At 72.0% G+C, this 55656-nt stretch carries 54 protein-coding genes and 2 pseudogenes (1 of these 56 only partly in view); 32 read left to right on the top strand and 24 right to left on the bottom strand.

The annotated features are described in order from the left end of the window. Positions 1–21: 21 nt before the first annotated feature. Positions 22–1800: an ABC transporter substrate-binding protein gene (locus tag DCW30_RS18410; RefSeq protein ID WP_076684727.1), complete on the bottom strand. Its 1779-nt coding sequence runs from the start codon at positions 1798–1800 to the stop codon at positions 22–24. 77 nt (positions 1801–1877) lie between these two features. Then, positions 1878–2900: an ABC transporter permease gene (locus DCW30_RS18415; RefSeq protein WP_062779796.1), complete on the bottom strand. Its 1023-nt coding sequence runs from the start codon at positions 2898–2900 to the stop codon at positions 1878–1880. 378 nt (positions 2901–3278) lie between these two features. On the opposite strand from DCW30_RS18415, the gene DCW30_RS18420 reads away from it, so the two are divergent. From DCW30_RS18420 to DCW30_RS18440, 5 genes and pseudogenes are all read left to right on the top strand, one after another. Beyond that, complete coding sequence (locus tag DCW30_RS18420) at positions 3279–4904, top strand: peptide ABC transporter substrate-binding protein (protein ID WP_076684726.1); 1626 nt, start codon at positions 3279–3281, stop codon at positions 4902–4904. Between the two features lie 81 nt (positions 4905–4985). Next, on the top strand, positions 4986–5909 hold the full coding sequence (locus DCW30_RS18425) for an ABC transporter permease (protein ID WP_076684725.1): 924 nt from the start codon (positions 4986–4988) through the stop codon (positions 5907–5909). After that, positions 5902–6879, top strand: coding sequence for an ABC transporter permease (locus tag DCW30_RS18430; protein WP_076684724.1), 978 nt, complete (start codon positions 5902–5904; stop codon positions 6877–6879). Before DCW30_RS18425 ends, DCW30_RS18430 begins: the two co-directional genes overlap by 8 nt. Positions 6880–6885: 6 nt before the next feature. Further along, a complete protein-coding gene (locus DCW30_RS18435; RefSeq protein ID WP_076684723.1) occupies positions 6886–7944 on the top strand; it encodes an ABC transporter ATP-binding protein in 1059 nt (352 codons plus the stop codon). Continuing rightward, positions 7919–8958 (top strand): annotated as a pseudogene (locus DCW30_RS18440) (ABC transporter ATP-binding protein). The gene DCW30_RS18435 and the pseudogene DCW30_RS18440 overlap by 26 nt, the downstream one beginning before the upstream one ends. Positions 8959–8977: 19 nt before the next feature. On the opposite strand, the gene DCW30_RS18445 reads toward DCW30_RS18440, so the two are convergent. Next, positions 8978–11143: a S9 family peptidase gene (locus DCW30_RS18445; protein ID WP_076684722.1), complete on the bottom strand. Its 2166-nt coding sequence runs from the start codon at positions 11141–11143 to the stop codon at positions 8978–8980. A 147-nt stretch (positions 11144–11290) separates the two neighbouring features. On the opposite strand from DCW30_RS18445, the gene DCW30_RS18450 reads away from it, so the two are divergent. The 8 genes from DCW30_RS18450 (at position 11291) to DCW30_RS18490 (ending at position 18875) form a co-directional block, all read left to right on the top strand. Further along, entirely contained in the window at positions 11291–11485 is a 195-nt protein-coding gene (locus tag DCW30_RS18450) for a hypothetical protein (protein ID WP_062779883.1), read from the top strand. Positions 11486–11537: 52 nt separating this feature from the next. Then, positions 11538–12461, top strand: coding sequence for an N-acetyl-1-D-myo-inositol-2-amino-2-deoxy-alpha-D-glucopyranoside deacetylase (mshB, locus tag DCW30_RS18455; protein ID WP_076684721.1), 924 nt, complete (start codon positions 11538–11540; stop codon positions 12459–12461). A 98-nt stretch (positions 12462–12559) separates the two neighbouring features. Next, complete coding sequence (locus DCW30_RS18460; RefSeq protein WP_062779886.1) at positions 12560–12928, top strand: DUF6113 family protein; 369 nt, start codon at positions 12560–12562, stop codon at positions 12926–12928. A 164-nt stretch (positions 12929–13092) separates the two neighbouring features. After that, positions 13093–15210: a hypothetical protein gene (locus DCW30_RS18470; RefSeq protein ID WP_076684720.1), complete on the top strand. Its 2118-nt coding sequence runs from the start codon at positions 13093–13095 to the stop codon at positions 15208–15210. A 122-nt stretch (positions 15211–15332) separates the two neighbouring features. Then, positions 15333–16274 (top strand): ABC transporter ATP-binding protein, encoded by a 942-nt coding sequence (locus DCW30_RS18475; RefSeq protein ID WP_076684719.1) that lies wholly within the window; start codon positions 15333–15335, stop codon positions 16272–16274. Continuing rightward, positions 16271–17026 carry an ABC transporter permease gene (locus DCW30_RS18480; protein ID WP_076684718.1) on the top strand — a complete coding sequence of 252 codons (756 nt, stop codon included), beginning with the start codon at positions 16271–16273 and terminating at the stop codon, positions 17024–17026. Before DCW30_RS18475 ends, DCW30_RS18480 begins: the two co-directional genes overlap by 4 nt. Then, positions 17023–18240: a sensor histidine kinase gene (locus DCW30_RS18485; RefSeq protein WP_079250015.1), complete on the top strand. Its 1218-nt coding sequence runs from the start codon at positions 17023–17025 to the stop codon at positions 18238–18240. Before DCW30_RS18480 ends, DCW30_RS18485 begins: the two co-directional genes overlap by 4 nt. Then, positions 18237–18875 (top strand): response regulator transcription factor, encoded by a 639-nt coding sequence (locus DCW30_RS18490; RefSeq protein WP_062779821.1) that lies wholly within the window; start codon positions 18237–18239, stop codon positions 18873–18875. Before DCW30_RS18485 ends, DCW30_RS18490 begins: the two co-directional genes overlap by 4 nt. A gap of 7 nt (positions 18876–18882) precedes the next feature. On the opposite strand, the pseudogene DCW30_RS18495 reads toward DCW30_RS18490, so the two are convergent. The 3 genes and pseudogenes from DCW30_RS18495 to DCW30_RS18505 all read right to left on the bottom strand — a co-directional run. Further along, positions 18883–19730 (bottom strand): annotated as a pseudogene (locus DCW30_RS18495) (transglutaminase-like domain-containing protein); the annotation flags it as partial. 47 nt (positions 19731–19777) lie between these two features. Further along, entirely contained in the window at positions 19778–20608 is an 831-nt protein-coding gene (locus DCW30_RS18500; RefSeq protein WP_103557423.1) for a transglutaminase family protein, read from the bottom strand. A gap of 79 nt (positions 20609–20687) precedes the next feature. Continuing rightward, entirely contained in the window at positions 20688–21689 is a 1002-nt protein-coding gene (locus DCW30_RS18505; protein ID WP_062779824.1) for a GNAT family N-acetyltransferase, read from the bottom strand. 143 nt (positions 21690–21832) lie between these two features. Between DCW30_RS18505 and fdxA the strand changes: the two genes are divergently transcribed. Beyond that, on the top strand, positions 21833–22153 hold the full coding sequence (fdxA, locus tag DCW30_RS18510; protein ID WP_030573070.1) for a ferredoxin: 321 nt from the start codon (positions 21833–21835) through the stop codon (positions 22151–22153). Positions 22154–22245: 92 nt separating this feature from the next. Next, positions 22246–23364, top strand: coding sequence for a bifunctional succinyldiaminopimelate transaminase/glutamate-prephenate aminotransferase (locus DCW30_RS18515; protein WP_076684716.1), 1119 nt, complete (start codon positions 22246–22248; stop codon positions 23362–23364). Between the two features lie 68 nt (positions 23365–23432). On the opposite strand, the gene DCW30_RS18520 is transcribed toward DCW30_RS18515, so the two are convergent. Together DCW30_RS18520 and DCW30_RS18525 are read right to left on the bottom strand one after the other, a co-directional pair. Further along, on the bottom strand, positions 23433–23855 hold the full coding sequence (locus DCW30_RS18520; RefSeq protein ID WP_062779828.1) for a hypothetical protein: 423 nt from the start codon (positions 23853–23855) through the stop codon (positions 23433–23435). Positions 23856–24180: 325 nt separating this feature from the next. Then, positions 24181–25083 (bottom strand): heavy metal transporter, encoded by a 903-nt coding sequence (locus tag DCW30_RS18525; RefSeq protein WP_076684715.1) that lies wholly within the window; start codon positions 25081–25083, stop codon positions 24181–24183. Between the two features lie 62 nt (positions 25084–25145). On the opposite strand from DCW30_RS18525, the gene dapE reads away from it, so the two are divergent. Next, positions 25146–26225, top strand: a complete 1080-nt coding sequence (gene dapE, locus DCW30_RS18530; protein WP_076684714.1) for a succinyl-diaminopimelate desuccinylase — start codon at positions 25146–25148, stop codon at positions 26223–26225. 97 nt (positions 26226–26322) lie between these two features. After that, positions 26323–27084 carry an LOG family protein gene (locus tag DCW30_RS18535; protein WP_062779836.1) on the top strand — a complete coding sequence of 254 codons (762 nt, stop codon included), beginning with the start codon at positions 26323–26325 and terminating at the stop codon, positions 27082–27084. A 71-nt stretch (positions 27085–27155) separates the two neighbouring features. Here DCW30_RS18535 and folP read toward each other — a convergent pair whose 3' ends face one another. Then, the gene (folP, locus tag DCW30_RS18540) at positions 27156–28016 is read right to left on the bottom strand and encodes a dihydropteroate synthase (RefSeq protein ID WP_076684713.1); all 861 of its coding nucleotides are present in this window, start codon (positions 28014–28016) and stop codon (positions 27156–27158) included. Positions 28017–28140: 124 nt separating this feature from the next. Here folP and DCW30_RS18545 point away from each other — a divergent pair, with 124 nt between their 5' ends. Both DCW30_RS18545 and DCW30_RS18550 read left to right on the top strand, forming a co-directional pair. Further along, complete coding sequence (locus DCW30_RS18545; RefSeq protein ID WP_076684712.1) at positions 28141–28527, top strand: DivIVA domain-containing protein; 387 nt, start codon at positions 28141–28143, stop codon at positions 28525–28527. Then, positions 28524–29120: a DNA-3-methyladenine glycosylase I gene (locus tag DCW30_RS18550; protein WP_076684711.1), complete on the top strand. Its 597-nt coding sequence runs from the start codon at positions 28524–28526 to the stop codon at positions 29118–29120. Before DCW30_RS18545 ends, DCW30_RS18550 begins: the two co-directional genes overlap by 4 nt. A 9-nt stretch (positions 29121–29129) precedes the next feature. Here the strand turns inward: DCW30_RS18550 and chcB are convergent, their stop codons facing one another. After that, on the bottom strand, positions 29130–29930 hold the full coding sequence (gene chcB, locus DCW30_RS18555; RefSeq protein WP_076684710.1) for a 2-cyclohexenylcarbonyl CoA isomerase: 801 nt from the start codon (positions 29928–29930) through the stop codon (positions 29130–29132). A 308-nt stretch (positions 29931–30238) separates the two neighbouring features. On the opposite strand from chcB, the gene DCW30_RS18560 reads away from it, so the two are divergent. Then, on the top strand, positions 30239–30406 hold the full coding sequence (locus DCW30_RS18560) for a DUF3117 domain-containing protein (RefSeq protein ID WP_003966491.1): 168 nt from the start codon (positions 30239–30241) through the stop codon (positions 30404–30406). Positions 30407–30767: 361 nt separating this feature from the next. Here DCW30_RS18560 and DCW30_RS18565 read toward each other — a convergent pair whose 3' ends face one another. Then, a complete protein-coding gene (locus DCW30_RS18565; protein ID WP_076684709.1) occupies positions 30768–31466 on the bottom strand; it encodes an O-methyltransferase in 699 nt (232 codons plus the stop codon). Between the two features lie 153 nt (positions 31467–31619). On the opposite strand from DCW30_RS18565, the gene sigE reads away from it, so the two are divergent. The 5 genes from sigE (at position 31620) to DCW30_RS18590 (ending at position 36776) form a co-directional block, all read left to right on the top strand. After that, positions 31620–32423 carry an RNA polymerase sigma factor SigE gene (gene sigE / locus DCW30_RS18570; protein WP_232626827.1) on the top strand — a complete coding sequence of 268 codons (804 nt, stop codon included), beginning with the start codon at positions 31620–31622 and terminating at the stop codon, positions 32421–32423. Then, entirely contained in the window at positions 32420–33436 is a 1017-nt protein-coding gene (locus tag DCW30_RS18575) for an anti-sigma factor family protein (protein WP_076684708.1), read from the top strand. Before sigE ends, DCW30_RS18575 begins: the two co-directional genes overlap by 4 nt. A gap of 131 nt (positions 33437–33567) precedes the next feature. Next, positions 33568–35433, top strand: a complete 1866-nt coding sequence (locus DCW30_RS18580) for a trypsin-like peptidase domain-containing protein (protein WP_076684707.1) — start codon at positions 33568–33570, stop codon at positions 35431–35433. A gap of 93 nt (positions 35434–35526) precedes the next feature. Then, positions 35527–35985: a sec-independent translocase gene (locus tag DCW30_RS18585; RefSeq protein ID WP_076684706.1), complete on the top strand. Its 459-nt coding sequence runs from the start codon at positions 35527–35529 to the stop codon at positions 35983–35985. A gap of 122 nt (positions 35986–36107) precedes the next feature. Next, positions 36108–36776, top strand: a complete 669-nt coding sequence (locus DCW30_RS18590; RefSeq protein ID WP_062779855.1) for a hypothetical protein — start codon at positions 36108–36110, stop codon at positions 36774–36776. Positions 36777–36842: 66 nt separating this feature from the next. On the opposite strand, the gene DCW30_RS18595 is transcribed toward DCW30_RS18590, so the two are convergent. Genes DCW30_RS18595 through DCW30_RS18605 form a run of 3 tightly spaced genes read right to left on the bottom strand, consistent with a single transcriptional unit; the run spans position 36843 to position 39883 of the window. After that, a complete protein-coding gene (locus DCW30_RS18595; RefSeq protein ID WP_062779857.1) occupies positions 36843–37976 on the bottom strand; it encodes an Mrp/NBP35 family ATP-binding protein in 1134 nt (377 codons plus the stop codon). 43 nt (positions 37977–38019) lie between these two features. Further along, positions 38020–38616, bottom strand: coding sequence for a DUF1003 domain-containing protein (locus tag DCW30_RS18600; RefSeq protein WP_062779859.1), 597 nt, complete (start codon positions 38614–38616; stop codon positions 38020–38022). Next, complete coding sequence (locus DCW30_RS18605; protein WP_062779861.1) at positions 38603–39883, bottom strand: magnesium transporter MgtE N-terminal domain-containing protein; 1281 nt, start codon at positions 39881–39883, stop codon at positions 38603–38605. Before DCW30_RS18605 ends, DCW30_RS18600 begins: the two co-directional genes overlap by 14 nt. Positions 39884–40072: 189 nt before the next feature. Here DCW30_RS18605 and DCW30_RS18610 point away from each other — a divergent pair, with 189 nt between their 5' ends. Next, positions 40073–40843 carry a hypothetical protein gene (locus tag DCW30_RS18610; protein WP_076684704.1) on the top strand — a complete coding sequence of 257 codons (771 nt, stop codon included), beginning with the start codon at positions 40073–40075 and terminating at the stop codon, positions 40841–40843. 35 nt (positions 40844–40878) lie between these two features. On the opposite strand, the gene DCW30_RS18615 is transcribed toward DCW30_RS18610, so the two are convergent. Continuing rightward, positions 40879–41391 (bottom strand): hypothetical protein, encoded by a 513-nt coding sequence (locus DCW30_RS18615; RefSeq protein ID WP_076684703.1) that lies wholly within the window; start codon positions 41389–41391, stop codon positions 40879–40881. A gap of 71 nt (positions 41392–41462) precedes the next feature. Then, complete coding sequence (locus DCW30_RS18620) at positions 41463–42590, bottom strand: magnesium and cobalt transport protein CorA (RefSeq protein WP_076684702.1); 1128 nt, start codon at positions 42588–42590, stop codon at positions 41463–41465. Between the two features lie 500 nt (positions 42591–43090). Here DCW30_RS18620 and DCW30_RS18625 point away from each other — a divergent pair, with 500 nt between their 5' ends. Next, positions 43091–43675, top strand: coding sequence for a suppressor of fused domain protein (locus DCW30_RS18625; protein WP_076684701.1), 585 nt, complete (start codon positions 43091–43093; stop codon positions 43673–43675). An 18-nt stretch (positions 43676–43693) separates the two neighbouring features. Here DCW30_RS18625 and DCW30_RS18630 read toward each other — a convergent pair whose 3' ends face one another. Then, positions 43694–44947 (bottom strand): MFS transporter, encoded by a 1254-nt coding sequence (locus tag DCW30_RS18630; protein WP_076684700.1) that lies wholly within the window; start codon positions 44945–44947, stop codon positions 43694–43696. Between the two features lie 173 nt (positions 44948–45120). Here DCW30_RS18630 and DCW30_RS18635 point away from each other — a divergent pair, with 173 nt between their 5' ends. The 3 genes from DCW30_RS18635 to DCW30_RS18645 all read left to right on the top strand — a co-directional run bounded on the left by DCW30_RS18635 (position 45121) and on the right by DCW30_RS18645 (position 47667). Further along, a complete protein-coding gene (locus DCW30_RS18635; RefSeq protein ID WP_062779874.1) occupies positions 45121–45762 on the top strand; it encodes a DUF6758 family protein in 642 nt (213 codons plus the stop codon). A 296-nt stretch (positions 45763–46058) separates the two neighbouring features. Further along, a complete protein-coding gene (locus DCW30_RS18640; RefSeq protein ID WP_076684698.1) occupies positions 46059–46940 on the top strand; it encodes a PHP domain-containing protein in 882 nt (293 codons plus the stop codon). 121 nt (positions 46941–47061) lie between these two features. Then, entirely contained in the window at positions 47062–47667 is a 606-nt protein-coding gene (locus tag DCW30_RS18645; protein ID WP_062779879.1) for a MarC family protein, read from the top strand. An 83-nt stretch (positions 47668–47750) separates the two neighbouring features. On the opposite strand, the gene DCW30_RS36730 is transcribed toward DCW30_RS18645, so the two are convergent. After that, positions 47751–47903, bottom strand: a complete 153-nt coding sequence (locus DCW30_RS36730) for a hypothetical protein (protein ID WP_162933566.1) — start codon at positions 47901–47903, stop codon at positions 47751–47753. A gap of 238 nt (positions 47904–48141) precedes the next feature. Between DCW30_RS36730 and DCW30_RS18650 the strand changes: the two genes are divergently transcribed. After that, positions 48142–49155 carry an NYN domain-containing protein gene (locus DCW30_RS18650; protein ID WP_232626828.1) on the top strand — a complete coding sequence of 338 codons (1014 nt, stop codon included), beginning with the start codon at positions 48142–48144 and terminating at the stop codon, positions 49153–49155. 108 nt (positions 49156–49263) lie between these two features. Here the strand turns inward: DCW30_RS18650 and DCW30_RS18655 are convergent, their stop codons facing one another. After that, positions 49264–50148 carry an alpha/beta fold hydrolase gene (locus DCW30_RS18655; protein WP_076684696.1) on the bottom strand — a complete coding sequence of 295 codons (885 nt, stop codon included), beginning with the start codon at positions 50146–50148 and terminating at the stop codon, positions 49264–49266. 335 nt (positions 50149–50483) lie between these two features. Beyond that, a complete protein-coding gene (locus DCW30_RS18660; protein WP_237283387.1) occupies positions 50484–52565 on the bottom strand; it encodes a DEAD/DEAH box helicase in 2082 nt (693 codons plus the stop codon). Between the two features lie 464 nt (positions 52566–53029). On the opposite strand from DCW30_RS18660, the gene DCW30_RS18665 reads away from it, so the two are divergent. Next, positions 53030–53767 carry a ferritin-like fold-containing protein gene (locus DCW30_RS18665; RefSeq protein WP_103557422.1) on the top strand — a complete coding sequence of 246 codons (738 nt, stop codon included), beginning with the start codon at positions 53030–53032 and terminating at the stop codon, positions 53765–53767. A gap of 69 nt (positions 53768–53836) precedes the next feature. Here the strand turns inward: DCW30_RS18665 and DCW30_RS18670 are convergent, their stop codons facing one another. From DCW30_RS18670 to DCW30_RS18685, 4 genes are all read right to left on the bottom strand, one after another. Then, positions 53837–54106: a hypothetical protein gene (locus tag DCW30_RS18670; RefSeq protein WP_062782502.1), complete on the bottom strand. Its 270-nt coding sequence runs from the start codon at positions 54104–54106 to the stop codon at positions 53837–53839. A gap of 277 nt (positions 54107–54383) precedes the next feature. After that, complete coding sequence (locus DCW30_RS18675) at positions 54384–54611, bottom strand: DUF3107 domain-containing protein (protein WP_055565193.1); 228 nt, start codon at positions 54609–54611, stop codon at positions 54384–54386. Between the two features lie 139 nt (positions 54612–54750). Next, the gene (locus tag DCW30_RS18680) at positions 54751–55392 is read right to left on the bottom strand and encodes a TetR/AcrR family transcriptional regulator (protein ID WP_062782452.1); all 642 of its coding nucleotides are present in this window, start codon (positions 55390–55392) and stop codon (positions 54751–54753) included. A gap of 145 nt (positions 55393–55537) precedes the next feature. After that, on the bottom strand, positions 55538–55656 hold the 3' portion of the coding sequence (locus tag DCW30_RS18685) for a hypothetical protein (protein ID WP_076684689.1). It continues 103 nt past the right edge of the window; 119 of the gene's 222 nt are visible here — the last part of the coding sequence; its start codon lies off the right edge, out of view; the stop codon is at positions 55538–55540.

Raw genomic sequence — 55656 nt, forward strand, 5'->3', positions numbered from 1 at the left:
CCCCGCCACGGAGGCCGGGCGTCAGGCCTTGACGTACACCTTGTTGATCAGGGTCGCGGAGAACTGCGGGTCGAACTGCGCGCCGCCGACCTTGGAGCCGTGCAGGTAGAAGCGGCGCTGGTACATCTCGGGGATGATCGGCGCCTCCTCTTCCATGATCTTCTTGTCCAGCTCCGCCCAGGCCTTGTTGGCCGCGTCGGGGTCGGAGAGCTTCACGTTCTTCTTGATGGCCTCGGTCACCCAGTCGACGTCCAGCTGAGAGACGTTGTTCGAGCCGTTGCCGATGGTGGTGCCGTCGAAGAGCGGCTGGAGCAGCGTGTAGCCGGTCGGCCAGTCGGGGGACCAGCCGAACCACATCACGTCGAAGTTGTTGTCGACCTGCTGGGCCTGGTCGTAGTACGTCGTGGAGTCGATCGGCTTGATGACCGGGTCGAAGCCCGCCTTCTTGAGCGCGGCCTCGATGACGACCTTGGTCTTGTCGTACGTCGGGCTCTTCGGGAAGGCGTAGACGACCTTCATGCCGAGCTTGCCGGCCTTCTTCAGCAGCTTCTTGGCGGCCTCGGGGTCGCCCTGCGGCTTCTCGAGCTTGCCGTACAGGTCGTACTTCTTGCGGCCCTGGATGTCGGGGCTGAGGATCGTGGTCGCGTAGTCGCCGGAGTTCTGGCCACCGTAGATCTTGCGGATCTGCTCCAGCGGCCAGGCGTGGATGAGCGCCTTGCGCACGTCGAGGTCGGTGACGCGCTTGCAGTTGATGGCGTAGTAGTAGATGCCGGTGAGCAGGCCGTTGAAGCTGCGCTTCTTCAGGTCCGGGTCCGTGAGGACCTTCTGCATGCGCTCGGCGGGCACGTTGTTGTAGATGGTGATCGTGTACTGGTCCTTGCCCTGGTCCGCGATGAGGCGGTCGGCGAGGTCCAGGCCCTCGGTGCCGAACTCGAATTCGTGGGTGTCCGGGTACGCGTTGCGGATCGGGTCGGTCTTCGCGTCCCAGTGCTTGTTGCGCACCCAGGTCATCGACTTGTCGATGGAGCGGTTCTTGAGCCGGTAGGGGCCGCAGGAGACCGGCTTCTTGTCGTACTTCTCCTTGGTGTCCATCTTCACCGGGGTGGCGGCGTAGGAGTGCATCGCCAGGGTGAAGTTGAAGTCGGAGCGCGGCTGGGCCAGGTGGAACGTGATGGTCTTCTTGGCCTTGTCGATCTTGATGGCGTCGAGGTGCTTGCCGCCGTAGGGACCCTCGTACTCCTTGCGCCAGTCGTCCTTGCCGGTGAGGGCGATCTGCGCGTAGGTGGCGCCTTCGGTGACGAACTTGGCCCAGCAGCGCTCGAATCCGTGGCGCACGTCCTCGACGGTCAGCGCGCTGCCGTCCTCCCACTTCAGACCGTCCTTCAGCGTGAAGGTCCAGGTCTTGCCGCCGTCGGACATCTTGCCGGTGTCCGTGGCGAGGTCGCCGACCAGCTTCTGCGAGCCGTCCTCGGCGGTCTTGTAACCCGTGAGGCACCGGGCGAAGAGCATGGCGCCGGTGGAGTTGAGCGCGTAGTAGATGCGCTGCGGGTCGAGGTGCGAGAGGTCGTCGGGGGAGACGCCGTAGATGGTGCCGCCCTTGCGCGCTCCCTTGACCTCGGGGGCGGGGCCCTGGGAGTCCTCGGCGGTGCCGACCGTGACCGAGGCGCCCGTGTACTCCTTGGAGCCCGCCGGGCCCTTGCTGTCGCCCCCTCCGCCGCCACTGCTGCACGCGGACAAGACCATGGAACCGCCGGCCGCGACAGACGTGGCGATGATGAAGTTTCTGCGAGAGAGGGGCATGGCTTCCTGCCTGGGTTCGATGGAGACAGCGGATGATTCCGGCGGTGGGCCCCGTCGCCCGGCCGGATCGGGGAGCGTCAGCGCTTGGTCTTGGGGTCCAGCGCGTCGCGCACGGAGTCGCCGAGGAGGTTGAAGGCGACGACGAAGATCACCATGGACAGACCCGGGAAGAGCATGAAGGTGATGTCGTCCTGGTAGTACTTCGAGCCGTTCTGGATCATCACGCCCCAGTCCGGCGTCGGGTCGCTCAGACCCACGCCGAGGAAGGCGAGTCCGGCCTCGGCGGTGACGAAGGCGGGGAGCGCGAGCGTCGACTGGATGAGGATCGGCGTCCAGAGGTTGGGGAGCAGTTCCTTGAAGATGATCCGGGCCGGTGAGGCGCCGGTGACCTTGGCCGCTTCCACGAACTCCCGCTCCCGCAGGGCGAGTACCTCACCGCGCAGAAGCCGGGCGATGGAGGCCCAGCCGAAGGCGGTCATCACCGTGATGAGGCTGACGACGGTCAGCCAGACCGGCGTGTTCTCCTCGGGCGATACGAGGATCGAGATCATCACCGGCCAGAAGGCGATGAAGAAGAGGGTGGAGGGGAACGCGAGCAGGATGTCGATGACCCTGCCGATGAAGTAGTCGGTCTTGCCACCCAGGTACCCGGCGGTGATGCCGATGACGATTCCGAAGAAGGTGACGAGAAGTGTCGTCGCACCGGCGATCAGCAGCGAGTTGCGCATGCCGTAGAGGAGAAAGGTGAAGACGTCCCGTCCCAGGCTCGGTTCGATGCCGAACCAGAACTCCCCGTCGATGCCGCCGTTCGGCTTGACCGGGAAGCTGAATTCGTTCAGCAGGGTCGGGTCGTCGACCCCGTACGTCGTGTACGGGTCCTTCCCGTAGAGCTTCGCGATCAGTGGCGCACACAGGGCGATCACGAAGAAGAAGATGACCACGCAGGCCGCGATCACGCCGGTCTTGTCCCGCTTGAACCGAGTCCAAGCAAGCCGCCCCGGCGAACGCCCCTTGCTCCCCTGGTCGTTGGGCGTGGGCGGGGTGCCGGTTTTGTCCGTCACTTCAAGAGTGGCGGATGCGGCGGGAGTTGGCGAGGTCATGGCGCTCCAGGCCCGGAGGGGGTCATCAGGATTCCGCAGGAAGAGCAGGCGCCTACGGGCTAGGCGCGACTGTCGCAAGGCCTTTCCCGCCCGGTCAATGAATCCTCAGCCGCCTTGGCGGGCTCTTGAGATCCTTGACCATAGCTTTACCTGATAAATCCCATGACTTTACCTTGACGTAATCAAGCGTGATGGACAACCCATGCCGAATCCCAGCAATCCGGGCAATGAGTCCGATATACGGGCGCTGATGTCTCGGAATACGTACATCCGGAGGAGCCCCGACTCGTACGGCCGGGGTAAATGTGCGGTTCATCCCGCCTGCGGAGATATTTGGCGATACGTAGAGCCGAGGCAGGGTCAGGACAGGAGGACTCCATGGGTGGAGCCACACACGCCAGGTGGGCCGCATGCGCGGTGACCGTCGCCCTCGCCGCGACGGCCTGCGGCGGCGGGGGGAGCGGTGGCGGTGCCGGCTCCGGGATCGTCAGCTCCTCCTGGGGCGATCCGCAGAACCCGCTGGAGCCCGCGAACACCAACGAGGTGCAGGGCGGCAAGATCCTCGACATGATCTTCCGGGGTCTCAAGCGGTACGACCCGAGGACCGGCAAGGCCGAGGACATGGTCGCCGAGTCGATCGAGACCGAGGACGCGCGGAACTTCACGGTCACGATCAAGGACGGCTGGACGTTCAGCAACGGCGAGAAGATCACCGCCAAGTCCTTCGTCGACGCCTGGAACTACGGGGCGCACCTGGACAACAACCAGAAGAACGCCTACTTCTTCGGCTACATCGAGGGGTACGACAAGGTCCACCCGGAGAAGGGCGAGCCGAGCGCCGAGACGCTGTCGGGGCTGAAGGTCGTCGACGACAGGACGTTCACCGTCAGGCTCAGCCAGAAGTTCTCCACCTGGCCCGACACCCTCGGCTACCCGGCCTTCGCACCGCTGCCCAAGGCCTTCTACGACGACCGCGAGGCCTGGCTCTCCAAGCCCGTGGGCAACGGCCCGTACACCGTGGACTCGTACACCAAGGGCTCGCAGATGTCCCTGCGCAAGTGGGAGGAGTACCCCGGCGACGACAAGGCGCAAAACGGCGGTGTGGACATGAGGGTCTACACCGACAACAACACCGCCTACACGGATCTGATGGCGGGCAACCTCGACCTGGTCGACGACGTTCCCGCCGCACAACTCAAGAACGCCAAGAGGGACCTCGGCGACCGCTACATCAACACCCCCGCCGGCATCATCCAGACCCTCGCCTTCCCCTTCTACGACAGCGAGTGGACGAAGCCGGGACGGGAGAAGGTCCGCCGGGGGATCTCCATGGCGATCAACCGGGAGCAGATCACCGAGACCATCTTCCAGAAGACGCGGACGCCCGCGTCCGACTGGACCTCGCCGGTCCTCGGCGCGGACGGCGGCTTCCAGAAGGGGCTGTGCGGCAAGGCGTGCGAGTACGACGCGGCCGAGGCCAGGAAGCTGGTCGAGGAGGGCGGCGGCATCCCCGGCGGTCGGCTCAAGGTCACGTACAACGCGGACACCGGCTCGCACAAGGAGTGGGTCGACGCCCTGTGCAACTCCGTCAACAAGGCGCTCGGCAAGGACAAGGCCTGCATCGGCGATCCCGTCGGCACCTTCGCCGACTTCCGTGGCAAGGCCTCCAAGCAGCAGCTCGACGGCGCCTGGCGCGCGGGCTGGCAGATGGACTACCCGCTGATCCAGAACTTCCTGGAACCGAACTACTTCACCGACGCCCCGTCGAACGACGGCAAGTACAGCGACGAGGAGTTCGACCGGCTCGTCAACGAGGCCAACGGCGAGACGGACACCGCCAAGGCCGTCGGCACGTTCCAGGACGCCGAGAAGATCCTCGCCGAGGACATGCCGGCCATCCCGCTCTGGTACCAGAACGGCAGCGCGGGCTACTCCGAGCGGGTCTCCGACGTGTCGCTGAACCAGTTCAGCGTGCCGGTGTACGACCAGATCAAGGTCGAGTGAGAGAGCGGCCGAGGCGCCCTCACCGCAGCCACCCTCCCGCGCGCCTCCGCCCCCGGAGCCCCCACTATCCCCGGAGCCCCCATGGGTCGTTATGTGATCCGGCGTCTGCTCCAGATGATCCCCGTCTTCATCGGCGCCACGCTGTTGATCTTCCTGATGGTGAACGTGATGGGCGACCCCGTCGCCGGGCTGTGCGGGGACCGCAAGTGCGACCCGGCGACGGCCCTGCGCCTGAAGAAGGAGTTCGGCCTCGATAAGCCGGTGTGGCAGCAGTACCTGACGTACATGGGCAACGTCTTCACCGGTGACTTCGGCACCGCCTTCAACGGCCAGAAGGTCACCGAACTGATGTCGGCCGCCTTCCCGGTGACGATCCGGCTGACCCTCGTCGCCATCGTCTTCGAGATCGTCATCGGGATCTCGCTCGGCGTGCTCACCGGGCTGCGGCGCGGACGCCCCATCGACACCGCCGTGCTGCTGCTCACGCTCGTCGTCATCTCCGTGCCCACCTTCGTCACCGGACTCGTCCTGCAACTGCTGCTCGGCGTCCAGTGGGGCGTCATCAAGCCCTCCGTGTCGAGCGAGGCGCCCTACGACGAGCTGCTGGTCCCCGGCCTCGTGCTCGCCTCGGTCTCCCTCGCGTACGTGACCCGGCTGACCCGCACCTCCATCGCGGAGAACCGCCGCGCCGACTACGTCCGCACCGCCATCGCCAAGGGCCTGCCCCGGCGCCGCGTCATCACCCGGCACCTGCTGCGGAACTCCCTGATCCCGGTGGTCACCTTCATCGGCACCGACGTGGGCGCGCTGATGGGCGGCGCGATCGTGACCGAGCGGATCTTCAACATCCACGGCGTCGGCTTCCAGCTCTACCAGGGCATCCTGCGCCAGAGCACCCAGACCGTCGTCGGCTTCGTGACCGTACTCGTCCTGGTCTTCCTGGTGGCCAACCTGATCGTCGATCTCCTGTACGCCGTACTCGACCCGAGGATCCGCTATGCCTGACCCGCAGGAACCCGAGGGAGCCATCGCCGCCACCGGCATGGGCGGGGCGATGGACCTCGCCGCGAGCGAGGCGACGACCCTGGAGCGGACACCGGGCGGGCCCGACGGCGCCGGGCCCTCGGCCCCGGCCCGCAGCCTGTGGTCCGACGCCTGGCGCGACCTGCGGCACAACCCGGTCTTCATCGTCTCCGGGCTGATCATCGTCTTCCTCGTGGTGATCTCGCTGTGGCCCTCGCTCATCGCCACCGGCAACCCGCTCGACTGCGACCTCGGCAACGCGCAGAAGGGGGCGTCGCCGGGGCACCCCTTCGGCTTCAACGAGCAGGGCTGCGACGTCTACACCCGCGTCGTGTACGGGACGCGGGTCTCGGTCACGGTGGGCGTCTGCGCCACGCTCGGCGTCGCCGTGCTCGGCAGCGTCCTCGGCGGCCTCGCCGGGTTCTTCGGCGGCGGCTGGGACGCCGTCCTCTCCCGCGTCACCGACATCTTCTTCGCCATCCCCGTCGTGCTCGGCGGACTCGTGCTCCTGTCCGTGGTCACCAGCTCCACGGTCTGGCCCGTGGTCGGCTTCATGGTGCTGCTCGGCTGGCCGCAGATCTCCCGCATCGCGCGCGGCTCCGTGATCACCGCCAAGCACAACGACTACGTCCAGGCGGCCCGCGCGCTCGGCGCGTCCAACTCCCGGATGCTGCTCCGGCACATCACGCCGAACGCCGTGGCACCGGTCATCGTCGTGGCCACCATCGCGCTCGGCACGTACATCGCCCTGGAGGCCACGCTCTCCTACCTCGGCGTCGGCCTGAAGCCGCCGACCGTGAGCTGGGGCATCGACATCTCCGCCGCGTCCCCGTACATCCGCAACGCCCCGCACATGCTGCTCTGGCCGGCCGGCGCGCTGGCGGTCACGGTCCTGGCGTTCATCATGCTCGGCGACGCGGTGCGCGACGCCCTCGACCCGAAGCTGAGGTAGGCGCCCATGGCAACCGTGGCATCCGAGGCGGCCGCGTCCGGTGCGCCCGCCGCGCCCAAGCTGCTCGACGTGCGCGACCTGCGGGTGGAGTTCCGCACCAGGGACGGGGTCGCCCACGCCGTCAACGGCGTCGACTACAGCGTGGCGGCGGGCGAGACCCTGGCCGTGCTCGGCGAGTCGGGCTCGGGCAAGTCCGTGACCGCGCAGGCCGTCATGGGCATCCTCGACACCCCGCCGGGCAGGATCACCTCGGGCGAGATCCTCTTCCGCGGCAGGGACCTGCTGAAGCTCAGGGAGGACGAGCGGCGCAAGGTGCGCGGCGCCGAAATGGCGATGATCTTCCAGGACGCGCTCTCCTCGCTGAACCCCGTGCTCAGCGTGGGCGCGCAGCTCGGCGAGATGTTCGTCGTGCACCGGGGCATGTCCCGCAAGGACGCGCGGAACAAGGCCGTCGAGCTGATGGACCGGGTGCGCATCCCGGCCGCGAGGGAACGCGTCGGGCAGTATCCGCACCAGTTCAGCGGCGGCATGCGCCAGCGCATCATGATCGCCATGGCGATGGCGCTCGAACCCGCGCTCATCATCGCCGACGAGCCGACCACCGCCCTCGACGTCACGGTCCAGGCGCAGGTCATGGACCTGCTCGCGGAGCTCCAGCGCGAGATGAACATGGGGTTGATCCTCATCACCCACGATCTCGGGGTGGTCGCGGACGTCGCCGACAGCATCGCCGTGATGTACGCGGGCCGCATCGTCGAGCGGGCCCCCGTCCACGAGATCTACCGGGCGCCTGCCCACCCGTACACCCTCGGCCTGCTCGAATCGATCCCGCGGCTGGACCAGAAGGGCCAGGACCTCTACGCGATCAAGGGGCTGCCGCCGAACCTCATGGCCATCCCGCCCGGCTGCCCCTTCCACCCCCGCTGCCCGATGGCCCAGGACGTCTGCCGCACCGACGATCCGCCGCTGGCACGGGTGACGTACGAGGGCCTCACCGCCGAGCGCCGGAGCGCCTGCCACTTCTGGAAGGAGACGCTCGATGCCGCACCCGAACGCCGGGCGTGAACCGATCCTCCAGGTCCGCAGCCTGGTCAAGCACTATCCGCTCACCCGGGGCGTCGTCGTCCGCAAGCAGGTCGGCGCGGTCAGGGCCGTGGACGGCGTCGACTTCGACCTCGGGCAGGGCGAGACGCTCGGCATCGTCGGGGAGTCCGGCTGCGGCAAGTCGACGGTCGCGAAGATCTGGTCAACCTGGAGCGGCCGACCGCGGGCGAGATCCGCTACAAGGGCGAGGACATCACCCGTCTGTCGGGCCGCGCGCTCAAGGCCGTGCGCCGCAACATCCAGATGGTGTTCCAGGACCCCTACACCTCGCTGAACCCGCGGATGACCGTCGGCGACATCATCGGGGAGCCCTACGAGATCCATCCCGAGGTGGCGCCGAAGGGCTCGCGGCGGCAGCGCGTGAAGGACCTGCTCGACGTCGTCGGGCTCAACCCCGAGTACATCAACCGCTATCCGCACCAGTTCTCCGGCGGCCAGCGCCAGCGCATCGGCATCGCGCGCGGGCTCGCGCTCCGACCGGAGGTCATCGTCGCCGACGAACCGGTCTCCGCCCTCGACGTCTCCGTACAGGCGCAGGTCATCAACCTGTTGGAGAAGCTCCAGGAGGAGTTCGACCTCAGTTACGTCTTCATCGCGCACGACCTGTCGATCGTGCGGCACATCTCCGACCGGGTCGGCGTGATGTACCTCGGGCGGATCGTGGAGACCGGCACGGACGAGGAGATCTACGACCACCCCACGCACCCCTACACGCAGGCCCTGCTCTCCGCCGTGCCGGTCCCCGACCCCGAGGCCCGCGAGCACCGGGAGCGGATCATCCTCAGCGGCGACGTGCCCTCGCCCGCGAACCCGCCCTCGGGCTGCCGGTTCCGCACGCGCTGCTGGAAGGCGCGCGAGCGGTGCGCCCTGGAGGTGCCCGCGCTCGCGGTGCCCGCGGCGTTCCGGTACGAGGAGGGGCCCGCGGCGCACGACTCGGCCTGCCACTTCGCCGAGGAAAAGCGGGTCGTGCCGTAGCGCCGCGGGCCGCCCCGCCCTACAGGCCGAGGGAGCGCTTGAGGAAGTCCGCCTGGAAGTGGAGCAGGTTCTCCGCGATCCGCTCGTCCGACATCATGTGGGTCACGCCGGACAGCGGCAGGACCTCGTGCGGGCGGCCCTCGGCGAGCAGCGCGGAGGAGAGGCGCAGGGAGTGCGCCACCACCACGTTGTCGTCGGCGAGGCCGTGGACGACGAGCATCGGGCGGTGCGGCTCGGCCGCCTCGATCAGCCCGTCGTCGCCGACCAGGGAGTTGTGCCGGTACGCCTGTGGGGTCTTCGCCGGGTCGCCGAGGTACCGCTCCTCGTAGTGCGTGTCGTACATCCGCAGGTCGGTCACGGGGGCGCCGACGACCGCCGCGTGGAACACGTCGGGGCGGCGCAGCACGGCCATCCCGGCGAGGTAGCCGCCGTAGGACCAGCCGCGGATCGCGACCCGCTCCAGGTCGAGGGGGTACGCCTGGGCGAGGGCGTGCAGGGCGTGGACCTGGTCGTCGAGCGTCAGCGTCAGGTCGTTCTTGATCGACTTCTCCCAGGCGGGGGAGCGGCCGGGGGTGCCGCGGCCGTCCGCCACGATCACCGCGAAGCCCTGGTCGGCGAACCACTGAGAGGTGAGGTAGGCGTTGTGCGCGTGGAGCACGCGTTGACCGTGCGGCCCGCCGTACGGGTCGAGCAGAACCGGAAGCGGTCCGTCCGACGCCTTGTATTCCGTGGGGAGCAGGACGGCGCACGGAATCCGGCGCGTGCCCCCTTCGGTGAGCGTCACGCGCGGAGTGAGCCCCGGACGCTCGGCGAACGAGGCCACGTTCGCCACGTGTTTGCCGTCCCGCAACACCCGCACCCGGGACTCGGGGCGGTCGAGGGCGGCCGACACGAGGACGGTGAGGCCGCCCGCGCGGACCGCCGAGTGCACGCCGGGCTCCCGCGAGAGACGCTCCACGCCCAGTTCGTTCACGCGGTAGACATGCACCTCACCGGTCTCCGGGTCGGCGGCGGCCTGCCCCGCCGACGCCGAGAGCAGGATGTCCTCCTCCGTCACGTCGAGGACCGCGCGCACGTGCAACTGCGCCCCCGTCAGCGGCCTCTCGCCCCACGCGAGGACGCGCGCGCCGCCCTCGTCGACGATCCGCACCAGCTTCCCGCTGGGCGACCAGCACGGCACACCAGGGAACAGTTCAAGCCAATCTGTGTCCTCCTCCGCGTGGACCATCCGCGTCGACCCGTTCGCGGGGTCCACCGCGAGATAGAGCTGCCCGCGCTGGTCCCTGGACTGCACGAGCAGCAGCGGAGCGCCGTCCGCCGACCAGTGCACCCGGGCGAGGTAGGGGAAGCGGCCCCGGTCCCACACCACCTCGGTGCGCGCCCCGTCCAGGCCAAGGACGAACAGGCGTACGTCGGCGTTGGCGGTGCCCGCGGCCGGGTACGCGATCTGCACCGGCTCCCGCTCGGGCTGCGAGGGGTCGGCGATCCACCAGCGCCGCACGGGCGCGTCGTCGACCCGCGCCACGAGGAGCCGGGCCGAGTCGGGGGACCACCAGAACCCGCGGTCCCGCGCCATCGACTCGGCCGCGACGTGCTCCGCGAGGCCGTACGTCACCGTCGCCGCCTCGCCGGGCTCCGGCGCGGCGAGCACCCGGTCACCCCCGCCGTCGGCGTCCGTGACCCGCAGGGCGCCCCCGGAGACGTACGCGACGTGCCGTCCGTCGGGCGAGGGCCGCGGGTCGATCACCGGGCCCGCGGCGGGCAGTTCACGGGTCGTGCCCGCGCGCAGCTCCGCCGTGAAGAGCCGGCCCGACAGGGCGAACGCGGCCAGCTCCACGGCGGCGTCCGTGGCGTACCCCACGATGCCCGCGCCGCTCTCCCTGCTGCGCTCACGCCGTGCGCGCTCGGCGGCGGAGAGCCGCTCCGCCGCGCCGCCGAGCAGCGCCCCGGGGTCGGCGGCGGTCCGCTCGCGGCCGTCCTCCACGTCCAGTACCCAGAGCCGGCTCACCGGATCGGAGCCGGCGGAGGAGCGCAGGAAGACGACGCGTGAGCCGTCGGGAGCCACCGTGAACGCACGGGGCGCGCCGAGGGTGAAGCGCTGCGTACGGGCTTGCTGACGCGGGAAGGAGAGCGGCTGCGCCGGGCTCTCGCCGGGCCTGGGAACTCCGGGGTCTTCGGTGGTCATCCCCCGAGCCTATGGCGCATGCGCCCCCTTGTGCTGCCGTGCTCCGAGTCATGCGTCCACACGGATAGTTATGATCCGTAGCGCTTGGTGGGTATGTACCTGCTGGCGTCCGCACTGGGTTACGGCAACGACTTGGAGGTGACCGCCGTGGCACTCTCGATTTCGGCGGTGGTGCTGCTGGCGATCATCGTCTTCCTGCTGGTCAAGAAGTCAGGTCTGAAAACCGGGCACGCGGTGGTCTGCACACTGCTCGGCTTCTACCTGGCCAGCTCGTCGATCGCTCCGACGATCAACGAGCTGACGACCAACGTGGCGGGGATGATCGGCGACATCAAGTTCTGAGCCGTCCCCCCGGCGTCCTCGGCGGCGGCGTCGTTCCTCGTAGGGTGGTCCCATGACGGAACTGCCCGCCCGGCGCCTGCTGCTCGTGCACGCGCACCCGGACGACGAGTCGATCAACAACGGCGCGACCATGGCCAAGTACGCGGCCGAGGGCGCCCATGTCACGTTGGTCACCTGCACGCTGGGCGAGGAGGGCGAGGTCATCCCGGCCGGGCTCGCCCACCTCGCCGCGGACCGCGAGGACTCCCTGGGGTCCCATCGCGTCGGGGAGCTGGCCGCCGCCATGAAGGAGCTGGGGGTCACCGACCACCGCTTCCTCGGCGGCGCGGGATGCTACCGCGACTCCGGGATGATGGGCACCGAGCAGAACCGCCGCCCCGGCGCCTTCTGGTCGGCCGACCTCGACGAGGCGGCGGCCCATCTCGTCGCGGTCGTCCGCGAGGTCAGGCCGCAGGTCCTCGTCACCTACGACCCCGACGGGGGCTACGGCCACCCCGACCACATCCAGGCGCACCGCGTCGCCATGCGCGCCGCCGACCTCGCGGCCGACGCCGGCTTCCGCGCCGACCTCGGCGCGCCGCACACCATCGCCAAGATCTACTGGAACCGCGCCCCGCGCTCCGTGGTCGAGGAGCGCTTCCGGTGGCTGCGCGAGGTGCTCCCGCAGTCGCCGTTCGCCACCCCGGGAGCCCCCTCGGACGTGCCGGGCGTCACGGACGACGAGCGGATCACCGCGGAGATCGACGGCGCGCTCTTCCGGTCGGCGAAGGCGGCGGCGATGGCCGCGCACGCCACCCAGGTCACCGTCGACGGGCCCCTCTTCGTCCTCTCCAACGACCTCGCGCAGCCCCTCTTCGAGGTGGAGTACTACGAACTCGTGCGGGGAGAAGCGGTCACAGAAGGCCGGGCCCGGGAGACGGATCTCTTCGCGGGACTCGCGGGGACGGCGGACACGGCCGAGGTGGCAGCGCTGTGAGCACCCGTTCCAGGGCGTCGTCCGGCGCCGGCTCCAGCTCCTCCAGGCCCGCGCCCAGCCCTGCCCCGGCGCCCGCGGGCAGCTTCCTCGCGCAGCCGCTGCGGGTGGGGCGCGTCGCCGTCTACGCCGGGCTCTTCGTCCTCGGCGCGGTCGTCGGCGTCGCCGGGGCGCTCGTCCAAGGCGGCTTCTTCCCCGCCGGGTTGCTGCTCGCGCTCGTCGGGGCGGCCGGCGCCTTCTACGGAGGGGCGCGGGCGGCCGGCGCCAAGGCGGGGGCGGTGGCGCCCGCCGCGGGCTGGCTGGTGGCGGTCATGCTGCTCACCGCGACCAGACCCGAGGGGGACTTCCTCTTCGGCGCGGGACTCGGCAGCTACGCCTACCTGCTCGGCGGGATGGCGGTGGCTGTGATGTGTGCCACGCTCGGCCGGGGACCGCAACCGACCGGGTCGGCCGCCCGACTTGGCAAGTGACGTACCACTTCGGACCGTGTTCCGCACGGGTTTGACGCCCGTCGCAGAATGAGCGCCGACGGCGGCCAGTATGGTGGTGCGGCCGCCGAGCCTCCCCCACCTCCGGCCGGGGGGACCCCGGATGAGGTCGAGACGGGCGGCGGAGTCAACCAGGAGAACCTGCCTTGAGTCGTGAAAATGACAGTTCGTCCGCCGGGCCCCAGGGGCGCGGTGGAGCCGCATACCCCTCGGGGACGCCGCCGTACGGCTCCCCGGCGCAGGGCGCTGCCGAGGGCGGCGCGGACAGAGGGCGGCGGCAGGCCGCCGACGAGCGGCCCGAGGAGCCCGAGACCCAGACCACGCTGACCACCCGCATCCGGATCAACATCCCCGGCTCGCGGCCGATCCCGCCGGTCGTCATGCGCACGCCCGTCGGTGACGAGGCCGCGCGCGGGGACGCGCCGGACGAGGACGGCCGCCGTGACGGCGCGGCGCCCGGCGCCACCGACGCGGGGCAGGCGTCCTCCGCCGCCGACGGATCGCTGGGCTCCGGTTCCGCTTCGGGTCCCGGTGGCGGTACGGGGTCCACCGCGGGCGAAGGCGCCCCGAACTCCTCGGGTCCGGCGTCGGCCGAGGAGAAGACGAGCGACTGGTTCGCGCCCCGCAAGCCCGCGCGCGCCGAGAGCGCGACCACGGGCGGCTCCAGGGCCAACGGCGGCCCCTCCGCCGCCGGTTCGGGCGCCCCTGGCGGCTCCAGTGCCTCCCGCGGCCCCGGCGCGCCCCAGAACGCCTCCAGCGGCCCCGCGAGCCCGGGCAGGAACGGTTCCGGTACGGGCTCCTTCGACGTGTCGGGCGCCGTGGCGTCGGGCCCCCTGGGCGCGGGCGGCCCGCGGGGCGACGACTCCACCCGCGGCGACCTGCCCTACTTCTCCGGCGGCCCCACGGGACCGACCGGCGGCCCCGTCACGGGCGACGGCCCGATGACGCCGCCCGCGGGCCCCGGCAGGACCCCGCCGTCGGGCGGCCCCGGCAACCCGGCGGGCGGCCCGCCGCGTTCGGGTGCCCTGGGCGACGACACCGCGATCCTCACCCCGCAGAAGTCCGGGCCGGTCACACCGCCGCCCGGCGGCCCGCGCCCGCCCGCAGGCGGCGGCCCTGGTGCCTCAGCGCCCGGCGGCAACGTCTCCGGCACCACGCTGACCAGCGGCATCCCGGTCGTCCCGCCGGCGCAGGGCGACGCGCCGTTCCCGCCGGGTCCCGGCGCGGACGGCGCGATGGCGCACACCCCGCCGAAGCTGCCCGAGCCGGTGCGCTCCGACGTGCCGCCCGCCCCGGCGTCCGCCGCCAAGAAGAAGAAGGGCCGCAACAAGCTGGTCCTCCTCGCGGTCGCCGCGGTCGTCGTGGCCTGCGGCGCGTACGGCGCGGGCCTGCTGATGAACCACGCCGACGTGCCGAAGGGCACCACCGTCCTCGGCGTCGACATCGGCGGCGGCACCCGTGACGAGGCCGTCAACAAGCTCGACGACGCCATCGGCGAGCGCGTGGCCAAGCCCCTGAAGCTGTCGGTGGCCGGCGAGGAGGTCACGCTCAAGCCGGACCAGGCCGGGCTGACCCTGGACAGCCAGGCCACCGTCCGGGAGGCCGCGAGCAGCGACTACAACCCGGTCTCCGTGGTCGGCTCGCTGTTCGGCGGGCAGCGCGTCGTCGAGCCGGTCATGCCCGTCGACGAGGAGAAGCTGGCGGCCGCCCTGGAGCGCGCCGCGGGCGGCTCGGGCTCGGCGAAGGAGGGCACGGTCGAGTTCGTGCCCGGCAAGGCCGTGCCCGTCTACGGCAAGGTCGGCAAGGGCATCGACGCCGAGGCGTCCACCAAGGCCGTCGCCGACGCCTACAAGAAGCAGGTCGAGACGGGCAGCGCGGGCACGGTCCAGGTGCCCGTGACCACACGGAAGCCGACGGTCTCCAAGACCGAGGTCGACAAGTTCATGACCCGGTTCGCCAGGCCCGCGATGTCCGCCAACGTCACCATCAAGGCGGGCGCCAAGTCGATCCCGTTCGGCCCGGAGAAGTCGCTGCCGAAGATCCTGGAGACCAGCGTCCTCAAGAACGGCACCCTGGAGGTGCACTACAACCTCGAGGAGCTGGAGAAGCTCTACGGCAACGTCTTCGACGGGGTCCTGATCCAGCGCGGCAACGGCGACAAGACGCCGGTCCAGCCGACCGACGTCGCCCAGGCGATGGGCAAGGCGCTCGTCGGCAAGACGCCCGCCGAGCGGATCGGCGTGATCGAGACGAACGCGAGCTGACCCTCGCACACCACCGGAGGCCGGGCAGTCCCCGCAGAGGGGCGCCCGGCCTCCGGCATGACATCTGTCATCCCGGACACGGCACACGTGACACTGCCGCCGGGGCGCCGCCCCCGGCCACGATGGTCCGCATGACGACGACCACAGCACCGCCCGCCACCAGCGCGGTCGCCTTCGAGCGGGTGAGCAAGGCCTACGACGGCGTGCCCGCCGTGGACACGCTCACGCTCGACCTGCGCCCCGGCGAGACGGTGGCGCTCCTCGGCCCCAACGGCGCGGGCAAGTCCACCACCCTCGACCTGCTGCTCGGCCTGCGGCGCCCGGACAGCGGCACCGTACGGGTCTTCGGCGGCGACCCGCGGGCGGCGATCACCGCGGGCCGGGTCGGCGCCATGCTGCAGAGCGGCGGCCTGATGGGCGAGGTGACCGTACGCGAACTCGTCGGCCTGGCCTGCGCGCTGCACCCGAGGCCCCACCCGGTGGACGACGTGCTCGCCCACGCCGACCTCACGCGGATCGCCGGCCGCGACGTGGGCAGGCTCTCCGGCGGCCAGGAGCAGCGCGTCCGCTTCGCGCTCGCCACGGCGGGCGCCAACGACCTGATCGTCCTCGACGAGCCCACCACCGGCATGGACGTCACCTCCCGCCAGGCCTTCTGGGCCACCATGCGGGAGCAGGCGGACCGGGGCCGCGCGGTCCTGTTCGCCACGCACTACCTGGAGGAGGCCGACGCCATCGCCGACCGTGTCCTCGTCCTGTACCGGGGCCGCCTCCTCGCCGACGGCACCGCCGCCGAGATCAAGGCGCGGGCGGGGGCCCGCAGGATCACCTTCGACCTGGCGGGGATCGACGAGGCGGTCACGGAGCGGCTCAGATCGCTGCCCTTCCTCGCCGGCCTGGACGTCTCGGGCCGCACGGTCCGCCTCCGGTCCGGGGACGCGGACGCCACCGTGCACGCCCTGTACGGGCTCGGGATCTACCCCCACAACCTCGAAGTGGCCGGGCTCGGCCTCGAACAGGCCTTCGTGGCGATCACCGAGGCCGAGGAGGCGAAGACCGCATGACGCACCTCCTCGCCGCACGCGGCCTGATCAAGCTGGAGATCACCCGCGCCCTGCGCAACCGCAAGTTCCTGTTCTTCTCCGTGATCTACCCCTCGGTGCTCTTCGTGATCGTCTCGGGCACCCAGGGCGCCGGCCAGGTGCCGGAGACCGGTCTGTCCGTACCGGCGTTCATGATGGTCTCGATGGCCTCCTTCGGCGCCCTGACCGCCGTTTTGATGGGCAACAGCGAGCGCATCGCCAAGGAGCGCGAGAGCGGCTGGGTGCGGCAGCTGCGCCTGACCGCCCTGCCGGGGCGCGGCTATGTCCTGGCGAAGACGGCGAGCGCGGCCGTGGTCGGGCTGCCGTCCGTCGTCGTGGTGTTCGCGGTGGCCGCCGTCGTCAAGGGCGTCCGCTTCGAGGCCTGGCAGTGGCTGGCGCTGACCGGCGCGATCTGGGCCGGCAGCCTCTGCTTCGCCGCGCTCGGCGTGGCCATCGGCTACCTCGTGTCCGGTGACGCGGTCCGCCCCGTCACAATGATCGTCTACTTCGGGCTCTCCCTGCTCGGCGGCCTGTGGATGCCGGCGACGACCTTCCCGGGGTGGCTGCGGGACGTGGCGTCCTGGCTGCCGACGCACGCGTACGCCGCCCTCGGGCAGGCCATCGAACTGGGTGAGGCCCCGCACGCCGGGGACGTCGCCCTGCTGGTCGCCTACTTCGTCCTCTTCACGGGCGGTGCGGCGTGGCTCTACCGGAAGGACACGATGGAGGCGTGAGCGAGAACCCCCGCGACCGGGACGCGTGCGAAGACCTCCCGCCCGACGAGAGCCACCCCGTCCACACCTTCGGCAGGCCCGTCAGGGACCGCCGCCAGTTCCTCACCAAGGCGCTCTGGATCGGCATCTGGCTGGTCTTCCTGACCTCCCCGGTGAGCGACCTGGTGCGCACGGAGCGCGGCACGGCGGTCACCGTCCTCGGCTCGCTGGGCCTCGCGGCGTTCGTGGTCTGCTACCTCACGCTGGTCTTCCGGTACACGACGCAGGTGCTCGACCGGCGCGCGGTGTGCGTGTCGTTCGCGCTCCAGCTCACCCTGGCCGTCGTCCTCGCCCTCGGCTTCGGCGCGAACTGGCTCGGCCTCTTCGTGTATGTCTCGGTGTCCGTGGGGGCCGTGGCGCCACCGCGGCACGCGGCCTGGGCCATCCCCGCCGTCACCGCGGTGATGGTCCTGGTCGGGCTCCGCACGGACAGCCTCCAGGACCTCATCGGCAACCTCGCCGTCCTCAACATCCTCGTCGGCTTCGCCATGACCGGCGTACGCCAACTGGTGCGCACGACGATCCAGCTCCGCCGGGCCCGCGCCACCGTCGCCCAGCTCGCGGCCAACGAGGAGCGGCTGCGCCTCGCCAGGGACCTGCACGACCTGCTCGGCCACTCGCTCTCCCTGATCACGCTCAAGAGCGAGCTCGCCGGGCGGATGCTGCCCGACCACCCCGAGGCGGCGGCCAAGCAGGTGGCCGACATCGAACAGGTCAGCCGCCAGGCCCTGGTGGACGTCCGCGAGGCCGTCTCCGGCTACCGCAGGCGCACCCTGGCGGGGGAGCTGGCGGGCGCCCGTACGGCGCTGACCGCCGCCGGCATCGCGGCGGACGTGCCGCCGGAAGCGCCCGAGACGCTGCCGGACGAGGAGGGCGAGACGGCGCTCGCCTGGGCGCTGCGGGAGGCCGTGACCAATGTCGTGCGGCACAGCGGCGCCCGGCGCTGCACGGTGGCGTTCACGGCCCGCCAGACGCTCGCCGGGCCCCGTCTCGAACTCCGCGTCGAGGACGACGGGGTGGGTGGCGCGGGGCCCGCGGGCAACGGCCTGACGGGCCTCGCCGAGCGGGTGGCCGCGGTCGGCGGTGAGCTGGACGCGGGGGCCGCGGGCCGCCGCGGCTTCCGGCTCACGGTCCGCGTCCCGCTCACCGGCGCCACCGTAGGATCCCCCTCATGACCAGCGACGACGGCCGCGGCGCCGACAAGGTGATCAAGGTCCTGCTCGCGGAGGACCAGGGGATGGTCCGCGAGGCCCTCGCCGCGCTGCTCGGCCTGGAACCCGACATCGAGGTCGTCGCCCAGGTGGGCCGCGGCGACGAGGTGCTCGCGGCGGCGCGCGAGGCGGACGTCGACGTCGCGCTGCTCGACATCGAGATGCCGGGCCGCACCGGCATCGAGGCCGCGGCCGAACTGCGCGCCGCGCTCCCCGCCGTGAAGGTGGTCGTCCTGACCACCTTCGGCCGCCCCGGCCACCTCCGCGACGCCATGGAGTCCGGCGCCCGTGCCTTCCTGGTCAAGGACGCCCCCGCCGCCCAGCTCGCCGCGGCCGTGCGCAAGGTCCTCGCGGGCGAGCGGGTCATCGACCCCGCCCTCGCCGCCGCGGCCCTCGCCGAGGGCGCGAACCCCCTGACGGACCGCGAGCGCGAGGTCCTGCGCGCGGCGGCCGGCGGCGCCACCAACGCCGAACTGGCGGCCGCCCTGCACCTGTCCCAGGGCACCGTCCGCAACTACCTCTCCACGGCCATCCAGAAGCTCGCCGTCCGCAACCGCGCCGAGGCGGTCGGCGTCGCCCGCGACAAGGGCTGGCTCTGAGCGCCCGATTCAGCCGGGCGCGGGCGCCCCGCGCCTGACGCCGCGCCCGGTCCGCCGCCCCGTCCGTGTCGGCCACCTCGTCGGCGTAGGAGTCGAGCTCGCGCGCGCCGGCGGCGAAGTCGCCCTGCCGTACGAGGAGCTGGGCGCGCTCGAAGCGCGGCCGGGGCGGCGGCGAGGGCAGGAGCAGGCAGAGGCCGAGCGCCCAGAGGGAGACGTCGCGGCGCTCGGGACGCGGCGCGGCCCACGCGCGGATGTCGTCCAGGACCCGCCGCACGATGTCCGGCGTCCGCGCGGGCCCCGGCATGGACGGCACGAGGGGGCTTCCCGGTGGCCGCCGCCACGAGCAGCCCGGCGTCCGCGCCCGTCAGGACCCGGCCGCCCGCGAAGGGGCCGGCGAGCACCAGGTCGTCAGGGGGTCCGAAGCCGACCACGAAGTGGCCCGGCAGCGCCACCCCGCGGACCGTGGCGCCCGCGCGCCGCGCCACCTCCAGCCAGAGCGCCGACAGCAGGATCGGCAGGCCCCCGCGGCGGCGCGGGACCCGGTGCGGCAGAGACGGCTCCCGGCGCTGGTGGTCACCGGGCCCGCCCCGGAAGCCGTAGCGCCCGCCGAGGAGTTCCCCGACGGCCGCCGCCCGGGCCCGGGGGGGGGGGGCTTTCGTCGCTGCCGAGCGCGGCCTGCCCGGCGAGCCGGCCGAGCGGCCGCCGCGCCCTGCCGATCTCCGCCCGGTCGAGCAAGGGGTCCGTCTCCGCGCCGATCAGCAGGCACAGCAGGCGCAGCAGGGCGAGGTCGGGGTGCGGGGCCCCGGCCGCGAACAGCCGTCGCCACTCGGGGGCTCCGGGGGATCGGGAAGGCATACGTCCGTGGTGCCCGGCCGGGCCGATCGCCTACCGCCCCGCAGAGCTCAGTTCAGCATGGCCCTGGCCGCCCGCGCCTGCTGGCGGACCCGCTCGGCGGTGGTCGGCTCCACCGCCGTCACCACATCGGCGTACTCGTCGAGCTCCGCCGCTCCGCCCAGGAAGTCGCCGCGCTGGACGAGGAGTTGGGCCCGCTCATAGCGCAGCCTGGCGGGGTGCGCCGGCAGCAGCAGGGACAGGTCGAGCGCCCACAGCGCGACCTCGGAGCGCTCGGGGCGGGCGGCGGCCCAGGCGCGGATGTTGTTGAGGATGCGCTGGATGATGTTGAGCGGGTCGGCGGGCGTCAGCATCGAGGGCTGGAGCCCTGTGCCCGCGGTCCCCGCCACGAGCATCTCCGCGTCCTGCCCGGTCAGGATGCGGCCGCCGTCGAACGGATCGGCGAGCACCTGCTCGTCCCGCGGTCCGAAGCCGACCACGAAGTGGCCGGGCAGCGCCACGCCGTAGACGGGGGCGCCGGCGCGCCGCGCCACCTCCATCCACACCACCGACAAAAGGATCGGCAGGCCCTTGCGGCGCCGCAGCACCAGATGCAGCAGGGAGGAGTCCAGGCGCTGGTAGTCGCTCGGCGTGCCCTGGAAGCCGCACTGCTCGCCCAGGAGCTCGGCGAGCGCGGACGCCCACGCGCGGGGCCCGCCGGGGCGGAAGGGCAGCAGCCCCGCCAGCCGGTCGAGTTCGATCTCGGCGGTGTCGATCCCCTCCTGGCCGAGCGAGGGGTCCGCCTCCGTGCCGATCAGCAGGCACAGCAGGGCGAGACCGGGCCGTTCGGACCGTACCTCCTCGGCGAACCGCCGTCGCCATTCGCCGGACTCCGCGTGCATACGTGCCTCGTGTCTCATGCCCCGGTGGGGCGCTGTTGCCGTGTGCCGTGCCGTGCCGCCCGGCCGCCCCGGTGGCCGCTCAGGCCCGTCCGTGCCGGTAGTGGTGGTACGTGTGATGCGCCGCGAAGCCCATCCCGCCGTACAGTGCCCGCGCGCCGTCGTTGCCGTTCTCGACCTGCAGCCAGGCCGCCGACGCGCCTTCGGACAGCGCCTGCCGGGCCAGTGCGGACATCACCGAGGTGGCGAGCCCCTGCCTGCGGCGCCCGGGATCCACCTCGACCGCCATGAATCCCGCCCAGCGCCCGTCGACCACGCACCGGCCGATGGCGGCCGGGGCGTCACCGCTCCCGGGCACGGAAGCGAACCACACCGAGGGCCCGCTTGCCAGCACCTTGCGCACATGGGGGCCCGGAGTTCCGGTCCGTCCGTAGCGCCGCAGCCATCCCTCGTCGCAGGAGCGCGACAGTTCCACGCCCGTCCCGTCCGCGTCCAGGTCCCCGACCGGGGCGAGCGCGCCGATGTGCAGTTCCGCGCTGACCTCGCGCTCCCAGCCCCGCGCCACCAGTTCCGCGCAGAGCGTCTCCTGGGTGCCCTCGGCGCCGGTCGCGGTCTGGACGTACGCGGGCAGCCCGCGCGCCCCGTACCACTTCCGCACCTCGCCCAGCGCCTCGTCGAGCGGCCGGCCCGGGTCGCCGAGCGGCAGCGCCGAGTTGGCCCGTCGCGTGAACCCGGCGGCGGCCCGCAGCTCCCAGTCGCCCAGCGGCTCGCTCTCCACCGGCTGCCAGGCGCGCGCGGACACCCGCGCCAGCTCCTCGTACGAGGCGGCGGGGCCGCGTCTGCGGGCCGGGGCCGCGGGCACGACCTTGCCCGCGACCAGCGTGTCCTCCGCGATGCGGACGCTCTCGCCGGTCCTTCGTGTGATGAGCAGCACACCGTCGTCCCACGATGTGAGAACGCCGACCGTGTCGGTGAAACCGCCGCCGCGCTCGGCGGCGTCGGTGCGACGCCGGACTGATACACGTTTGCCCACGTCAGCGGCGGTGACACGGACCTCAAGTCGTCCGCCCGCAGTGAATTCCACGGCTTCTCGAGCCCCTCCTGTTCGGATCATGCCCAGGAACGGAGATACTAGGGGCGGGCATCGACGACGCCGCGCTCCCGCGCGCCAGGCGAGCGGAGCCTGAAGACGGCCCGCCAACGCCCGTATCGAGGAGGAACGACAGCGTGACCTACGTCATCGCGCAGCCTTGTGTCGACGTCAAGGACAAGGCGTGCATCGAGGAGTGCCCGGTCGACTGCATTTACGAGGGCTCCCGGTCCTTGTACATCCACCCGGACGAATGCGTCGACTGTGGAGCCTGCGAACCGGTCTGCCCGGTCGAGGCGATCTTCTACGAGGACGACACTCCAGAGGAGTGGAAGGACTACTACAAGGCGAACGTCGAGTTCTTCGACGAGCTGGGTTCGCCCGGCGGCGCGAGCAAGCTCGGTCTGATCGAGCGCGACCACGCCTTCATCGCCGCCCTGCCGCCGCAGAACCAGTAGCAGCGGCGCGAAGCGCCGCCCCGGTCCCGTACGGCATGTCCCGCGTACGGGACCGGGGCGTTTGTCCATCCACGCAAGCCGGGAGTCCGTACGTGTCCGCAGTTTCCGACCGCCTGCCCACCTTCCCCTGGGACAAGCTGGAGCCCTACAAGGCCACGGCCGCCGCCCACCCCGGCGGCATCGTCGACCTGTCGGTGGGCACGCCGGTCGACCCGGTGCCCGAGCTGATCCAGAAAGCGCTGGTCGCGGCGGCGGACTCGCCGGGCTATCCCACGGTGTGGGGCACGCCCGAGCTGCGTGACGCGCTCACGGGCTGGTGCGAGCGACGCCTCGGGGCGACCGGCTTCACGCACCGCAACGTCCTGCCGGTCGTCGGCTCCAAGGAACTGGTGGCCTGGCTCCCGACCCAGCTCGGCCTCGGCCCGGGTGACGTCGTCGCCCACCCCCGGCTCGCCTACCCGACGTACGAGGTGGGCGCGCGCCTGGCCAGGGCCGAGTACGTCACGTACGACCCCGACGTGTTCGCCTCCGACGCCGCGGTGGCGGAACTCGACCCCGCCGGGATGAAGCTCCTCTGGCTCAATTCGCCCTCCAACCCGACCGGCCGCGTCCTCGCCCTGGACGAGCTGCAGCGGGCCGTGGCCTGGGCGCGCGAGCACGGCGTGCTGCTCGTCAGCGACGAGTGCTACCTGGAGCTCGGCTGGGAGGCCGACCCCGTCTCGGTCCTGCACCCGGACGTGTGCGGCGGTTCCCACGAGGGCATCGTCGCCGTCCACTCGCTCTCGAAGCGCTCGAACCTCGCCGGCTACCGCGCCGCGTTCATCGCCGGCGACCCGGCCGTGCTCGGGGACCTGCTCCAGATCCGCAAGCACGGCGGCATGATGACGTCCGCGCCCACCCAGGCGGCCGTCGTGGCGGCGCTCGGCGACGACCAGCACGTGCGCGAGCAGCGCGAGCGGTACGCGGCCCGGCGCACCGCCCTGCGCGAGGCCCTGGTGAAGCACGGCTTCCGCATCGAGCACAGCGAGGCGAGCCTGTATCTGTGGGCCACGCGCGGGGAGTCCTGCTGGGACACCGTCGGCCACCTCGCCGGCCTGGGCGTCCTGGTGGCGCCCGGCGACTTCTACGGGCCCGCGGGCGAGCGGTTCGTCCGGGTGGCGCTGACGGCGACGGACGAGCGCGTGGCGGCGGCGGTCGCACGCCTGACGTGAGGAACGCCGGACATGACGTGGGGCCCCGAGCCAGTGGCTCGGGGCCCCACGTCATGGGGGTCGCTCGATCAGCCGAGCGGCAGGCCCTGGGTCGGCAGTCCGCCCTTGGTCAGCGAGTCGGTCGGCAGCCCGCCCTCGGTGGCCGTGCTCGCGGTGTCGCCGACGACCTTGCCCGCGGCGCCGGCGACGTCGCCGACGGCCTTCTGGGCGACCGGCGTCGTCGTCTTGGCGCTCTGGCCGACGACCTTCGTGGCGGCGGGCACGGTCTTCTTCACGGCCTTGCTGCCGGCCTCACCGGCGAGGTTGCCGGTGTTCTGGGCGGCGCTGTCGACGGTGTTGCCGAGGTTCGCGGTGTCCAGCGCGGTGAGCCCGCCCAGGTCGGGAGCGGCGGGGAGGGCGCTTGCGGAGCCGGCCGCACCGACCACGGAAGCTGCTCCCGCAGCGCTGAGCAGCGCCGCGCGGGCGATCCGGCGGGTCAGGGGGAGGGACATGATGCTCCTTCAGACGGGAGAAGACGGTGAGGTGTCCGGCCGGATCGTCTCCGGCGTCCCACCGGATGGGTTCCGGCGCTCGGACGCAGTGAATACCGCTCAAGGCCTGGATTGGTTACGGCGGGCCAACGTAAAGAGTCGGCAATGCGTCGCATAATCGGCTCCGGACAAAAGCGGGCAGAGAACGCGTCGCTCGTGACGCCCGCAGAATCCTTCATTCCCTTGGCCCGCAAGGGGCGTAGGGGCAGGGTGGGCAGGTCGGGGCGGCGTGGCCGCGCTTCCGTGGAAGGGCGATCTCCATGCCCCCGCCGGGGGACGGGTCGCACTACTGCGCGGTGACGATCCGCACTCGGTCGGCCGCACCGGGGCCCGCGGCCCTGCCCGCCGCCACCTCGTGCCACCCGCCCGAACCGCCGACGCGCCACTCCCGCCCCGCGTACGAGACGCGCTCCACGCGCAGCGCCGACGACTGCGCCACCGCCCAGTGCGCCAGCTCCCAGCCGCGCCGCGGGGCCTCGCCGCCCGCCGCCGCGGTGGCGGGCACCGGGACCGTCACCGTGCGGCCCCCCACGGCCTCGGGGCGCACGGCACGGCCGAAGTCACGCTCCAGCGCGGCCCGCACCTTCGCGGGGCCGCCGGGGGCCGTGCCGGGGTGGCCCTCGCAGCTGAACGTCGCGGGCGCGCGGCCGGTGAGCGCGGCGGCCAGCAGCACGGCGTCCGGCTCGTGCTTGGCGTAGGCCTGCGGATAGCCGCTGCGCTGCACGCGCTGCGCGGCGACCGTGAGGGGCAGCCGCGAATAGCCGGGGACCTCGGCCAGATGCGCGTAGAACCGCGCCGCGGAGTAGGCCGGGTCCATGATCTGGCGCTCGTCGCCCCAGCCCTGCGTGGGGCGCTGCTGGAAGAGGCCGAGCGAATCACGGTCGCCGAAGCGGATGTTGCGCAGGCCCGACTCCTGGAGGGCGGTCGCCAGCGCGATCGTCACGGCCCGCTCGGGCATGCCGCGCGAGGTGCCGACGGCGGCGACCGTCGCGGCGTTCTCCGCCTGCTCGGCCGTGAACTCGTACGAGGCGCCGTCGCCGTTGGCCGACACCACCGTGCACCGGGGGGAGGGCTTGCCGCCGTAGACGTACTGCACGGCGACATAGCCGGCGACGGCGAGCAGCACCGCGACCGCGGTTCCGAGACGGGCGAGGCGGCCGCGCCGGGAGGGGGTGGGTGGCTCAGGCACGCGTCCAAGGTACTGGAGACCGCCGACAGGCCGGCGCGCCTTCGGGCGTTAGGGTCGACCGCATGCCTCACACCCCGCTTGACCTCACGTTGGACGCCGCCGAGCTGACCGCCCGCCTTGTCGACTTCCCGTCGCCGAGCGGTTCGGAGGCGGCCCTCGCCGACGCCATCGAGACGGCCCTGCGCGGCCTGCCGCACCTCACCGTCGACCGGCACGGCAACAACGTGGTGGCCCGCACGAACCTCGGCCGCGCGGAGCGGGTCGTCCTCGCCGGGCACATCGACACCGTGCCGATCGCCGACAACGTCCCCTCGCGCCTCGACGAGGACGGCGTCCTGTGGGGCTGCGGCACCTGCGACATGAAGTCGGGCGTCGCCGTGCAGCTGCGCATCGCCCAGACGGTCACGGAGCCCAACCGCGACCTCACCTTCGTCTTCTACGACAACGAAGAGGTCGCCGCCCACCTGAACGGCCTCGGGCACATCGCCGAGGCGCACCCCGACTGGCTCGCGGGCGACTTCGCGGTCCTCCTGGAGCCGACCGACGGCCAGGTCGAGGGCGGTTGCCAGGGCACCCTGCGGGTCCTGCTGAGGACCAAGGGGGTGCGGGCGCACTCCGCGCGCGCGTGGATGGGCTCCAACGCCATCCACGCCGCCACCCCGATCCTCGTCAGGCTCGCCGCGTACGAGCCGCGCAAGCCGGTGGTGGACGGCCTGGAGTACCACGAGGGCCTCAACGCCGTCCGCATCGAGGGCGGCGTCGCCACCAACGTCATCCCCGACGAGTGCACCGTCACCGTCAACTTCCGCTACGCGCCCGACCGCAGCGAGGAGGACGCCCTCGCCTTCGTGCGCGACTACTTCGCGGACTGCGGCGTCGACGAGTTCATCGTCGACGACCACACGGGCGCGGCCCGCCCCGGCCTCGACCACCCGGCGGCCGCCGCCTTCATGGCGGCCGTCGGCGGCGAGGCCCGCCCCAAGTTCGGCTGGACGGACGTCTCCCGCTTCAGCGCCCTCGGCGTCCCCGCCGTCAACTTCAGCCCCGGGGACCCGCTGCTCGCCCACAAGGTCGACGAGCGCGTACGGGCCTCGCTGATCCCCGAGGCGGAGGAGCGGCTGCGCGACTGGCTGACGGCCTAGCCGCGCGGGCGGGCACGGCGCAGGACATCACGAGGTCCCTCGGCCGTAACCCGCCTGGACCTAGGCTGTGGTTCCGTACGCATGGAGGGAGCAGACGATGACCGAATACGACGGCCCCGCTGCCGGGAAGCATCCCGACGAGAAGCAGGTGGGTCCGGTGCTGCGCCGGCGCGACAAGGTGCAGGCCGGCACCACCACCGATCAGCGTCTCCTCGACTCCGCCGGCCCCTCCGAGTGGGTCCACACCGACCCCTGGCGGGTGCTGCGCATCCAGTCGGAGTTCATCGAGGGCTTCGGCACCCTGGCCGAACTGCCGCCGGCGATCAGCGTCTTCGGCTCGGCGCGCACCCCGATGGACTCACCGGAGTACGCGGCCGGGGTGGAGATCGGCAGAGCCCTCGTGGAGGCCGGCTTCGCGGTCATCACGGGAGGCGGGCCCGGCGCGATGCAGGCCGCCAACCAGGGGGCCGTCGACGCCAAGGGCACCTCGGTCGGCCTCGGCATCGAGCTGCCCTTCGAGCAGGGCCTCAACCCGTATGTCGACATCGGCGTCAACTTCCGGTACTTCTTCGTCCGCAAGACGATGTTCGTGAAGTACGCGCAGGGCTTCGTGGTCCTGCCCGGCGGCCTCGGCACCCTGGACGAGCTCTTCGAGGCGCTCACCCTGGTGCAGACCCGCAAGGTCACGCGCTTCCCGATCGTCCTCTTCGGCACGCAGTACTGGAGCGGCCTGATCGACTGGCTGAAGGACACCGTCATCGCCCAGGGCAAGGCCTCCGAGGCCGACCTGCTCCTCTTCCACGTCACGGACGACGTGGAGGAGGCCATCTCCCTGGTGACGAAGGAAGTCGGGAAGTAGCCCCCCCACGCGCGCGGGCGCCCGGCGGGCCTCCCGCGCGCGTGCCGCCCGCCCCGGCCCGGCGGGCGCGCTCAGGCCAGTCCGCGCCGCGCCACGGCGGGGTCCCGGTGGCCCGCGATCGTCGCCACCATGTCGAGCACCTGGCGCGTCTCCGCGACCTCGTGGACGCGGTAGACCCGCGCGCCCAGCCAGGCGGAGACCGCCGTCGTCGCCAGGGTGCCGATCACCCGCTCCTTGACCGGCTTGTCCAGGGTCTCGCCCACGAAGTCCTTGTTGGACAGCGAGACCAGCACCGGCCAGCCCGTCTCCACCATCTCGCCCAGCCTGCGGGTGGCCTCCAGGCTGTGCCGGGTGTTCTTGCCGAAGTCGTGCCCGGGATCGATGAGGACCGACTCGCGCGGCACCCCCAGGGCGACCGCGCGCTCGGCCAGGCCGACCGTCACGCGCAGGATGTCGGCCATCACGTCCTCGTACCCGACGCGGTGCGGCCGTGTGCGCGGCTCGGCCCCGCCCGCGTGCGTGCACACCAGGCCGGCCCCGTGCCGCGCGGCGACCTCGGCGAGCTTGGGGTCGACACCGCCCCAGGCGTCGTTCAGCAGATCGGCGCCCGCCTCGCAGACCGCCTCGCCGACGTCGTGCCGCCAGGTGTCGACGCTGATCACCACCTCGGGGAAGCGCCTGCGCACCTCGGCGACGAAGCCGACCGTACGGCGCGCCTCCTCCTCGGCGGACACCTCGTCGCCGGGGCCCGCCTTGACGCCGCCGATGTCGATGATCGCGGCGCCCTCGGCCACCGCCTGCTCCACGCGGGCCAGGGCGGGCTCGTCCCGGAACGTCGCCCCCTGGTCGTAGAACGAGTCCGGTGTCCGGTTCACGATCGCCATGATCACCGGCTCGTGCGCGTCGAACTCGCGCCGTCCAAGCCTGAGCATCCCCTGTGGCCCTCCTGGGTCCTCGTCGCGGTTCGGCCGCCTGCGACCTTAACTGTCACAGCCGCATGGCACGATCGGACACTGACACTTTCAGCACGGGCAGTCGAGCGTGGGGGCCTCAGCCATGGTCTTGTTCTTGTTCCTGGTCATCGCCCTCGTCGTGGTGGTCGGCGCGGTGACCCTCGCCGTCGTCGGCGGCGGCGAGAGCGGCGCCCTGCCCGAGGCCCCGCCGGAGCGCCTCACCGACCCGCTGCCCCCCGACCGGCCGCTGCGCCGCGCCGACGTGGACGCCCTGCGCTTTCCCATGACCCTGCGGGGCTACGACATGGTGGACGTGGACGAGGCCCTCGACCGCCTGGGCGCGGAGCTCGCCGAGCGGGACGCCCGCATCGCCGAGCTGGAGGCGGCTCTGGCGGGCGTCCAGGCCACGGCGGTGGCAGGCCCCGCCCTCTTCGACGGCGGCTCCGACGGCGGGCACGACAAGCGCGGCGAGAGAGGCGACGACCAGTGAGCACGACGAGCGACGCGGTCGCGGGGCCCGACGGCGGCCTGCGCTGCCCCTGGGGCCTGTCCTCCGAGGACTATGTGCTGTACCACGACGCGGAGTGGGGCCGCCCCGTCCGCGGCGACGACGCCCTGTACGAGCGGCTCAGCTTGGAGGCCTTCCAGTCCGGCCTGTCCTGGATCACGATCCTGCGCCGCCGCGAGGGCTTCCGCGCGGCGTTCGCGGGCTTCGACATCGCCTCGGTCGCGCAGTTCACCGACGCGGACCGCGAGCGGCTCCTCGCCGACACCGGGATCATCCGCAACCGCGCCAAGATCGACGCGACACTCGCCAACGCGCGCGTGCTCGCCGGCTGGTCCGAGGGCGAACTGGACGAGCTGATCTGGTCGTTCGCCCCCGACCCGGTCTCGCGCCCGGCCCCGACGTCGCTCGCCGAGGTCCCGGCGATCACCCCGGAGTCCACGGCCCTGTCCAAGGCGCTGAAGAAGCGGGGCATCCGCTTCGTCGGCCCCACCACGGCATACGCCCTGATGCAGGCCTGCGGCCTGGTCAACGACCACCTCGCGGACTGCGTGGCCCGCGAGGCGCCGAGACCGTAGGCCAGGGGCTCAGCGCCCCAGGTACTCCGGCTGCTCCTTGGCGATGAAGGCCCGCACGGCGATGGCGTGGTCCTCGGAGGCGCCCGCCCTGGTCTGGAGCTCGTCCTCCTTGTCCAGGGCCTCGTCCAGGGTGTGCTCCGCCGCGTAGGCGAGGGACTCCTTGAGCGCGGCGTAGGCCAGGGTCGGGCCCTTGGCCAGGGCGCGGGCCACCTTGGCGGCCTCGGCGGCGAGCTCGTCCGCGGGCACCACCTTGTTGGCGATGCCCAGGTCGTACGCCTCCTGCGCGGTGATGTTCCGCGGGAAGAGCAGCAGGTCGGCGGCGCGGCCGGGGCCGATCACGCGCTGCAGCGTCCAGGAGACGCCCGAGTCGGCGGTGAGGGCGACCCCGGCGAAGGACGTGTTGAACTTGGCGGTGTCGGCGACCACGCGGTAGTCGGCGGCGAGCGCGAAGCCGAGGCCGGCTCCCGCGGCGACGCCGTTGACCCCGGCCACGACGGGCTTCGGCATGCCGGCCAGCGCGCGGACTATCGGGTTGTAGTGCTCCTTGACGGTGGTCATCGTCTGCCCCGTGCCGGCCTCGCGGTCCGCCATGAGGGAGCCGATGTGCTCCTTGAGGTCCTGGCCGACGCAGAAGGCGCGCCCGGTCGCGGTCAGCAGCACGGCGCGCACGGCGGGGTCGTCGGCGGCGGCCCTGAGCGCGTCCCGCAGGGCGGCCTTGGCCTCCGCGTTCATCGCGTTCATGGCGTCGGGCCGGTTGATCGTGATCGTCGCGAGTCCGTCGCTGACCTCGTAGAGCACGCTGTCGGCCATGGTGAACCCTTCCGCTTGTCCGGTACGTGGCTCCTCAGCATGACGGAGATCATCGAGGTCCGACATGAGGGCGGATATGTGACCTGCGTCTAACAATTGTGGGTCGTTGGGGCATGGGCGGAGGCGAAGTATCGCAGGCACATCGCCGAATTGGGTGGTTTTGCGGGCGCGCGTTGCGCAAGCGATGCCGGCCGATGTTGGTCATCGGGTCCTGCCATGCGGGATAATGGCCTGGAAGCAATATGTTCGATGCCGGTGACACCTGGGTTGTCGGCTGCGATGAGCTGGTTTCAGGAAGGGGAACGAGCATGGCGGCCATGAAGCCGCGGACGGGCGACGGCCCGCTCGAGGTGACCAAGGAGGGGCGGGGCATCGTCATGCGCGTTCCGCTCGAAGGCGGCGGACGACTTGTCGTCGAACTGACTCCGGACGAGGCCGACGCGCTCGGCGACGCCCTGAAGAAGGTCGTCGGCTGACGCGGAAGCGCGCCCAAACTTTTCACTGCCCCGGATCCCATGGGATCCGGGGCAGTGCTGTTTTTCCGGGGGCTTTTGAGGGGCGCGGGGAACCGCGCACAGAGCCAAGAGAAGCGGCACGGGAACCACGGGGCGGGACGCGGAAGGGGCGCGGGGAACCGCGCACAGAGCACAAGCGGGACAGCCCGGAACCACGGGGCGGGACGCGGAAGGGCGCGGGGGACCGCGCACAGAGCCACGGGGTGCGGCACGGAATCACGGGGCGGAACGGGGAGGGGACGCGGGGAACCGCGCACGGAGCCAAGAGGTGGGGCACGGAACCACCAGGCAGGGACCCGGCAAGAACCGCCGAGGCCTCCCGCTACCGTTTGACCGCACAGAGCAACCCATCACCCACGGGAAGAAGGGACGGCACGAGCTCCGGACTCTCCCGCACGGTCCGCAGCAGATCCCGCAGACAGAGAACCTCGACGGGCTGCGGCCCGGAATCCACGGTCCTGCCGTCCGCGAAGGCCCCCTCGAAGCAGACGAGCCCACCCGGCCGCAGCAGGCGCAACGATTCAGCGAGGTACTCGAGGGACTCCATGCGGTCCCCGTCGCAGAACACGAGGTCGTAACCGCCGTCGGCGAGCCGCGGCAGCACGTCCAGCGCCCGCCCCGGAATGAACCGCGCCCGGTTGCCCGCGAAACCGGCGGCACGGAAGGCCTGGCGGGCGAACTGCTGCCGCTCCGGCTCGGGATCGACCGTGGTCAGCACCCCGTCGGGCCGCATGCCGTGCAGCAGGTGGATGCCCGACACTCCGGTCCCCGTGCCGATTTCGGCCACTGCCTTCGCGTCAACCGTGGCGGCGAGCATCCGCAGCGCGGCGCCGGTGCCGGGCGACACCGAGGGCAGCCCTGCCTCCCGGGCCCGGTCACGGGCCCAGCGCAGCGCCTCGTCCTCGGCGACAAAGGCGTCGGCGAACGCCCAGCTCGTCTGCCGGTTGCCGGTAATGGCCCTCTCCTGTCCCCGTGGTTGCCTGGCCGTGACTGTATCCGTTGGCGCCGGGAACCCGCAGATGAGGCCGGACGTTAATAGGGGGTGTGAGGACGGCGGGGGTCACGGATGGATCAAGACTTGAAGCGGGCGCCTCGAAGCGGCAGGACAACCGCTGAGAAGCCCGTACCAAATTCACGTAAAAACGCTTATCCGGAGCTAACGGGCGAGGTGGTTATGGTAGGGGCTCCACTGGACACCACCAGAGCCGACAGGGGAGGTGCGGCTGCGTCCGCGGATCGGGGAGGAGTGCTTCGGCGCTTTCTCGGATTGGCGGGTGAGCCGAAATCCGTGACCGACACCGCTGACCGCATCCGTGCCAACGACTCCGCTCAGACCGCGACCTTTGCCGCTGACGCGGAATCGCAGGCGTGGACTCCGCCCACATGGGAGGAGATCGTCAGCACACACAGCGGCCGCGTGTACCGCCTGGCGTATCGCCTGACAGGCAATCAGCACGACGCCGAGGACCTCACCCAGGAGGTCTTCGTCCGCGTCTTCCGCTCCCTTTCGACGTATACGCCCGGCACGTTCGAGGGCTGGCTGCACCGCATCACCACGAACCTCTTCCTGGACATGGTGCGCCGCAAGCAGCGCATCCGCTTCGACGCCCTCGGCGACGACGCGGCCGAGCGCCTCCCCAGCCGCGAGCCCTCGCCGCAGCAGGTGTTCAACGACACGCACTTCGACGCGGACGTCCAGCAGGCGCTCGACACCCTCGCGCCCGAGTTCCGCGCCGCCGTGGTCCTCTGCGACATCGAGGGCCTGTCGTACGAGGAGATCGCCGCGACCCTCGGCGTCAAGCTCGGCACGGTCCGCAGCCGTATCCACCGGGGCCGCTCCCAGCTCCGCAAGGCCCTCCAGCACCGCTCTCCCGAGGCTCGCGCGGAGCGCCGTGCGCTCGGCGCCGACACCCCTGCCCTGCAGGCAGTGGGGGCCCCCGGAGCCGTGGCGCTGGGAGGAGGGGGCGCGACCGCGTGAGTGGATCACGGGCGAATCCCGCGGAGCGGCCCCTGGCCGACGCGGAGCAGCATCTGGGAGACCGGCTCGCCGCCCTGGTGGACGGAGAGTTGGGTCATGACGCGCGCGAGCGCGTCCTCGCGCATCTGGCGACCTGTCCGATGTGCAAGACCGAGGCCGACGCACAGCGCCGCCTGAAGAGCGTCTTCGCGCAGGCGGCGCCACCGCCGCCCAGCGAGAGCTTCCTGGCCCGCCTCCAGGGCCTGCCCGCCGGTGGCATCGAGCCGCCCGACGGTCCCAATCCGCCGGGTGACGGAGAGGGCTTCGCCACCGGGTCCAGCTCCGCCGGGCTGCCGAGGACGGGCCTCTTCGGCGTGAACACCGAAGCCTTCGTCGGCTATGCCCCCTCGGGCGCCCACGCGACGGTGCTGCCCGGCGGAGGACGCGGTTTCCGCACCCATGACGTCACCCGGCACGAGGGCGACCGCTCGCTCTGGCGCGGGCGCCGCTTCGCGTTCGCCGCGGCCGGCGCGGTGTCGCTGGCCGCCATCGCGCTCGGCGGCGTCACGGCGGGCGCCCCCGCCGACACGAGCGACACCAGGGCCGGCGGCTCCAAGGCCAACAGCAACATCACGCCGCAGCGCCCCCAGGGCACGGGTTCCGCCGTGTCCCCGGATTCCGTGCGCCGCCGGGGGGCCGGTAATCCGCTGTCGGCGCAGGGCCAGCGCCCCGGGGCCCTCGCGGCGCCGGTCGCGCCCACCGAGGTGACGGGGCCGTTGCTCCCCGGAGGCCCCACGCAGCCGTTCCGCTCACGGGCCTCGGCGTACGCGGTGACGGCACCGCTCCTCGCGGGCGCCGCCGCCGTCTCCCCGCTGATAAGCCCGCCGCAGCCGGGCCACCGGAGTGCGGCGCCGCCCGGCGTGGCGGTGCCACCGACGCTCCGGTCCGTGCAGGCGGGGGGCGTCGACGCGTCGGACACCACCGCGGCGGCCCCGGGTGCGGACCCGTCGCGAGGCACGGCCGCGCTCCGCTGACGCGGCGGCGCACTGCGCTCACACGCGAGAACCTGGTTGAATCTCGGTGGGCCGTGCCCGCCGGGGGGACTTGGCGGGCACGGAGTTGAGATACGTATCGGCGTGCGCCGCGGGCCAGTTGTGGGGAGAGCATGGACGAGGGCAAGCCCACGAAGGGGAACTGGTGGAGCCGCCCCCGGCCGGAGACGCCGGGGACCGCCCACCAGCCACCGCAGGCCCCGGCGCCACCGCCCGGCCCTCCCCAGCAGCCGAGCGATGAGCCCCCGGCGGACCCGGCGCAGCCGTCGAGCGGCCACGCCCCGGCCGCCGGTCTGGCGCAGCCGCCGAGCGGCCAGGTGTCCGCCGGTCAGCCGCAGCCGCCCGCGCCGAGCAGTCAGCCCCCGGCCGACCAGGCGCAGCCGTCGAGCGGCCAGGCGGCCGTGCCGCCGAGCGGTCAGGCCCCCGGCGGTGCCCCCGCGGGTGAGCGGCCGCGTCCGCTGCACGACCCGGACCCGTACAGCACGCCGCCGTACGGTGAGCCCGGCCCCTGGGCGCCCGCGCCCCCCGTCCAGCACCCCATGGCCACGCCCGGCCACGGCACCCCGCTCCCCGCGGCGGTGACGCACGGCGGCACGCCACCGCACGGCACGCCCCAGCACGGCGCACCGCAGCCCCACGCGACCCCGGGCCACGGCACCCCCCTCCCCGCGGCGGCGGCCCCGCACAGTGCCCCGCAGCCCCACGCGACCCCCGGCCACGGCACCCCGCTCCCCGCGGCGGTGACGCACGCCGGCCCCGCGCCGTATCAGAGCGCCCCGCAGGGGCCGCCCCGGCAGCCGTACGATCCGTGGAACGCGCCGTTCCAGCAGACCGGGGCCCCGACCCCGGAGGGCGAGGCGAAGAAGCGCAAGCGGGTCCGTCGGACGCTGCTCGTCGGGGTCATGGTGGTCACCCTCGTCTCCGGCGGCATCGGCGGCGCGATCGGCGCGTACCTCGAGCGCAACGGCGGGGTCGGCGACATCGAGCTCAGCCAGGCCGGCACCGAGGCCAAGGACCGCCCCAAGGGCAGCGTGGCAGGGATCGCCTCCGCGGCCCTGCCCGGCGTGGTCACCCTGCACGTCCGGGGCGACTCGGCGCAGGGCACGGGCACCGGCTTCGTCCTGGACGGCAAGGGCCATATCCTCACCAACAACCACGTCGTGGAGCCCGCGGGCACCGGCGGCGAGATATCCGTGACGTTCAGCGGCGGCGAGACCGCCGAGGCGAAGGTCATCGGCCGCGACTCGGGCTACGACCTCGCGGTCGTCAAGGTTTCCGGCGTCCGGGGCCTGAAGCCCCTGACCCTCGGCAACTCCGAGAACGTCCAGGTCGGCGACCCGGTCGTGGCGATCGGCGCCCCCTTCGACCTGGCGAACACGGTGACCTCCGGGATCATCAGCGCCAAGGAGCGGCCCATCACCGCGGGCGGCGAGAAGGGCGACGGCAGCGACACCTCGTACGTGGACGCCCTGCAGACCGACGCGCCGATCAACCCGGGCAACTCGGGCGGTCCGCTGGTCGACTCGAAGGCGCGCGTCATCGGCATCAACAGCGCCATCCGCTCCGCCGGTGACCGTTCGGAGCAGGGCGGCGGCCAGGCGGGATCCATCGGCCTCGGTTTCGCCATACCCATCAACCAGGGCAAGCGCGTGGCGGAGGAGCTGATCAACTTCGGCAAGGCGACGCACCCCGTGATCGGGGTGACGCTCGACACGGAGTTCACCGGCGACGGCGCCCGCATCGCGGACAAGGGCAGGGACGGCGGCCCCTCCGTCAGCGAGGACGGACCCGGCGAGAAGGCGGGCCTCAAGCCGGGCGACGTCATCACCGAGGTGGACGGCCAGGCCGTGCACTCCAGCGACGAGCTGATCGTGAAGGTCCGCGCGCACCGGCCCAAGGACCGTCTCGACCTCACGGTGGAGCGGGACGGCCGCGACCGCGAGGTGACCCTGGTGCTCGGGGCGGCGAGCGGCGACTGATCCGGGTTGTGGTGCAGCGGCTACCGGGCAGACACCGGCGGCGGGTACCGTGGACGCGGTCCGGCCTGATGGGGACATCGCAAGGAGCTCAAGGTGTTCAATGACATTGGCGCACTCGAGATAGTGGCGCTGGTCGTCCTCGCCGTGCTCATCTTCGGTCCCGACAAGCTGCCGAAGGTCATCCAGGACGTCTCCCGCACGATCCGCAAGATCCGGGAGTTCTCGGACAGCGCGAAGGCGGACATCCGGCAGGAGCTCGGCCCGGAGTTCAAGGACTTCGAGTTCGACGACCTGAACCCGAAGAAGTTCATCCGCAAGCAGCTGGACAACGACGAGCTGGGGCTCAAGGAGATCCGCAACGGCTTCGACCTGAAGAAGGAGATGAACGAGGTCGCGGACGCCGTGCACGGCCGCGACAGCGACTCCGACTCCACGTCCTCGGCCCCGTCGGGGAGCGCCGCCTCGTCGTCCGGCGCCCGCGTGGACATGCAGAAGAAGCCCGCGAACCCCGCCTCCGTCGACCGTCCGCCGTTCGACGCGGACGCGACCTGAAGGGCCTCGCCTGAACCATCGCCGCCCGTCGGTGTGGCTATCCTGCCTTGTTGTCCGGCGTGAGGACGCCCGAGGGGGGCGGGCCGCTCCGGACACACGAGAGCGAGGAGGCGGCCGGGTACATGGAGACGACGAGTCGGGTGGGCACACAGTCGGCGGTCGCGGAGGGCGCCGCACAAGCGGCGCCCTCCGCCCGGCGCACGGTCGACGGCTACCTGTTGGCGCCCTTCCCCTGGTACGGCCTGGACGAGGCCTTCACGGGACCGCGCTGGCTGATGCAGGTCGGCGCGACGGCGGACGGTTCGGTGGAACACGGTTCGATCGGCCACGGCGAGGAGCCGTCGGTCCGCGGTGAGGAAACCATCGGCAACAGCGACAACGAGCGCTTCACCGTCGTGGTGACGGTCGCGGCGAACCCGGTGCGGCGCACCGCCGACGGCACCGGCGTCCTGGAGGCCACGTCGGTCTCCTCGGCGGCCTGGCTCGCCGGGGTCGGGCTGCTGTCGTACACCTGGCCCGGCCAGATGGACCACACCCTGCGCGACGACTGGCTCGACCAGCAGACCGAGACGGCGTGGGTCCTCGCGGACGACCTGGAGGGCGCCGACTGGTCGTCGCTCTCCCTGCCGGTGGACGGCGTCCCCACGCCCTTCCACTACCGCGAGTCCGAGTACGGGTGGGTCATCGCGGGCTCCACGAAGGAGAGCGTGCACCTGGGCGCCTACGGGCGCGGCATGAGCCCGTACGGGCTGGGCTTCTCCGTGGTCCAGGACATCAGCGCCTACGCCTGAGCGGCGGGAGCCGGAAAACGCCTCTGGGAGCGCCCCGCACGGGGCGCTCCCAGAGGCGGCCGTCCGTCAGAACTTGTTGCGCGGCGTGATCCCCAGCGACATGCCCGACAGGCCGCGCTGCCGGCCGCCCAGCTTGCCGGCGATGGAGCGCAGGGCCGAGCCCGCGGGGGAGTCCGGGTCGGTCAGGACGACCGGCTTGCCCTCGTCGCCGCCCTCGCGCAGCCGGACGTCGATCGGGATGGAGCCGAGGACCGGCACCGTGGCGCCCGTCGTCCGCGTGAGCCCGTCGGCGACCTTCTGGCCGCCGCCCGTGCCGAACACGTCGACCATCTCGTCGCAGTGCGGACAGGGCAGCCCCGACATGTTCTCCACCACGCCCACGATCTTCTGGTGGGTCTGCACGGCGATGGACCCCGCCCGCTCGGCGACCTCGGCCGCCGCCTGCTGCGGCGTCGTCACGACGAGGATCTCGGCGTTCGGGACGAGCTGCGCGACGGAGATCGCGATGTCGCCCGTGCCCGGCGGCAGGTCGAGGAGCAGGACGTCGAGGTCACCCCAGTAGACGTCGGCGAGGAACTGCTGGAGGGCGCGGTGCAGCATCGGGCCGCGCCAGACGACCGGGGCGTTGCCCGGGGTGAACATGCCGATGGAGATGACCTTCACGCCGTTCGCCGACGGCGGCATGATCATGTTCTCGACCTGGGTGGGCTTGCCGTCGGCGCCCAGCATGCGCGGCACGGAGTGGCCGTAGATGTCCGCGTCCACGACGCCGACCTTGAGGCCGTCGGCGGCCATGGCCGCCGCGAGGTTCACCGTGACCGAGGACTTGCCGACGCCGCCCTTGCCGGACGCGACGGCGTAGACACGGGTCAGCGAGCCGGGCTTGGCGAAGGGCACCTCACGCTCGGCCGTCCCGCCGCGCAGGGCGGTGGCCAGTTCCTTGCGCTGTTCGTCGCTCATCACGTCGAGCGTGACGTCGACACGCGTGACGCCCTCGACCGCGGCGACCGCGTCCGTCACGTTCTTGGTGATCGTCTCGCGCATCGGGCAGCCGGAGACCGTGAGGTACACGGTGACGGCCACCGTCCCGTCGGCCGCGATGTCCACCGATTTGACCATCCCCAGCTCGGTGATGGGTCGGTGGATCTCGGGGTCGTTCACCGTCGCCAGTGCTTCGCGCACCGCGTCTTCCGTAGCCATGCAACCGATAGTACGGCGCGGTAACCCTTGGCGGGAAAGGCCGTCAGCGGTCGCCTGCGTCACGTCCGCGTCCGCCCTCGGACGGGAACACCACGCGGCTCTCGGCCCGGCCGTCCCCATGCTGCCCGTTCCGCTGCTCCTCCAACTCCTTGACCAGGTCCTGGAGCTCGGAGCGGATCCAGTCGCGGGTCGCCACCTCGCCGAGGCCCATCCGCAGCGAGGCGATCTCGCGGGTGAGGTACTCGGTGTCCGCGATCGACCGCTCGTTCTGTTTGCGGTCCTGTTCGAGGTTGACGCGGTCGCGGTCGTCCTGGCGGTTCTGCGCGAGGAGGATCAGCGGAGCGGCGTACGACGCCTGGAGGGAGAGCATCAGCGTCAGGAAGATGAACGGGTACTGGTCGAAGCGCAGGTGGTCGGGGGCCGCGACGTTCCACACCACCCACAGGATGATGACGATCGTCATCCAGACGATGAACCTGCCGGTGCCCAGGAAGCGCGCGATCCGCTCCGAGAGCCGGCCGAACGCCTCCGGGTCGTAGTCCGGCAGCAGCTTGGGGCGCGGGGTGCGCGGCTGGTCGAGGCGGAACCGTGGCGTCCGCGACTCGGCGCGGTTCTCGCGCTCCCGGTCAGCCGCCGCCATGGTCCGCCGCCTCCTCCTCCAGATGGAACTCCGTCTCACGCCAGTCGTCGGGCAGCATGTGGTCCAGCACGTCGTCGACCGTGACCGCCCCGAGCAGCGAGCCGCCCTCGTCGACGACGGGCGCCGCCACCATGTCGTACGCCGCGAAGAACCCGGCGACGGTGGGCAGGTCGGCGCCCGGCGCCAGGGGCTGCAGGTCGTCGTCGATGATCGAGCCGACGAGCGTGTACGGCGGATCGCGGAGCAGCCGCTGGAAGTGCACGGTGCCGAGGTACTTGCCGGTCGGCGTCTCGTCGGGCGGGCGGCAGACGTAGACCTGGGCGGCGAGCGCGGGGGAGAGGTCCTCCATGCGGACGCGCGCCAGAGCGTCGGCGACCGTCGCGTCGGGGCGCAGCACGATCGGCTCGGTCGTCATCAGACCGCCGGCCGTGCGCTCCTCGTAGGCCATGAGGCGGCGCACGTCGGCGGCGTCGGCCGGCTGCATCAGGGTGAGCAGGCGTTCCTTGTCCTCCTCCGGCAGCTCGGCGAGGAGGTCGGCGGCGTCGTCGGGGTCCATGGCCTCCAGGACGTCGGCGGCGCGCTCCTCCTTCAGCTTGCCGAGGATCTCGATCTGGTCGTCCTCGGGCAGCTCCTCCAGGACGTCGGCGAGCCGGTCGTCGTCGAGGGCGGCGGCCACCTCGGCGCGGCGCTTGGGGGAGAGGTGGTGCAGGACGTTGGCGAGGTCGGCGGGCCGCAGCTGTTCGAAGGTGGCGAGGAGGTTCTCGGCGCCCTGCCCGTGCTCCTCCAGGGAGAAGCCGTCGACGGCGCCCCAGTCGACGGTGAGGGTCTCGCCCTTGCGCCGGAAGGTGCCCGCCTTGCCCTTGCGTACGAAGACCCGGTCGATCTCCCAGTCGCGGCGGGCCGGAAGCTGCTGGACCGACACGTCGAGGACGGTGACCTCCTCGCCGGTCTCGACGAGGCTGACCCGGCGGTCGAGCATCTCGCCGAGGACGAGCCGTTCGGTGGGCCGCTGCTCGAAGCGCCGTACGTTGAGCACGCCGGTGGTGATGACCTGGCCGGACTCGATGCCGGTGACGCGCGTCATGGGCAGGAAGATGCGGCGCCGGGTCGTCAGCTCGACGACGAGGCCGAGCAGCCGCGGGGGCCTGCGGCCCACCCGGAGCATCGCCACGAGGTCGCGGACGCGGCCGACCTGGTCGCCGTTGGGGTCGAAGACCGAGATGCCGGAGAGGTGTGACACGAACACCCGGGGGGCGCCTGCCGCCATGCGCGCGCCTCCTCCTGCTGCAGGTTTCCGGTGTTTCGTCCGGCAATACGGGCTTCAGGCTAGCCCGTCCCGGTCGCGGACGCCCCGGCGGAGGGTCCGTACGGACTGGCGCCGAGTCACTCGTCCGGCCCAGGTACGCTGCCGTACTGCCGTAGCCGTAGGCCGTCCGCACGAGAGGCAGCGCCACCTGTGACCGCACTTCCCCTGGCCAGCCGAGTCCGCAGGGCAGCGTTCGTGGGCGCGGTGTGCGCCGGTGTGGCCGTGGGCGCCACGGGGCTGACGGGGTGCGGTGGGAGCGGTGAGGACCCGGACGCGGGCACGAACGGCGTCGGCAGGCTCTCGGCCACGAAGATCCAGAGCAAGGCCGGCAGGGTCGCGGAGGCGGCGTCGGGGGTCCGGCTCTCCGGCACGGTGGTGAGCAAGGGGCACACCTACTCCCTCGACATGCGGTTGAAGGATGACGGAGGGACGGGTTCCGTCACCTCCAAGGGGCAGACGTTCCAGCTGCTCCGGGTGGGCGAGCAGCTGTTCCTGAAGGCCGGCTCGGAGTTCTGGACGCACGAGGGCGACGGCGGGCAGCCCCAGAAGGCGGATCAGGCGGCGGCGGCCAAGCTGGACGGCAAGTACGTGAAGGTGCCGAAGGGCGACCCGGCGTACCAGCAGCTCAGCGGCTTCACCGACAAGGACGTGCTGCTCGCGGGCATGCTCACGCTCCACGGCAAGCTGGCCAAGGGCGACCGGGGCAAGACGGGCGCCACGCGCACCATCAAGATCACCGGTGACGAGGGCGCGGGCGGCACGCTCAGTGTCGCCCTGGACGGCAAGCCGTATCCGCTGCGGTTCGAGCGCGGCGGTCACGCGGGCACGCTGAAGCTGACGGAGTGGAACAAGGACTTCCCGCTCCAGGAGCCGGACCGGTCCGAGATGGTCGACTACGGCAAGGAGCTGCCGACCTCGTAGCGGCCGCCGGCCGGGCGGCCCGTGGGGCGCAGGACTCAGCGCCGCTTCCGCTTGAAAAGCAGGCGGGGCAGGGCCACCGGGGCGGGCAGCCGCGTGGTCGCCGGGCTCGGCAGCGGGGGCGCGGCCAGGGAGTCATCGGGCAGACCGGGGACGACACCGCTCGGCGTCAGGCGCACGACCCTGCACTCCCGCGCCCACCGCTCGGTCATCCGCTCGGCGTCCGGCGCGTTGAGCCGCTTGCCCTTCAGCTCGGCGACGGCCGCCTCCCAGGCGTCGGAGCCGGGCGGCAGCTCGCGGACCTCGGCCGTCCAGGCGACGACCCGCCCGCCCTTGTCCTTGCTGCGTACGGTCACTTCGGCGGAACCGCCGTCGACGAGGCCCGGCAGCGGCTGTTCGCCGGGGCCGTCGCCGACGAGGTGCGCGGCGCCCTCGTGCCAGACGTGCCACAGCGCCCGGACGGGCGATCCCTCGCCCCGCACCCAGATGAGGCCGGACTTCTTGGTGGCCTCCTCGACGAGGGCGCGGTCGAGCAACGGGTCAGCAGTCATGGCGGCAGCCTATCGACTGGCGTCCGGAGCGGCCGGACGCGCGCAGTGACGACGCGCGCAGTGACGGGCGCTCAGAGCCAGCCGTTGCGCTTCAGGGTCCGGTGGATCGCGTAGCAGACGCCGCCGATGAGGGCGAGGACCATCGGGTAGCCGAACCGCCAGTGCAGCTCCGGCATGTGGTCGAAGTTCATGCCGTACACCCCGCAGACGGCCGTCGGCACGGCGATGATCGCCGCCCACGAGGTGATCTTGCGCATGTCCTCGTTCTGCGCGACGGCGGCCTGCGCGAGGTTGGCCTGGAGGATCGAGTTGAGCAGTTCGTCGAAGCCGACGACCTGTTCCTGGACGCGCGTGAGGTGGTCGGCGACGTCACGGAAGTACTTCTGGATGTCGGGGTCGACGAGCCGCATGGGCCGCTCGCTGAGCAGCAGCATCGGCCGCAGGAGCGGGGAGACCGCCCGCTTGAACTCCAGGACCTCGCGCTTGAGCTGGTAGATCCGCCCGGCGTCGACGCCGCGCGCGGAGCCCTTGCCCTTGCTCGGGGCGGAGAACACCTCGGTCTCCACCTCGTCGATGTCGTCCTGCATCGCGTCGGCGACCGCGATGTAGCCGTCGACGACGTGGTCGGCGATGGTGTGCAGGACCGCGGAGGGGCCCTTGCCGAGCAGCTCGGGGTCCTCCTGGAGGCGGCGCCGCAGGGCGCGCAGCGAGCCGTGGCCGCCGTGCCGGACGGTGATGAAGAAGTCCCGGCCGGTGAAGCACATCACCTCGCCGGTCTCCACGATCTCGCTGGTGGCCGTGAGTTCGGCGTGCTCGACGTAGTGGATGGTCTTGAAGACGGTGAAGAGCGTGTCGTCGTACCGCTCCAGCTTGGGCCGCTGGTGGGCGTGGACCGCGTCCTCGACGGCCAGCGGGTGCAGCCCGAACTCGGCGGCGATACCGGCGAATTCGGCCTCGGTCGGCTCGTGCAGCCCGATCCAGGCGAAGCCGCCCTCGCGGCGCACCTGGAGCATCGCCTCGTGCGGCGTGAGGGTGTCGGCGCACTCCAGGCGCCGTCCGTCGCGGTAGACGGCGCAGTCGACGACCGCCGAGGCGGCGTCGCGGGTGGAGTCGTAGGAGTCGTACGAGGAGGAGCAGGGGCTGTCGTCCTTGCGCAGCGAGGGGCGGACGACGGCACGGAGGTCGCGGATCATCGACATGGGCAGGCTCCTTCGACGGAGGCCGCCTGCAACGGTTGGAACTGCCCGGAATGGGGACGTCCTGCGTGGAGAATGTTTGGCACGTCCGCAAAGCGGGGAGCACCGCACCGTCGCGGTGGCAGCTTCGCTACTGACACAGATCAGATAACTCAGACAGATCAGGTGAAAACGAAGTGCTCTTCCGTCGCACACGGCACGAACAGTGCATGCGGTGCGTGTGTGTGCGTGCGCAGCTACCGGGCTGCGTGGATCACCGGGCGGAAGAGCGGGTGGTACTGCACGGTCGACTTCGGTCCATTGCAGCCCCACCTCCTCCGGCCGGTCCCCCGTAAGGGAAGTCCCATGCGCCCTCTGCGCCCGTGGCGCAGAGTCAGTGTCTGTCTGCAGGGCTTGAAAGCGACGCTTCTGCGTGCTGCCCTGAGCCAGCTGCCAACACTATCAGCCGACTGAAGTGTCAAGCCCCCGCTTTGCCCATCACTGACGAGTTCTATGCTCGCGTCATGGCAGATGTTCTTGCGCTGGTCGAGGCCCGTCTCCGCACTGGCCTCGGAGAACCCGGCGCGCGCGCCGCGGTGACCTTCCTCGGCACCGACCGCGTGGAAGTGCTGCGGTTCACGGACGGCGACGTGGTGCGCTACGCCACCCTCGGTATGTCCGCCCAGCCGATGACCGACCCGACCGCCGCGCTCGCCGACCCCGTCAAGGGCCCGCGTGCCGAGCTGGTGCTCTCCGTGCGCGGCGGTCTCGCCGACACGGACAAGGTGCTGCGCCCGCTCGCGGTCCTCGCCGCGTCGCCGCAGGTGGAAGGCCTCGTCGTGGCACCCGGCGCCTCGCTGGACGTGGGGGAGCCGCTGTGGCCGGGCGCGCCGTTCACCTCGGTGCTCGTCGCGGAGCCGGGGGGCCTGGTCGAGGACCTGGACCTCGACGAACCCATGGACCCGGTCCGCTTCCTGCCGCTGCTGCCCATGACGCCGAACGAGGCGGCGTGGAAGCGGGTGCACGGCGCGGCGGCCCTCCAGGAGCGCTGGCTGAACAGCGGGACGGACCTGCGCGATCCCCTGCGCACATCCGTCCCGCTCGGCTGAATCCTCGTACTGCACCGGTCAGTTGGCGAAGACGCCGACGCCGTCCTCGGTGGCGTGCTTCGGCTTGAGCTCCTCGGCCTCGTGTGCCAGCGAAGCGCGGCGCACCCGGACGACGACCGCGCCGAGAACCGCCGTGACGGCCGCGACCACGAAGGGGATGTGGATGTTGCTCCACTCCTCGATCTTCGGCGCGAAGAACGGCGCGGCGGCGGCCGCGAACCAGCGCACGAAGTTGTAGCCGGCGCTCGCCACCGGCCGCGGCGCGTCGGAGACGCCGAGGGCCAACTCGGTGTAGACGGTGTTGTTCACGCCGATGAAAGCGCCGGACAGGATCGTGCAGACCACGGCGGCGGTGTGGTTGCCGTAGCCGAGGACGAGCACGTCCACGGCGAGCAGCACCAGCGAACCGCCGAGCACCTTCAGCGACCCGAACCGCTCCTGGAGCCGCGGCGCGACGAGCACCGAGAAGACCGCGAGCAGCACACCCCAGGCGAAGAAGACCGCGCCGGACCTGTACGGGGTCATGTCCAGCACGAACGGCGTGAAGGCCAGCACGGTGAAGAACGTGTAGTTGTAGAAGAAAGCCGAGGCCGCCGCCGAGGCGAGCCCGCCGTGGCCGAGCGCCTTGATCGGGTCGAGCAGCGAGGTCTTCCTCGCGGGCCGCGGCTGTTCCTTGAGGAACGCCGTGATGCAGAGGAAGCCGACCGCCATCAGCGCGGCGGTGCCGAAGAACGGGTAGCGCCAGCTCGCGTCGCCGAGCAGCGCGCCGACCAGCGGCCCGCAGGCCATGCCGAGGCCGAGCGCGGACTCGTACAGCAGGATCGCGGCGGCGCTGCCGCCGGCCGCGGCGCCGACGATGACGGCGAGGGCGGTCGACACGAAGAGCGCGTTGCCTAGCCCCCAGCCGGCCCGGAACCCGACGAGCTCACCGACCGAGCCCGAGGTCCCCGAGAGGCCGGCGAACACCACGACCAGGGCGAGGCCGAGGAGCAGCGTCTTCTTGCCGCCGACGCGGCTGGAGACGAAGCCGGTCACCAGCATCGCGAGGGCGGTGATCAGGAAGTACGAGGTGAACAGGAGGGACACCTGGCTCGCGCTCGCGTCCAGGCCCTCGGCGATGGAGGGCAGGATCGGGTCGACGAGCCCGATGCCCATGAAGGCGACGACGGACGCGCCGGCCGTGGCCCACACGGCCTTCGGCTGACGCAGGATGCCGCCCGCCCCGGCGTCGAACGGGTCCCCTTCCGCGGGGCCCCCTGTGCTGCTGTTCATACAGCCGCTCCTTCGCTGTCTCCACAGCGGTCGACAGAGATCGTTGACGTATGCATATATTAAGTTAGCGATGCTAATGAATGCAAGTTACATCTAGTTTTCGCCGGTGACAGGGCCACCGACCGGGTGATCGTCCTTGACGAGGGGGCGACCGGGGAGGACCGTTGGGCAGCATGAGGGGCGAACCCAGTTGCCCGAAGTGTGGTGGCCGGGTCAGGGCTCCCGGTCTCTTTGCCGACTCCTGGCAGTGCGACGCGCACGGCACCGTGTATCCGCTGCAGCCCGTGGTCCCGCCGAGTGTCGAGGCGGTCCAGGTCGTCGTGCACCGGACCCAGGTCCCGGTGTGGATGCCGTGGCCGCTGCCGGTCGGCTGGCTGTTCACGGGCGTGGCCTGCGCGGGAGACGACAGGAGCGGCGGCAGGGCGACCGCGGTGGCCTGCTCGGGTCCCGCCCCGCTCGGCGGCGTCGGCGAGCTGGTGCTCGTCGCCGAGGAGCTGGGCGTCGGCCTCGGCGCGCGGTACGCGGGCATCGAGGGCCCCGATCCCGGGCCCTATATGAACGTCGACAAACCGCCGCAGGCCAAGGTGCTCGCCGCGGGACGCCCCACGGCGCTGTGGCACGTGCCGGGAGCGCCGGACGACCGCGCCGTCTTCGCGGGCGAGGCGCGCGGCCTGTGGCTGTGGGCCATCGCCTGGCCGGAGCAGTCCGGACTCCTGATGTACGACGAACTGGTCCTCACCGACCTGCGGGACGCGGGCGCGGAGGTGGACCTGCTGCCGTGCGGGGCGCTGTCGCCGCGGCTGCTGACGCCGTGACCTCGGCGGTTCTACGGGTTCTGCGGGGGCTTCGGCTTCGCGGGGGCTTCGGCGTCGGGGGTCCATGGAGCTTCGGCTTGGAAGCGCTGCGGTGGCCTCGGCCTCGGGTGGGGCGCAGGTGCCGTGGGGCGCCCGCCGGGTGGGGCGCGGCTGCCGTGAGGGATGGCCCGTCGGGGCGGGGCGGGGCGGGGCTGTCGTGAGGGATGCCTCGTCAGGAGCGGCCGGGGGAGCGTCCGGGTCCCGTTATCCTTGAGCGTCCCCGCCGTCCGCCCCCGTCAGAGCCTGGAGTCAGCATCGTGCGCATCGATCTGCACACTCACTCCACCGCGTCCGACGGTACGGACACCCCCGCCGAGCTGGTGCGCAACGCCGCCGCCGCGGGTCTCGACGTCGTCGCGCTGACCGACCACGACACCACGCGGGGCCACGCGGAGGCGATCGCCGCCCTGCGCGGGTTGCCGGAGCCGGCGGGGCTGAGCCTCGTCACCGGCGCGGAACTCTCCTGCCGCCTCGACGGCGTGGGCCTGCACATGCTGGCGTACCTCTTCGACCCCGACGAGCCGGAGCTGTCCCGCGAGCGCGAGCTGGTCCGCGACGACCGGGTGCCGCGCGCGAAGACGATGATCGGCAAGCTCCGCGAGCTGGGCGTGGACGTCACCTGGGAGCAGGTGGCCCGCATCGCGGGGGACGGCTCCGTCGGCCGCCCGCACATCGCCGAGGCCCTCGTCGAACTGGGCGTCGTGCCCTCCGTCTCCGACGCCTTCACCCCGCAGTGGCTCGCCGACGGCGGCCGCGCCTACGCCGAGAAGCACGAGCTGGACCCCTTCGACGCCATCCGCCTGGTCAAGGCGGCCGGCGGCGTCACCGTCTTCGCGCACCCCGCCGCCGCCAAGCGCGGCAGAACCGTGCCCGAGTCCGTCATCGCCGAGCTCGCCGCGGCGGGCCTCGACGGCATCGAGGCCGACCACATGGACCACGCCCCCGAGACCCGCGCCAGGCTGCGCGGCCTCGCGGCGGACCTCGGCCTGCTGGCCACCGGATCCAGCGACTACCACGGCAGCCGCAAGACCTGTGTGCTCGGGGAGTTCACCACCGACCCCGAGGTCTACGGCGAGATCACCCGCCGGGCCACCGGCGCCTTCCCCGTCCCCGGCGCGGGCGGAAGCCCGGCCGCGTAGGACCCGCTTCTCCTTCTCCGCACCCCACCGTTCCACGGCGGCGGCCGCCGTGCCCCGCGCCCGGCGGTGGTCGGCGCGGCCCTCTCGTACGACCTGCTACGACTCTCTGCAAGGCATCACTGTGTTCGACGTCGCCGTCTTCGGCTCCCTCTTCCTCACCCTGTTCGTGATCATGGACCCGCCGGGCATCACCCCGATCTTCCTCGGTCTGACCGCTGGCCGGCCCGCCAAGGTGCAGCAGCGGATGGCTTTCCAGGCCGTCTGCGTCGCCTTCGGCGTGATCTCGGTGTTCGGCCTCGTGGGCCACCAGATCCTGGACTACCTGCACGTCTCCGTCCCCGCGCTGATGATCGCGGGCGGTCTCCTGCTGCTGCTCATCGCGCTCGACCTGCTCACCGGCAAGACGGACGAGCCGAAGCAGACCAAGGACGTCAACGTCGCGCTCGTCCCGCTCGGCATGCCGCTGCTCGCCGGTCCCGGCGCGATCGTGTCCGTCATCCTGGCCGTCCAGGACGCCGACAGCGTCGGCACGCAGGTCTCCGTATGGTCGGCGATCGTGGCCATGCACGTGGTCCTCTGGCTGGTGATGCGGTACTCGCTGCTGATCATCCGGGTCATCAAGGACGGCGGCGTGGTCCTCGTGACGCGGCTCGCCGGCATGATGCTCTCCGCCATCGCCGTGCAGCAGATCATCAACGGTGTCACGCAGGTGATCAACGGCGCGTGACGCGACGCACGAAGGCCCCCGAGCGGTTCCCGGTCTCTCCGGGGCCGCACGGGGGCCTTCGTTCGTCTGCTGCGTCGGCTGCGTTACGAGGCCGAGGATTCGGCCGGGCGGATGTAGATGCGCTGGCCTATCGCTGCGGCCTGCTGCACGATCCGGTTGACGGAGGCGGCGTCCACGACGGTGCTGTCCACGGCGTTGCCGTCGACGTCGTCGAGTCGCATGATTTCGAAGCGCATGAGGCTTCTCCCTTCGTCTGGTCATCCTCCTGAAGGAGAACTACTGGAGATGGCCAGGCCATTGCCTGTCCGTTAAGTGTGGGTTGCCGGGCTCCTGTGCCCAGCGTTCCTGATGGGTAAAACGAGTTGCCCCCTGCAAACATTCCCTACGCTAAAGAAATTTTTCGAGTACCTAATTACCTGCGAGTAGCGGCACCGGTTGTGTTCGTTGCGTGACCAGCGGGAGACTGGGTCTCCTATGAACGACGCCGACCACAGCGCAGCCGACCAGGGCGACCACGACACGGTTGACCACGACACGGCCGACCACGGCCGCCGTGCAGCCGACGAGGACCGGCACGGCGCGGCCGAGCACGGCCACAGCGCCGCCGACATCAGCGCCCAGCTGGAGCGCACCAACGGGCTGCTCGAACGCATGCTCGCCGAAGTGGCGAAGACGCCCTCCACGCACGCGATCTTCGTCGACGCGGGGTATCTGTACGCGGCCGCGGGGCGGCTCGCCACCGGCACCGAGGACCGGCGCGCCTTCGACCTCGACGCCGAGGGGCTCATCGAGGCGCTCATCGACAAGGCCCGCACGATCTTCGCCGACAGCAGGCTGCTGCGGGTCTACTGGTACGACGGGGCGAGGCGCCGCATCCACACCACCGAGCAGCAGTCGATCGCGGAGCTGCCCGACGTCAAGGTCAGGCTCGGCAACCTCAACGCCAACAACCAGCAGAAGGGCGTCGACTCCCTCATCCGCAGCGACCTCGAATCACTGGCCAGGCACCGCGCCATCAGCGACGCCGCGCTCATCGGCGGCGACGAGGACCTGGTCTCGGCGGTCGAGGCCGCGCAGGGGTACGGCGCGCGCGTCCACCTCTGGGGCATCGAGGCGCCCGAGGGCCGCAACCAGGCCGAGCCGCTGCTGTGGGAGGTCGACAGCCAGCGCACGTTCGACCTCGACTTCTTCAAGCCGTACGTGAGCCGCCGCGCCGTCACGTCGTACGAGGCCGGGCCCACCGCGCAGCGGCCCTCCCGCGAGGACGTCCGCTTCGTCGGCGCGCAGATCGCCGCGAAGTGGCTCTCCGCGCGGGGCCGCGAGGCGCTGGCCGGACTGCTGCCGGGCCACCCGTACCTGCCCGGCTCCGTGGACCAGGAACTGCTGGTGGAGGCGGAGCGGCTGCTGCAGTACTCGCTGCGGGGGCAGTCGGATCTGCGCAGGTCCTTGCGGGACGGGTTCTGGGAGCACTTGCAGACGCTGTGCTGAGGAGGCCTGGGCCGCTGCCTTGGGCAGGGGTGCCGCGGTTTCATCAGCAGGGGGTGGCCGCGGGTTCTCGGCAGGAGGGCGGCTTCGGCAAGGGGCGGCTGTGGTTGCTCATCGGAGGCCGTCCCAGAAGGACGTCAGGGCCGCGGCCGTCTCTCGTGGGCGGTCCGTGTTGGGGGAGTGCTCGGCGCCGTCGATCACCGTGCGGTGGGCGCTCAGGCGGCTCGCCATGTCGTCCAGGAGCGGTAGGGGCCAGGTGTCGTCGCGTTCGCCCGAGATCACGTGCTTGGGCAGCGGAGCGGCGGCGAGTTCGGCCACGCGGTCCGGCTCCCGGGTGAGCTGGCCGCCGGTGGCGATGAGCTGGGCGGGGTTGTGCCGCAGCCAGCGGGCGCGCAGGGCCTCGCTGTCGTCGTTCCCCTCGGCCGTGGCGCCACCGGTGTCGGCGTCCTGCGGGGGCGGCGGCTCCATGGCCCGCATCGCCTGCCAGACCTCTTCCATGGACAGTACGGCGAGGGCGTCCGCCAGCATCTTGGCGCGGGCCTGCTGGGCGGGGACGATCGCGGCCGGGCCCGAGGACATCAGGGTGAGCGAGTCGAAGGCGTCCGGGGCGAGGAGCACGGCCGCGCGGGCGATCTGGCCGCCGAGCGAGTGGCCCAGGAGGTGCGGCCGGGCGGGGGCGTCCAGGGCCGCCGCCTGGGCGAGCACGTCGCGGGCCAGCTCCTCCTGGGCGTACGCGGCCACGTCCGAGGGGCCTGCCGTCTCGTACTGGCCCCGGCCGTCCACGCTGACGGCGCGGTAGCCGGCGGCGGCCAGGGGTTCGAGGAGGGCGATGAAGTCCTCCTTGCTCCCGGTGAACCCGGGGAGCAGCAGAACGGTCCCTCGCACCTCGGCGCCCTCGGCAGGAGCCGCGTCCAGCGTGGCGAAGGTGCCGCGGGAGGTGTGGAGGGGGCGGGCTGCGGCGCAGGGCGGGGGCGTGAAGGTGGGAGGGCGGCTCATGGCACCGAGGCTAATGCCGGCCCCTGGACCTTGGGGGGGCGGGCCCTGGGGGAAAGGCCTTGTTTCGTCGGCGCCCTGGGGGTGGGGTGCTGTTCCGCCGCTCCGCGTCGGGATTCCCGCCCGGCACCCCGGAGTGGCGGGGTGAGCGAGATGCCGGGGGGGTGGGCCCGTCACGTGGCCCGGCCCTTGGCCCCTGGCCACGTCTGGGCTACCCCAGCCCCTGCACCGAGGGGTGAACGGGTGGGGGGAGAGGAGTCGCCGTGGAGCGGTGGGGCGCGCACGCGAAAGGCCCACCCCAGCCGGGGTGGGCCTTCACGATGCGGAGGGGCGGAGAATCAGCTCTCCGGGGTCTCCACGGGCTCTGCCTTCTTGCGCGTACGGCGTCGCGGCGCGGTGACGGCGGCCTCAGCCTCGGGCGTCGACTCCGGAGCGGCAGCCGCCTTCCGCGTACGGCGACGCGGCTTCGGCTCCTCCGACGACTGCGCCGGGATCTCCGCCTCGGCGACGGGCTGCGCGGCCTTGCGGGTGCGCCGCTTGGGCTTGTCCTCGGCCGGGGCCTCGGCCGCGGCTTCGGCGACGGGCTGCGCAACCTTGCGGGTGCGCCGCTTGGGCTTCTCCTCGGCCGGGGTCTCGGCCGCGGCTTCGGTCACCGGCTCGGCGGCCTTGCGGGTGCGTCGCTTGGGCTTGTCCTCGGCCGGGGTCTCGGCCGCGGCTTCGGTCACCGGCTCGGCGGCCTTGCGGGTGCGTCGCTTGGGCTTGTCCTCGGCCGGAGCCTCCGCGACGGCGGTTTCGGTGACCGGCTGCGCGGCCTTCCGCGTCCGCCGCCTCGGCTTCTCGGCGGCGGGGGCCTCCGCCACCGCAGTCTCCACCACGGCCGTCTCGACGACCGCCTCGGGAGCCACCGACTCGGGAATCACCGTCTCCGCGACGACCGCTTCGGCGACGACCGCTTCAGCGGCTACCGCCTCCGCGCCACCGCCCCCACGCGTCCGGCGACGCCGCCGCGGGGTGCGCGGCTCCGTCGGCTCCGTGGCGACGGGCGCCGCCGCTTCCGGGACCTGCGTGGACGCCGGCGTGGCCGCCGGGGTGTCCAGCGGGCTGCCGGCCCGGGTGCGGCGGCGACGCCGCGGCGTGCGCGCCGGGCGCTCCTGCTCGGGGGTCGGGGCCGGGGCCGCCGCGGCCGGACGGCCACGGTCCCTGCGGCCGCCGCCGCGCCCGCGCCCGCCCGTCTCGCCGAGGTCCTCGATCTCCTCTGCGCCCAGACCCGCACGGGTCCGCTCGGCGCGCGGCAGGACACCCTTGGTGCCCGCCGGGATGGCGAGGTCCTCGTAGAGGTGGGGAGAGCTGGAGTACGTCTCGACCGGGTCGTTGAAACCGAGGTCGAGCGCCTTGTTGATCAGCTGCCAGCGCGGGATGTCGTCCCAGTCGACCAGCGTGATCGCGATGCCCTTGGCGCCCGCGCGGCCGGTGCGGCCGATGCGGTGCAGGTAGGTCTTCTCGTCCTCGGGGGACTGGTAGTTGATGACGTGCGTGACGCCACCCACGTCGATGCCGCGCGCGGCGACGTCCGTGCAGACCAGCACGTCCACCTTGCCGTTGCGGAACGCCCGCAGCGCCTGCTCGCGCGCGCCCTGGCCCAGGTCGCCGTGGACGGCGCCCGAGGCGAAGCCCCGGTGCTCCAGCTGCTCGGCGATGTCCGCGGCCGTCCGCTTCGTACGGCAGAAGATCATCGCGAGTCCGCGGCCCTCGGCCTGGAGGATGCGCGAGACCATCTCGGGCTTGTCCATGTTGTGCGCGCGGTACACGTACTGCTTGGTGTTCGCGACGGTCTGGCCCTCGTCGTCCGGCGCGGTGGCGCGGATGTGCGTGGGCTGCGACATGTAACGGCGGGCGAGGCCGATGACGGCTCCCGGCATGGTCGCCGAGAACAGCATCGTCTGGCGCTTCGCCGGAAGCATGTTGATGATCTTCTCGACGTCGGGCAGGAAGCCCAGGTCGAGCATCTCGTCGGCCTCGTCGAGGACCAGGCACTTGATGTGCTTGAGGTCGAGCTTGCGCTGGCCCGCGAGGTCGAGGAGGCGGCCCGGCGTGCCGACGACGATGTCGATGCCCTTCTTGAGGGCCTCGACCTGCGGCTCGTACGCACGGCCGCCGTATATGGCGAGGACGCGGACGTTGCGCGCCTTGCCCGCCGTCAGGAGGTCGTTCGTCACCTGCTGGCACAGCTCACGGGTGGGGACCACGATGAGGGCCTGCGGCGCCTCGGTGAGCTGCTCGGGCGCGGCGCGGCCGGCCTCGACGTCGGCGGGGACGATCACGCGCTCCAGGAGCGGGAGTCCGAAGCCGAGCGTCTTGCCGGTGCCGGTCTTGGCCTGGCCGATGACGTCCGTGCCCGAGAGGGCGACCGGGAGCGTCATCTCCTGGATGGGGAAGGGGCTGATGATGCCGACGGCTTCTAGGGCCTCGGCCGTCTCGGGAAGAATCCCGAGCTCTCGGAAAGTCGTAGTCAGGGCTATGCCTCTTCTGTGAGACGCGGCGTGAGGCGAACGCTGGGGGTCGTGACCGTGCCACTACCGCCGGCCGCTTGTCGGGCGGGCCGGGGGCGCGGGACCACTGCCGGCGCTCGAGCGCTCTTACCGCTGAGGTTCCCTCCTCGTGCAGTCCGCATCTGCGCGGACCGCCCGGAGGGCTGTCGGGTCGGAGCCGATCGGGCCACCGACCGGGCATCCTCATTCGTTAGGCCCGCCGAAATACTCAGCGGGCGCATTACCACTGTACCCCGGAATCTCGCATGCGTGTCCGGCGAATTCGTCACATGGTCGCGGTCACAGTCACTGGCCAGGTCCTTACGGGGTGCCGCGAGCGGGCTATTGTGCGGTTCATGGAGACGCCTGACACCGCCGCTGAATCCGCCGCCGAACCCACCGGGGTCGCCGCCCAGGACTGGGCGACAGCTTCCGCCGAGCCGCACTACCGCGCCGCGGTCGTGGACCTGCTCGGCGCGCTCGCCTACGGAGAGCTGGCGGCGTTCGAGCGTCTGGCGGAGGACGCGAAGCTCGCGCCGACGCTCGGCGACAAGGCGGAGCTGGCGAAGATGGCGTCGGCGGAGTTCCACCACTTCGAGCAGTTGCGGGACCGGCTCTCGGAGATCGGCGCCGAGCCGACGGAGGCCATGGAGCCCTTCGTCGCCGCGCTCGACGGCTTCCACCGCCAGACAGCGCCGTCCGACTGGCTGGAGGGCCTGGTCAAGGCGTACGTGGGCGACTCGATCGCCAGTGACTTCTACCGCGAGGTGGCGGCCAGGCTCGACGCCGATACGCGCGAGCTCGTCCTCGCGGTGCTCGACGACACCGGTCACGCGAGCTTCGCGGTGGAGAAGGTGCGGGCCGCGATCGAGGCGGACCCGCGCGTCGGGGGCCGGCTCGCGCTCTGGGCGCGCCGTCTGATGGGCGAGGCCCTCTCGCAGTCGCAGCGGGTCGTCGCCGACCGGGACGCCCTGTCGACGATGCTGGTCGGCGGCGTGGCCGACGGATTCGACCTGGCCGAGGTCGGCCGCATGTTCTCGCGGATCACCGAGGCGCACACCAAGCGGATGGCGGCGCTGGGCCTCGCGGCCTAGCTCAGCGGCCGGAGCAGGAAGCGCCGCCGCGGCAGAGCGACGGCGGCGCACCACCCGGCCCGGCGGCGGTCAGGCCGTCGCCGAGCGGCGCAGTCTGCCGTGGGTGGGGCGGATGAGCAGGCTCAGCAGGGCCACCGACACGGCGACCGCCCCCAGAAGCGTCGGGACGGCGTGGCCGGGGCCGAGCGCCATGTGCGTGATGAAGGCGCCGACGAGCGCGCCCACCGGGCCTGTCGACAGGACGAGGCTGCGCGCGGGCAGCCGGTGGCCCAGTCGGTGTGCTGTGGCCAGAGCCAGGGCGAGGCCCAGCAAAGCGGAGCCCAGTGCTTCCAGGATCACGGAGGTGCCCTCCCTCGCAGCCAGGTGCAAATCGGTCACACCCGGTCTACCCCCGGCGGTCGGAACGCAACCCTCCATGACCGGACGCCCCACACCTCATCCTGTAGGGATGTCACCCGGTACGGCTTTCATCCCGCACGGCAGTCGGCTCCTACGGCAGTCTTCTCGTACGGCAGTCGGCCCGCACGGCGAGTGGCGCGACGCGAGAACGGCCCGGTGGTCGCGACCACCGGGCCGTTCTCGCGTCCGCGTCCTCGCGAGGCGCGGTGCTGCGGTGCTACAGGGCGCTGAAGCCCACCTTGCGTGCGGTCGGCTCGCCGAGCTCGACGTACGCGAGGCGGTCGGCCGGAACCAGGACCTTGCGGCCGTGGTCGTCCACGAGGCTCAGCAGCGGCGACTTGCCGGTCAGCGCCTCGGACACCGCGTGCTCGACTTCCTCGGCGCTCTGGCCGCTCTCCAGCACGATCTCGCGGGGCGCGTACTGCACGCCGATCTTGACCTCCACGGCTTTGTCCCTCCGACGGTCAGACTGTGCGCGGCCGTCCGCGCCGTACCCAGCACACATTAGCCCGGTGATGGGACGGGTAAGGACGCGGCCGTGAACGCCGGTAGCGAACACGGAACGGGAACAAAAGGGCGAGGTGTCAGTGGCCCTCGGCGCCGTGCAGCGGGAAGCCCGCGATGCCGCGCCAGGCGAGCGAGGTGAGCAGCTCCACCGCCTTGTCGCGGGGGACCGTGCTGCCGCTGGCCAGCCAGTACCGCGCGACCACCTGCGAGTAGCCGCCGAGGCCGACGGCGAGGAGCATCGCCTCGTCCCTGGGCAGGCCGGTGTCCTCGGCGATGACCTCGCAGATCGCCTCGGCGCACTGCAGGGTGACGCGGTCGACGCGCTCGCGGACGGCGGCCTCGTTCGTCAGGTCCGACTCGAAGACCAGCCGGAAGGCGCCGCCCTCGTTCTCCACGTACGCGAAGTAGGCGTCCATCGTGGCGGCGACGCGCAGCTTGTTGTCCGTGGTGGACGCGAGGGCCGTGCGGATCGACTGCAGGAGCGAGTCGCAGTGCTGGTCGAGCAGGGCCAGGTAGAGGTCGAGCTTGCCGGGGAAGTGCTGGTAGAGCACCGGCTTGCTGACCCCGGCGCGCTCGGCGATGTCGTCCATCGCGGCGGCGTGGTAACCCTGTGCGACGAAGACTTCCTGGGCGGCGCCGAGAAGTTGGTTGCGCCGGGCCCGTCGCGGCAGGCGGGTGCCCCGTGGCCGGGCCGCCTCTGTCTGCTCGATGGCTGTCACGCCGCCTCCCAAATCGTCCATGTGCGGTGAGCGCCGCGCCGCCATCGTACTTTTCGGTAACTGTGATGTGTGCGGTGCGGGCGGAGAATTTCACGGACCGGATGATCGCTGAATCGGTATGCAGCCGGGCAATCACGGTCAGGCGTCAGCGGTAGTCGTCCTCGTCGATGGTGACCACGCGGGCCTGTTCGGCGAGGTCGGCCTCGCTGGCCGCGCCCGGGTCCGCGTCCTTCAGGGAGTCGTCCCTGCTCGGCGCGAGGTCGG

This window comes from Streptomyces alfalfae, from assembly GCF_004127445.1.
In the GTDB taxonomy this organism is placed as follows: domain Bacteria; phylum Actinomycetota; class Actinomycetes; order Streptomycetales; family Streptomycetaceae; genus Streptomyces; species Streptomyces alfalfae.

Bases quoted from the DNA above. Each gene is read 5' to 3' on its own strand.
- DCW30_RS18410 (WP_076684727.1), bottom strand. From the start codon at position 1,800: ATGCCCCTCTCTCGCAGAAACTTCATCATCGCCACGTCTGTCGCGGCC.
- DCW30_RS18415 (WP_062779796.1), bottom strand. From the start codon at position 2,900: ATGACCTCGCCAACTCCCGCCGCATCCGCCACTCTTGAAGTGACGGAC.
- DCW30_RS18420 (WP_076684726.1), top strand. From the start codon at position 3,279: ATGGGTGGAGCCACACACGCCAGGTGGGCCGCATGCGCGGTGACCGTC.
- DCW30_RS18425 (WP_076684725.1), top strand. From the start codon at position 4,986: ATGGGTCGTTATGTGATCCGGCGTCTGCTCCAGATGATCCCCGTCTTC.
- DCW30_RS18430 (WP_076684724.1), top strand. From the start codon at position 5,902: ATGCCTGACCCGCAGGAACCCGAGGGAGCCATCGCCGCCACCGGCATG.
- DCW30_RS18435 (WP_076684723.1), top strand. From the start codon at position 6,886: ATGGCAACCGTGGCATCCGAGGCGGCCGCGTCCGGTGCGCCCGCCGCG.
- DCW30_RS18445 (WP_076684722.1), bottom strand. From the start codon at position 11,143: ATGACCACCGAAGACCCCGGAGTTCCCAGGCCCGGCGAGAGCCCGGCG.
- mshB (WP_076684721.1), top strand. From the start codon at position 11,538: ATGACGGAACTGCCCGCCCGGCGCCTGCTGCTCGTGCACGCGCACCCG.
- DCW30_RS18475 (WP_076684719.1), top strand. From the start codon at position 15,333: ATGGTCCGCATGACGACGACCACAGCACCGCCCGCCACCAGCGCGGTC.
- DCW30_RS18480 (WP_076684718.1), top strand. From the start codon at position 16,271: ATGACGCACCTCCTCGCCGCACGCGGCCTGATCAAGCTGGAGATCACC.
- DCW30_RS18490 (WP_062779821.1), top strand. From the start codon at position 18,237: ATGACCAGCGACGACGGCCGCGGCGCCGACAAGGTGATCAAGGTCCTG.
- DCW30_RS18500 (WP_103557423.1), bottom strand. From the start codon at position 20,608: ATGCACGCGGAGTCCGGCGAATGGCGACGGCGGTTCGCCGAGGAGGTA.
- DCW30_RS18520 (WP_062779828.1), bottom strand. From the start codon at position 23,855: ATGTCCCTCCCCCTGACCCGCCGGATCGCCCGCGCGGCGCTGCTCAGC.
- dapE (WP_076684714.1), top strand. From the start codon at position 25,146: ATGCCTCACACCCCGCTTGACCTCACGTTGGACGCCGCCGAGCTGACC.
- DCW30_RS18535 (WP_062779836.1), top strand. From the start codon at position 26,323: ATGACCGAATACGACGGCCCCGCTGCCGGGAAGCATCCCGACGAGAAG.
- folP (WP_076684713.1), bottom strand. From the start codon at position 28,016: ATGCTCAGGCTTGGACGGCGCGAGTTCGACGCGCACGAGCCGGTGATC.
- DCW30_RS18545 (WP_076684712.1), top strand. From the start codon at position 28,141: ATGGTCTTGTTCTTGTTCCTGGTCATCGCCCTCGTCGTGGTGGTCGGC.
- chcB (WP_076684710.1), bottom strand. From the start codon at position 29,930: ATGGCCGACAGCGTGCTCTACGAGGTCAGCGACGGACTCGCGACGATC.
- DCW30_RS18560 (WP_003966491.1), top strand. From the start codon at position 30,239: ATGGCGGCCATGAAGCCGCGGACGGGCGACGGCCCGCTCGAGGTGACC.
- sigE (WP_232626827.1), top strand. From the start codon at position 31,620: ATGGTAGGGGCTCCACTGGACACCACCAGAGCCGACAGGGGAGGTGCG.
- DCW30_RS18580 (WP_076684707.1), top strand. From the start codon at position 33,568: ATGGACGAGGGCAAGCCCACGAAGGGGAACTGGTGGAGCCGCCCCCGG.
- DCW30_RS18590 (WP_062779855.1), top strand. From the start codon at position 36,108: ATGGAGACGACGAGTCGGGTGGGCACACAGTCGGCGGTCGCGGAGGGC.
- DCW30_RS18595 (WP_062779857.1), bottom strand. From the start codon at position 37,976: ATGGCTACGGAAGACGCGGTGCGCGAAGCACTGGCGACGGTGAACGAC.
- DCW30_RS18600 (WP_062779859.1), bottom strand. From the start codon at position 38,616: ATGGCGGCGGCTGACCGGGAGCGCGAGAACCGCGCCGAGTCGCGGACG.
- DCW30_RS18605 (WP_062779861.1), bottom strand. From the start codon at position 39,883: ATGGCGGCAGGCGCCCCCCGGGTGTTCGTGTCACACCTCTCCGGCATC.
- DCW30_RS18615 (WP_076684703.1), bottom strand. From the start codon at position 41,391: ATGACTGCTGACCCGTTGCTCGACCGCGCCCTCGTCGAGGAGGCCACC.
- DCW30_RS18620 (WP_076684702.1), bottom strand. From the start codon at position 42,590: ATGTCGATGATCCGCGACCTCCGTGCCGTCGTCCGCCCCTCGCTGCGC.
- DCW30_RS18625 (WP_076684701.1), top strand. From the start codon at position 43,091: ATGGCAGATGTTCTTGCGCTGGTCGAGGCCCGTCTCCGCACTGGCCTC.
- DCW30_RS18630 (WP_076684700.1), bottom strand. From the start codon at position 44,947: ATGAACAGCAGCACAGGGGGCCCCGCGGAAGGGGACCCGTTCGACGCC.
- DCW30_RS18635 (WP_062779874.1), top strand. From the start codon at position 45,121: ATGAGGGGCGAACCCAGTTGCCCGAAGTGTGGTGGCCGGGTCAGGGCT.
- DCW30_RS36730 (WP_162933566.1), bottom strand. From the start codon at position 47,903: ATGCGCTTCGAAATCATGCGACTCGACGACGTCGACGGCAACGCCGTG.
- DCW30_RS18650 (WP_232626828.1), top strand. From the start codon at position 48,142: ATGAACGACGCCGACCACAGCGCAGCCGACCAGGGCGACCACGACACG.
- DCW30_RS18655 (WP_076684696.1), bottom strand. From the start codon at position 50,148: ATGAGCCGCCCTCCCACCTTCACGCCCCCGCCCTGCGCCGCAGCCCGC.
- DCW30_RS18660 (WP_237283387.1), bottom strand. From the start codon at position 52,565: ATGACGCTCCCGGTCGCCCTCTCGGGCACGGACGTCATCGGCCAGGCC.
- DCW30_RS18665 (WP_103557422.1), top strand. From the start codon at position 53,030: ATGGAGACGCCTGACACCGCCGCTGAATCCGCCGCCGAACCCACCGGG.